The organism is Rothia kristinae (genome assembly GCF_016028855.1).
Classification (GTDB): Bacteria; Actinomycetota; Actinomycetes; order Actinomycetales; family Micrococcaceae; genus Rothia; species Rothia kristinae.
In genome coordinates, this window is the sequence record NZ_CP065738.1 from 1 (window position 1) to 57450 (window position 57450).

Annotated in this window: 49 protein-coding genes, 1 tRNA gene and 1 pseudogene (1 of these 51 only partly in view); 13 read left to right on the plus strand and 38 right to left on the minus strand. The window is 72.3% G+C overall.

Annotation, left to right across the window (positions count from 1 at the left end; genetic code table 11):
- Positions 1-29: 29 nt before the first annotated feature.
- The 4 genes and pseudogenes from I6G21_RS00005 to I6G21_RS10540 form a co-directional block, all read right to left on the minus strand.
- Positions 30-356, minus strand: a complete 327-nt coding sequence (locus tag I6G21_RS00005) for a DUF3039 domain-containing protein (RefSeq protein WP_081046080.1) — start codon at positions 354-356, stop codon at positions 30-32.
- Between the two features lie 46 nt (positions 357-402).
- The gene (locus I6G21_RS00010) at positions 403-1989 is read right to left on the minus strand and encodes a hypothetical protein (RefSeq protein WP_100463028.1); all 1587 of its coding nucleotides are present in this window, start codon (positions 1987-1989) and stop codon (positions 403-405) included.
- Positions 1971-2804, minus strand: a pseudogene (locus tag I6G21_RS10535) (ABC transporter ATP-binding protein). The gene I6G21_RS00010 and the pseudogene I6G21_RS10535 overlap by 19 nt, the downstream one beginning before the upstream one ends.
- Positions 2805-2819: 15 nt before the next feature.
- Complete coding sequence (locus I6G21_RS10540) at positions 2820-3791, minus strand: co-chaperone YbbN (protein WP_129357449.1); 972 nt, start codon at positions 3789-3791, stop codon at positions 2820-2822.
- A gap of 229 nt (positions 3792-4020) precedes the next feature.
- Between I6G21_RS10540 and I6G21_RS00020 the strand changes: the two genes are divergently transcribed.
- Positions 4021-5370, plus strand: a complete 1350-nt coding sequence (locus I6G21_RS00020; protein ID WP_232238452.1) for an AI-2E family transporter — start codon at positions 4021-4023, stop codon at positions 5368-5370.
- A 15-nt stretch (positions 5371-5385) separates the two neighbouring features.
- Here I6G21_RS00020 and I6G21_RS00025 read toward each other — a convergent pair whose 3' ends face one another.
- Complete coding sequence (locus I6G21_RS00025) at positions 5386-5718, minus strand: ATP/GTP-binding protein (RefSeq protein WP_129357448.1); 333 nt, start codon at positions 5716-5718, stop codon at positions 5386-5388.
- A gap of 54 nt (positions 5719-5772) precedes the next feature.
- On the opposite strand from I6G21_RS00025, the gene nucS reads away from it, so the two are divergent.
- On the plus strand, positions 5773-6468 hold the full coding sequence (nucS, locus tag I6G21_RS00030; protein ID WP_061225011.1) for an endonuclease NucS: 696 nt from the start codon (positions 5773-5775) through the stop codon (positions 6466-6468).
- A 177-nt stretch (positions 6469-6645) separates the two neighbouring features.
- On the opposite strand, the gene I6G21_RS00035 is transcribed toward nucS, so the two are convergent.
- The 13 genes from I6G21_RS00035 to I6G21_RS00095 form a co-directional block, all read right to left on the minus strand.
- Positions 6646-6930, minus strand: coding sequence for a F0F1 ATP synthase subunit epsilon (locus tag I6G21_RS00035; RefSeq protein ID WP_129357447.1), 285 nt, complete (start codon positions 6928-6930; stop codon positions 6646-6648).
- A gap of 2 nt (positions 6931-6932) precedes the next feature.
- Positions 6933-8396 carry a F0F1 ATP synthase subunit beta gene (atpD, locus tag I6G21_RS00040; RefSeq protein WP_058730913.1) on the minus strand — a complete coding sequence of 488 codons (1464 nt, stop codon included), beginning with the start codon at positions 8394-8396 and terminating at the stop codon, positions 6933-6935.
- A 45-nt stretch (positions 8397-8441) separates the two neighbouring features.
- Complete coding sequence (locus I6G21_RS00045) at positions 8442-9368, minus strand: F0F1 ATP synthase subunit gamma (RefSeq protein ID WP_058730912.1); 927 nt, start codon at positions 9366-9368, stop codon at positions 8442-8444.
- A gap of 61 nt (positions 9369-9429) precedes the next feature.
- Positions 9430-11064, minus strand: a complete 1635-nt coding sequence (gene atpA, locus I6G21_RS00050) for a F0F1 ATP synthase subunit alpha (protein WP_058730911.1) — start codon at positions 11062-11064, stop codon at positions 9430-9432.
- A gap of 137 nt (positions 11065-11201) precedes the next feature.
- The gene (locus tag I6G21_RS00055; protein WP_129357446.1) at positions 11202-12020 is read right to left on the minus strand and encodes a F0F1 ATP synthase subunit delta; all 819 of its coding nucleotides are present in this window, start codon (positions 12018-12020) and stop codon (positions 11202-11204) included.
- Positions 12020-12571 carry a F0F1 ATP synthase subunit B gene (locus I6G21_RS00060; protein ID WP_058730909.1) on the minus strand — a complete coding sequence of 184 codons (552 nt, stop codon included), beginning with the start codon at positions 12569-12571 and terminating at the stop codon, positions 12020-12022. The genes I6G21_RS00055 and I6G21_RS00060 overlap by 1 nt, the downstream gene beginning before the upstream one ends.
- Before the next feature lie 51 nt (positions 12572-12622).
- On the minus strand, positions 12623-12826 hold the full coding sequence (gene atpE / locus I6G21_RS00065; protein ID WP_058730908.1) for an ATP synthase F0 subunit C: 204 nt from the start codon (positions 12824-12826) through the stop codon (positions 12623-12625).
- Between the two features lie 133 nt (positions 12827-12959).
- Positions 12960-13694: a F0F1 ATP synthase subunit A gene (gene atpB / locus I6G21_RS00070; RefSeq protein WP_165590083.1), complete on the minus strand. Its 735-nt coding sequence runs from the start codon at positions 13692-13694 to the stop codon at positions 12960-12962.
- A gap of 139 nt (positions 13695-13833) precedes the next feature.
- Positions 13834-14133: an AtpZ/AtpI family protein gene (locus tag I6G21_RS00075; protein ID WP_129357445.1), complete on the minus strand. Its 300-nt coding sequence runs from the start codon at positions 14131-14133 to the stop codon at positions 13834-13836.
- On the minus strand, positions 14130-14606 hold the full coding sequence (locus I6G21_RS00080; protein WP_129357444.1) for a hypothetical protein: 477 nt from the start codon (positions 14604-14606) through the stop codon (positions 14130-14132). The genes I6G21_RS00075 and I6G21_RS00080 overlap by 4 nt, the downstream gene beginning before the upstream one ends.
- Positions 14603-15628 carry an MraY family glycosyltransferase gene (locus I6G21_RS00085; RefSeq protein WP_058730928.1) on the minus strand — a complete coding sequence of 342 codons (1026 nt, stop codon included), beginning with the start codon at positions 15626-15628 and terminating at the stop codon, positions 14603-14605. The genes I6G21_RS00080 and I6G21_RS00085 overlap by 4 nt, the downstream gene beginning before the upstream one ends.
- A gap of 5 nt (positions 15629-15633) precedes the next feature.
- The gene (locus I6G21_RS00090; RefSeq protein ID WP_129357443.1) at positions 15634-17553 is read right to left on the minus strand and encodes a nucleoside-diphosphate sugar epimerase/dehydratase; all 1920 of its coding nucleotides are present in this window, start codon (positions 17551-17553) and stop codon (positions 15634-15636) included.
- Complete coding sequence (locus I6G21_RS00095; protein WP_058730904.1) at positions 17550-19475, minus strand: glycosyltransferase; 1926 nt, start codon at positions 19473-19475, stop codon at positions 17550-17552. Before I6G21_RS00095 ends, I6G21_RS00090 begins: the two co-directional genes overlap by 4 nt.
- Positions 19476-19722: 247 nt before the next feature.
- On the opposite strand from I6G21_RS00095, the gene I6G21_RS00100 reads away from it, so the two are divergent.
- A complete protein-coding gene (locus I6G21_RS00100) occupies positions 19723-20787 on the plus strand; it encodes an NAD-dependent epimerase/dehydratase family protein (RefSeq protein WP_058730903.1) in 1065 nt (354 codons plus the stop codon).
- Positions 20788-20794: 7 nt separating this feature from the next.
- Here I6G21_RS00100 and I6G21_RS00105 read toward each other — a convergent pair whose 3' ends face one another.
- The 8 genes from I6G21_RS00105 to argS all read right to left on the minus strand — a co-directional run bounded on the left by I6G21_RS00105 (position 20795) and on the right by argS (position 32328).
- A complete protein-coding gene (locus I6G21_RS00105; RefSeq protein ID WP_232238453.1) occupies positions 20795-21853 on the minus strand; it encodes an L-threonylcarbamoyladenylate synthase in 1059 nt (352 codons plus the stop codon).
- A complete protein-coding gene (gene prmC, locus I6G21_RS00110; RefSeq protein ID WP_331250952.1) occupies positions 21850-22932 on the minus strand; it encodes a peptide chain release factor N(5)-glutamine methyltransferase in 1083 nt (360 codons plus the stop codon). The genes I6G21_RS00105 and prmC overlap by 4 nt, the downstream gene beginning before the upstream one ends.
- Before the next feature lie 4 nt (positions 22933-22936).
- Positions 22937-24016 carry a peptide chain release factor 1 gene (prfA, locus tag I6G21_RS00115; protein ID WP_058730902.1) on the minus strand — a complete coding sequence of 360 codons (1080 nt, stop codon included), beginning with the start codon at positions 24014-24016 and terminating at the stop codon, positions 22937-22939.
- A gap of 184 nt (positions 24017-24200) precedes the next feature.
- Positions 24201-26267 (minus strand): transcription termination factor Rho, encoded by a 2067-nt coding sequence (gene rho / locus I6G21_RS00120; protein WP_193553994.1) that lies wholly within the window; start codon positions 26265-26267, stop codon positions 24201-24203.
- A 399-nt stretch (positions 26268-26666) separates the two neighbouring features.
- Complete coding sequence (gene thrB / locus I6G21_RS00125; RefSeq protein ID WP_081046360.1) at positions 26667-27728, minus strand: homoserine kinase; 1062 nt, start codon at positions 27726-27728, stop codon at positions 26667-26669.
- Between the two features lie 8 nt (positions 27729-27736).
- Positions 27737-29035, minus strand: a complete 1299-nt coding sequence (locus I6G21_RS00130) for a homoserine dehydrogenase (RefSeq protein ID WP_058748449.1) — start codon at positions 29033-29035, stop codon at positions 27737-27739.
- Between the two features lie 66 nt (positions 29036-29101).
- Positions 29102-30670: a diaminopimelate decarboxylase family protein gene (locus I6G21_RS00135; protein WP_129357442.1), complete on the minus strand. Its 1569-nt coding sequence runs from the start codon at positions 30668-30670 to the stop codon at positions 29102-29104.
- Positions 30670-32328: an arginine--tRNA ligase gene (gene argS / locus I6G21_RS00140; RefSeq protein ID WP_129357441.1), complete on the minus strand. Its 1659-nt coding sequence runs from the start codon at positions 32326-32328 to the stop codon at positions 30670-30672. The genes I6G21_RS00135 and argS overlap by 1 nt, the downstream gene beginning before the upstream one ends.
- 77 nt (positions 32329-32405) lie before the next feature.
- Here argS and I6G21_RS00145 point away from each other — a divergent pair.
- A tRNA-Arg gene (locus I6G21_RS00145) sits at positions 32406-32478 on the plus strand.
- Between the two features lie 131 nt (positions 32479-32609).
- On the opposite strand, the gene I6G21_RS00150 is transcribed toward I6G21_RS00145, so the two are convergent.
- A complete protein-coding gene (locus tag I6G21_RS00150) occupies positions 32610-33083 on the minus strand; it encodes a hypothetical protein (protein WP_058730958.1) in 474 nt (157 codons plus the stop codon).
- A 115-nt stretch (positions 33084-33198) separates the two neighbouring features.
- Here I6G21_RS00150 and I6G21_RS00155 point away from each other — a divergent pair, with 115 nt between their 5' ends.
- Positions 33199-37407, plus strand: a complete 4209-nt coding sequence (locus I6G21_RS00155) for a DUF3418 domain-containing protein (RefSeq protein ID WP_375542922.1) — start codon at positions 33199-33201, stop codon at positions 37405-37407.
- 111 nt (positions 37408-37518) lie between these two features.
- Here I6G21_RS00155 and I6G21_RS00160 read toward each other — a convergent pair whose 3' ends face one another.
- Both I6G21_RS00160 and I6G21_RS00165 read right to left on the minus strand, forming a co-directional pair.
- On the minus strand, positions 37519-37923 hold the full coding sequence (locus I6G21_RS00160) for an HIT family protein (RefSeq protein ID WP_058731606.1): 405 nt from the start codon (positions 37921-37923) through the stop codon (positions 37519-37521).
- A gap of 38 nt (positions 37924-37961) precedes the next feature.
- A complete protein-coding gene (locus tag I6G21_RS00165) occupies positions 37962-38615 on the minus strand; it encodes an MBL fold metallo-hydrolase (RefSeq protein WP_129357440.1) in 654 nt (217 codons plus the stop codon).
- A 240-nt stretch (positions 38616-38855) separates the two neighbouring features.
- Here I6G21_RS00165 and I6G21_RS00170 point away from each other — a divergent pair, with 240 nt between their 5' ends.
- The gene (locus I6G21_RS00170) at positions 38856-39311 is read left to right on the plus strand and encodes a Fur family transcriptional regulator (RefSeq protein WP_165590118.1); all 456 of its coding nucleotides are present in this window, start codon (positions 38856-38858) and stop codon (positions 39309-39311) included.
- A gap of 32 nt (positions 39312-39343) precedes the next feature.
- Here the strand turns inward: I6G21_RS00170 and I6G21_RS00175 are convergent, their stop codons facing one another.
- From I6G21_RS00175 to I6G21_RS00200, 6 genes are all read right to left on the minus strand, one after another.
- A complete protein-coding gene (locus tag I6G21_RS00175) occupies positions 39344-40318 on the minus strand; it encodes a metal ABC transporter permease (RefSeq protein WP_081046324.1) in 975 nt (324 codons plus the stop codon).
- A complete protein-coding gene (locus I6G21_RS00180; protein ID WP_061225020.1) occupies positions 40318-41187 on the minus strand; it encodes a metal ABC transporter ATP-binding protein in 870 nt (289 codons plus the stop codon). Before I6G21_RS00180 ends, I6G21_RS00175 begins: the two co-directional genes overlap by 1 nt.
- A gap of 82 nt (positions 41188-41269) precedes the next feature.
- Complete coding sequence (locus I6G21_RS00185; protein WP_165869956.1) at positions 41270-42217, minus strand: metal ABC transporter solute-binding protein, Zn/Mn family; 948 nt, start codon at positions 42215-42217, stop codon at positions 41270-41272.
- A gap of 106 nt (positions 42218-42323) precedes the next feature.
- The gene (locus I6G21_RS00190) at positions 42324-43397 is read right to left on the minus strand and encodes a hemolysin family protein (RefSeq protein ID WP_100463038.1); all 1074 of its coding nucleotides are present in this window, start codon (positions 43395-43397) and stop codon (positions 42324-42326) included.
- Positions 43394-44797, minus strand: coding sequence for a hemolysin family protein (locus tag I6G21_RS00195; RefSeq protein WP_064725206.1), 1404 nt, complete (start codon positions 44795-44797; stop codon positions 43394-43396). The genes I6G21_RS00190 and I6G21_RS00195 overlap by 4 nt, the downstream gene beginning before the upstream one ends.
- A gap of 149 nt (positions 44798-44946) precedes the next feature.
- The gene (locus tag I6G21_RS00200) at positions 44947-46425 is read right to left on the minus strand and encodes a GuaB1 family IMP dehydrogenase-related protein (RefSeq protein ID WP_061225023.1); all 1479 of its coding nucleotides are present in this window, start codon (positions 46423-46425) and stop codon (positions 44947-44949) included.
- Positions 46426-46729: 304 nt separating this feature from the next.
- Here I6G21_RS00200 and I6G21_RS00205 point away from each other — a divergent pair, with 304 nt between their 5' ends.
- The 3 genes from I6G21_RS00205 (at position 46730) to I6G21_RS10865 (ending at position 51562) form a co-directional block, all read left to right on the plus strand.
- Complete coding sequence (locus I6G21_RS00205) at positions 46730-50542, plus strand: multifunctional oxoglutarate decarboxylase/oxoglutarate dehydrogenase thiamine pyrophosphate-binding subunit/dihydrolipoyllysine-residue succinyltransferase subunit (protein WP_129357438.1); 3813 nt, start codon at positions 46730-46732, stop codon at positions 50540-50542.
- 184 nt (positions 50543-50726) lie between these two features.
- On the plus strand, positions 50727-51326 hold the full coding sequence (locus tag I6G21_RS00210; protein ID WP_058731525.1) for a GDSL-type esterase/lipase family protein: 600 nt from the start codon (positions 50727-50729) through the stop codon (positions 51324-51326).
- Between the two features lie 161 nt (positions 51327-51487).
- Positions 51488-51562 (plus strand): 50S ribosomal protein bL37, encoded by a 75-nt coding sequence (locus tag I6G21_RS10865; RefSeq protein WP_099049695.1) that lies wholly within the window; start codon positions 51488-51490, stop codon positions 51560-51562.
- A 176-nt stretch (positions 51563-51738) separates the two neighbouring features.
- Here I6G21_RS10865 and rsrA read toward each other — a convergent pair whose 3' ends face one another.
- Entirely contained in the window at positions 51739-52014 is a 276-nt protein-coding gene (rsrA, locus tag I6G21_RS00215; protein ID WP_058731285.1) for a mycothiol system anti-sigma-R factor, read from the minus strand.
- A 22-nt stretch (positions 52015-52036) separates the two neighbouring features.
- The gene (locus tag I6G21_RS00220; protein ID WP_058731284.1) at positions 52037-52723 is read right to left on the minus strand and encodes a sigma-70 family RNA polymerase sigma factor; all 687 of its coding nucleotides are present in this window, start codon (positions 52721-52723) and stop codon (positions 52037-52039) included.
- 341 nt (positions 52724-53064) lie between these two features.
- On the opposite strand from I6G21_RS00220, the gene I6G21_RS00225 reads away from it, so the two are divergent.
- The 4 genes from I6G21_RS00225 (at position 53065) to hisN (ending at position 57105) form a co-directional block, all read left to right on the plus strand.
- A complete protein-coding gene (locus I6G21_RS00225; RefSeq protein ID WP_058731283.1) occupies positions 53065-53565 on the plus strand; it encodes a DoxX family membrane protein in 501 nt (166 codons plus the stop codon).
- Positions 53566-53694: 129 nt separating this feature from the next.
- Positions 53695-55101: a 3-phosphoshikimate 1-carboxyvinyltransferase gene (aroA, locus tag I6G21_RS00230; RefSeq protein WP_232238454.1), complete on the plus strand. Its 1407-nt coding sequence runs from the start codon at positions 53695-53697 to the stop codon at positions 55099-55101.
- The gene (rsgA, locus tag I6G21_RS00235; protein WP_061225025.1) at positions 55098-56285 is read left to right on the plus strand and encodes a ribosome small subunit-dependent GTPase A; all 1188 of its coding nucleotides are present in this window, start codon (positions 55098-55100) and stop codon (positions 56283-56285) included. Before aroA ends, rsgA begins: the two co-directional genes overlap by 4 nt.
- A gap of 10 nt (positions 56286-56295) precedes the next feature.
- Positions 56296-57105, plus strand: coding sequence for a histidinol-phosphatase (gene hisN, locus I6G21_RS00240; RefSeq protein ID WP_058731281.1), 810 nt, complete (start codon positions 56296-56298; stop codon positions 57103-57105).
- Between the two features lie 178 nt (positions 57106-57283).
- Here the strand turns inward: hisN and I6G21_RS00245 are convergent, their stop codons facing one another.
- Positions 57284-57450, minus strand: the 3' portion of a protein-coding gene (locus I6G21_RS00245; protein WP_100463041.1) for a DUF4190 domain-containing protein. 634 nt of this gene lie beyond the right edge of the window; only the last 167 of its 801 coding nucleotides appear in the window; the start codon falls outside the window, past its right edge; it ends in the stop codon at positions 57284-57286.

Sequence of the window (57450 nt, forward strand, 5' to 3'; positions counted from 1 at the left end):
TGCGCGGAAGGAAGGTCAAAGAGTGCGGGTCAGTCCTGGCCGCCGTCATCATCCTTGCCGCCGCGCATGGACTCGTAGATCTCCTTGCACAGCGGGCACACGGGGAAGCGCTGCGGGTCCCGGCCCGGCGTCCACACCTTACCGCACAGGGCGATCACGGGTTCGCCGGTCATCGCCGACTCCATGATCTTCTCCTTGCGCACGTAGTGGGCGAAGCGCTCGTGGTCCCCGGGCTCGATGAGCTGGCGCTGCTCCTCCCGCTCGATGGTCGCGGCCCCGCCGGTGCGGGTGCCCTCCAGGGGCTCGGCGGTGTCCAGGATCTCCGGGGCGGTGCGCAGGGTGCTGGTGCTGATCATGCCCAGCATTCTACGCGCCCCGCCTCGCTCGACGGCAGCCGCCCGGTCAGCGGAACACGGAGACCTGCGCCAGCAGCTCCGGGGCCCGGGCGTCGTAGCGGCGCGCCCCCAGGCGCACCCCCAGGCCGAGCACCGCCAGGCCCAGTCCGATCCCGACCGCCAGGGCCACCCAGCCCAGCCATCCCAGCCCCGGGACCAGGCTGACCAGGTACAGGATGATCGCGGGCAGGTTCAGCGCGAGGCAGACCAGGGCCGCCAGGAGCATCCCCATCTTGGCCCCGGAGCCGGCCCCGCCGCCGGCCCGCTTGAACGGGGAAGCCCCCGGCGGCGGCACCGGAGCGGCCCACAGCGCCGAGGCCACCGCCCCGACGCCGGTGCCGATCAGGCAGAACCCGAGGCTGACCCCGAGGTTGGCCGGCACCTGCTCGGGGAAGCCCGCCAGCACGGTGCACGCCGCGGAGACCACCAGCGTCGCCGGCAGGTACACCCCGAGAACCCCCAGGGCCCGGCCCCAGCGATCCTGGCGCCCGGTCAGCGGGGCGAGCAGGTGCAGACTGAACGCGGAGTTGTCGTAGGCGGTCAGATAGCAGGCGATCGTGCAGGCCGTGAGCCCAGCGAAGGGTCCGGCCATCAGGGCCTGGGCGCCGTCCTGCAGCGCGGACAGCCCGGTGAACAGCACCGCGATGCCCAGCACCCCCAGGAGGCTGAAGGACATGCGGGGATCGCGCAGCAGATCCAGGCCCGTGCGCACGGCCACCGCGCTCACCGGGCCGCGGGCAAGGGCCAGGCCCGTGCCCGGCGCGGCGTCGTCCGCCCGGCGGGTGCGCCCCCGCTGCGCACGACCCGACGAGCCCGCACTCACGGTGAGCAGCTCCCCGCGCAGCAGCGCGCTCAGCAGCCACAGGCCGATCCCGATGCCCAGCACCGGCAGGCCCAGGCGCACCGGGAGCAGCGTCGGGGTGCCCGCGGCGTCGGCGACGGCGAGGTACCCCGCGGACCAGGGGATCCAGCCGGCGATGCCGGCCGCGGCCTGCCGGGCACTCGGCCGCAGCAGGATCAGGCTCAGCAGACCGAACAGCAGACCGGAGAACATCAGCAGCACGTAGCCCAGGGCGGACAGCACCGTGGTCAGCCCCCGACGCCGGCGCAGTCGGCGCCCGCAGGCCGCCGCGATGCGCGCCCACACCACGAAGCAGACGAAGCCGAGGACCCCGGCCACCAGGGACAGCAGCGCCTGCCCGGGCCCGTGGGCGGACAGCACCGGGGTGAGCATGCCCAGCAGGCTCAGCGGACCCAGCACCCCCACGAGGCTCGAGGCCACCTGCGCCAGCACGATGTCGCGCAGCCGCAGCGGATAGGGGCTGAGCAACTCGGGGTCCAGGGTCTGGTCCTCGCTGGCCACCACCACCGGCACCAGGACCCAGACCAGGCCCAGCAGGGCACCCAGGCACGCGGCGATCTGCGCGGCGACCAGCGGACCCGCCTCCCGCAGGGCCAGGAACCCCGCGGCCGCGGCGAGCACCGCGCACCCGGCGATCACGAGGGAGACCACGGTTCCGGCCACGACCCAGCCGCTGCGGCGGAAGGAGGCGCGGAACAGGGCCCCCTTCAGGCTCAGGAGCCGCCCAACCATGAGATCCCCTCCGTCTGCGCGCGCCCGCCGACCAGCTCCACGAAGGTCTCCTCCTGGGAGCGCTCCCCGCGCACCTGATCCACGGTTCCGGCCGCCAGGATCCGCCCCTCGCCCATGATCGCGACGTGGTCGCATAGTCGCTGCACCAGGTCCATCACGTGGCTGGAGATCACCACGGTGCCGCCGCGCCGGACGAAGCCGGTGAGGATGTCCCGGATGTTGGCCGCCGAGACCGGGTCCACGGCCTCGAAGGGCTCATCCAGGACCAGCACCGAGGGGGCGTGCACCAGCGCCGAGGCCAGCGCGACCTACTTGCGCATCCCCGCGGAGTAGTCCGCGACGGTGCGATCGGCGGCGTCGTGCAGGTCCAGGGCCACCAGCAGCTCCTGGGCCCGCTCGGCCACCAGGTCCCGGTCCAGGCCGTGCAGCAGCCCCGCGTAGGAGATCAGCTGGCGACCGCTGAGCCGGTCGAACAGGTGCACCCCGTCGGGCAGCACCCCCAGGGTGGCCTTGGCCCGCAGGGGCTCGGCCCACACGTCGGTGCCGCGCACCAGGGCGGTGCCGCCGTCCGGGCGCAGCAGGCCGGTGGCCATGGACAGGGTCGTGGTCTTCCCGGCGCCGTTGCGTCCGACGAGGCCGTACATGGATCCGGCCGGGATCTGCAGATCCACGCCGTGCACCACCTCGACGCCGTCGTAGACCTTGCGCAGGCCCCGCAGGGACAGGGCCGGGGCCGACGCCGCAGCGGCGGGGTCGGGGATGCCGGCGGCGGGCCCTGGAACCTCGGGTCCGGGGATGGGGGGCTCGGGGTTCATCGGTCGGGACCTCCTCTAGAACAGCGCCCGCATCAGGGCGGCCCGGGCGGAGACCACGCGCGGGTCCTCCGCTCCGACGACGTCGAACAGCTCCAGCATCCGCTCGCGCACGCGGGACTTCTCCTCGGGGGACGCGGCGGTGAACAGCTTCAGCAGCCGGGCGAAGGCATCCTCGACGTGCCCGCCGGCCACGTCCAGGTCCGCCACGGCCAGCTGCGCGTCCACCTCCTGCGGAGCTTCGGCGGCCCGCTGACGCACGGCCTGGGCATCGGCGACGGCCACACGGGCCAGCAGCCCCACCCGGGCCAGGCCGAGCTTGGCCTCCCGATCCCCCGGCTGCTCGCTCAGCGCCTGCTCGTAGGCGGCCCGGGCGCCGTCGTAGTCCTGTTCGGCCAGGGCATCCTGGGCCTTCTGGTGCAGCGGCGGCAGCGGCTTCTCGGCCGGGGCGCCCTTGGTGCCCACCGGTTCGAAGGAGCCGGTCAGCTGCGCCTGCTGGGCCAGCTGCAGGACCTGGCCCAGCACGGACTGCATCTGCTCCGGGGAGACGGGCTGGTCGAACAGCGGCGCCGGGCGTCCGCCGAGCATCGCGATCGCGGTCAGGGAGGTGGCCGCCTGCAGCGCCTGGGCGATCTCCGGGGACTGCTCGATGTCCGCGGCGGCCAGCAGCAGCCGTCCCTGCGCGGAGTCGATGAGCTGCTCCAGCTGCTCCACGTTGCGCACCGCCGCGGCGTCCGAGCCGCGGTACAGGGCGAAGATCACGGGGCCCTGCCCGGACAGCTGGGCGTACTGCTGGAACTGCTCGCCCGTGGTGATCTCCGCGCGGTAGCTCGGCTGGCCCTGCCCCTGCTCGGGGGCGGCGGCGCCGTCCTGGGTCCGCTGGGCCAGGTCCGGGGCGCGGCGGGCCGAGGCCGGGACCTGCGGTTCCTCGGCAGCGGCCGGTGTCCCGGGGCCGGAGGCCGCGGGGTGCGGCTCGGGGATGGTGGTCATCGAGGTGTCCTCTCTGCAGCGGGGGTGTCCCGCGGGGCACCGCGCTCGAACGGCCACGGCGCGCCCCGATCGGGATCCGGTGATCGGCGTTGCCGCCTCCAGTATGCCCACACCGGCGTCGGGCCGCCCGTCTCCCGGCCCCGTCCGTTCTCGGATCGCGCAATCGGCCGGGTTCGGCGCGGGTAGTCTCGAAGGATCACCGCCGTGCCGTCCGAAGAGGAGACGATCCGTGCCCGGTACCCCGCGTCCCGAGTCCCCGCGCCTGCGCCGCATCCTGGACCGGCTCCGCCTGGCCCACCGCTTCCAGGACCCCGGGCACGCCGAGTTCCCCGCCATCCCCGGGGCCAAGCCCCGCCCGCGCTTCGACATCCCGGAGGATCCCCGACCGGAAGCCCAGGCCCGCACCGACTCCGCGGCCCACCTGGACGAGGGGGTCCTGGGTGCCGCCGCGGCCCGCGACCGGCCCGCGGCCGACCCCGGCGCCGCTCCTTGGGCCACCGCGGGATCGACCCCGGAGCCTTCCGAGCCCGGCTTGTTCGCCCGCCCCGTGTACGCCGGATTCATGGCCACCGTGGGCGTCGGGATCGCCCTGCTGTGCTGGTACGTCGCGGTCAACGTCGGGGCGTTAGGCGGCTGGATCACCGGGGCCATGTTCATCGCCCTGGGCCTGGATCCGGCCGTGCGGGCCCTGGAGAAGCGGGGCCTGCCCCGCGGCGTCGGGGTCGCCGGGGTCCTCGTCGTGCTGGCGGGGCTGGTGGCCCTGCTGGCCACCGTCATCATCCCCGCGATCGCCGGGCAGGCGGTCTCCTTCGTCCAGTCCTTCCCGCAGAGCTTCCAGCGCTTCCTGGACTCGGACTTCGTGACCACCGTGGACCGGCAGTGGGGGGTGCGCGGGCGCGTGGAGGCCGAGGCGGAGCACATCGTGGACTCCGTGCTCAACGACCGCAACATCATCGGCGGCTTCCTCAACAGCCTGGTCAACGCCGGCTCCACGATCGCCCAGGTGATCACCGGGACGCTGGTCGTGCTCTTCCTGGCCCTGTACTTCCTCGCCTCCCTGCCGGTGATCAAGGCGTGGTTCGTGCGCCTGGCCCCGGCTTCCAAACGCGAGCGGGTGGGCGAGCTGACCGAGCGGATCACCACCTCGGTGGGCAACTACGTGCTGGGGCAGGCCTGCGTGGCGATCCTCAACGCGAGCTTCGCCCTGGTGCTCATGCTGATCCTGGGCCTGCCCTTCCCGATGCTCAACGCCTTCGTGGTCCTGCTGCTGGCCTTCGTGCCCCTGGTCGGCGGGGTGAGCGCCGGGATCCTGATGAGCGTCATCGCGCTGATGCAGGGCTGGCAGACGGCCCTGGTCTACGCCATCTGCTACTTCGCCTACCTGCAGGTGGAGGCGTACTTCATCTCCCCGCGCATCATGAAGCGGGCCGTGGCCGTGCCCGCGGCGGTCGCGGTGATCGCCGTCGCCGGGGGCGGGGCCCTGTGGGGAGTGCTCGGGGCGATCATCGCGATCCCCGTGGCCGCCTCGGGCCTGCTGCTGGTCCGGGAGGTCTTCGTCCCGCGCCAGGACGCCCGGTAGCCGCCGACGACCGCCTCAGCGGGTCTCCCAGCAGCGCAGGTGCCAGTGCCGGCGCTCCTCGATGCCCCGCTCGTCGCCGAACAGGTGGTCCGTGCGCCACACCACGCAGTGCGCCGTGCCCGGCGCGATGGGTCGGGTGCAGCCCGGGCAGGTGTAGGTCTTGCGCGCATTGACCGCCGGGATGACGCGCACCGCCCAGGAGCCGAACCGATCCCGCTCCACCCGCGGGGCCGGCTCCAGGACCCGGGAGATGTCCCCGCCGCCCGGGGCGCTGCGCTGCCACTTGCTGGGTCCGGCCTTGCCGTGGCCCAGCTGGCGACGGGGGCGGGAGGAACGCGAGCGGGACATGGCCTCCATGGTGGCACATCCCCGAAGCCCCGCGCGCTTGTACAGTGGGAGACCGTGCGACTCGTCATTGCTGAATGCTCCGTGGACTACATCGGCCGACTCAGAGCCCACCTGCCGCTGGCCCGGCGCCTGATCATGGTCAAGGCCGACGGCTCGGTGCTCATCCACTCCGACGGCGGCTCCTACAAACCCCTGAACTGGATGTCCCCGCCGGCCGCGGTGCACGTGCAGCACGCCGACGAGCACGAGTTCGACGACGATGCCGCGGAGGTCTGGACGGTCCAGGCCGCCAAGTCCGATGATCGCCTCATCATCCGGATCTACGCCAAGGAGCACGAGTCCTCCCACGAGCTCGGGGTGGATCCCGGCCTGGTCAAAGACGGCGTGGAGGCGGACCTGCAGCGGCTGCTGGCCGAGCAGATCGACGTCTTGGGCCCCGGCTACGCGCTGATCCGCCGGGAATACCCCACGGCGATCGGGCCCGTGGACATCCTCGCCCGGGACGGCGCCGGGCACACCGTGGCCGTGGAGCTCAAGCGGCGCGGGGACATCGACGGCGTCGAGCAGCTGAGCCGCTACCTCGAGCTGCTCAACCGCGATCCCCTGCTGGCCCCGGTGCGCGGGATCTACGCCGCCCAGCTGATCAAACCGCAGGCACGCACCCTGGCCGAGGACCGCGGCATCGGCTGCGTGACCCTGGACTACGACGCCCTGCGCGGGGTGGACGACGCCGAATCCCGGCTGTTCTGACCCGGCCTGTCCGCGCACCACACCGGCCGCCCGACCTCGTCCGCGCTGTCCCGGCCGGCCCATCCTCGAAGCGCTTCACCCCTCCCCGCGGCACGCATGAGGGCCCGGCGCCACCCCCCTTCCGGGGGTGGCGCCGGGCCCTCTGAGCAGGGTCGGAACCGGGGCGGTGGCCCGGGCTCAGGCCGCGGAGCGCTCCTTCTCGGCGTCGGAGGAGGACTTCGCGGCGATGACCACGCGGTTCTGCGCGACCGTCAGGAAGCCCTCCTGCAGCCGGGAGGTGTGCCGCTGCCCGTCGACCGGGTCGATGACCAGCTCGCCGTCCTCGGCCAGCAGCGCCATCGTGGCCACGTGCCCGGGCAGGATGCCCAGCTGGCCATCGGCGGTGCGGGCCCGCACGTACTTCGCATCCCCGCGCCACACGACGGTCTCGCGGGTGACGACCTCGACGTTGAGCACTGCCATGGCTACTTGCTCCCGCCCTCGGCCTTGAGCTCGGCCCACTTCTTCTCGACGTCGTCCAGGCCGCCGACGTTGTAGAAGGCCTGCTCCGGCACGTGGTCCAGGTCGCCGTCGCAGATCGCGGTGAAACCCTCGATGGTGTCCTTGATGGACACGGTCGAGCCCTCCACGCCGGTGAACTGCTTGGCGGTGTAGGTGTTCTGGGACAGGAACTGCTCGATGCGCCGGGCCCGGGAGACCGTGACCTTCTGCTCCTCGGACAGCTCGTCCACGCCGAGGATCGCGATGATGTCCTGCAGGTCCTTGTTCTCCTGCAGGATCGACTTCACGCGCACCGCGGTGTCGTAGTGCTCCTGGCCGATGTACTGCGGGTCCAGGATGCGCGAGGTCGAGGACAGCGGATCCACGGCCGGGTACAGACCGCGCGAGGCGATGTCACGGGACAGCTCGGTGGTGGCGTCCAGGTGCGCGAAGGTCGTGGCCGGGGCCGGGTCGGTGTAGTCATCCGCCGGCACGTAGATCGCCTGCATCGAGGTGATGGAGTGCCCGCGGGTGGAGGTGATGCGCTCCTGCAGCAGACCCATCTCATCGGCCAGGTTCGGCTGGTAGCCCACCGCGGAGGGCATCCGGCCCAGCAGGGTGGAGACCTCGGAGCCGGCCTGGGTGAACCGGAAGATGTTGTCGATGAACAGCAGCACGTCCTGGTTCTGCACATCGCGGAAGTACTCCGCCATGGTCAGACCGGTCAGGGCCACGCGCAGACGGGTTCCCGGGGGCTCGTCCATCTGGCCGAACACCAGGGCGGTGTCCTTGAGCACCCCCGCCTCGGCCATCTCGACCCAGAGGTCGTTGCCCTCGCGGGTGCGCTCCCCGACGCCGGCGAACACCGAGGTGCCGCCGAAGTTGCGGGCCACGCGGGTGATCATCTCCTGGATGAGCACGGTCTTGCCCACGCCCGCGCCGCCGAACAGGCCGATCTTGCCGCCGGAGATGTACGGGGTCAGCAGGTCCAGGACCTTGATGCCGGTCTCCAGCATCTGGGTGGAGCCCTCGAGCTGGGCGAAGTTGGGGGCCTTGCGGTGGATCGGCCAGTGGTCCTCGGCCTTGATCTCGTCGTTGTCCACATCCAGGGCGTCGCCCAGGACGTTGAAGATGTGGCCCTTGACCGCATCGCCCACGGGCACGGAGATCGCGGCCCCGGTGTCCTGGACCGGGGTGCCGCGGACCAGGCCGTCGGTCTGCTGCAGGGAGATGGCCCGGACGAGGTTGTCGCCCAGGTGCAAGGCGACCTCGAAGGTCACCGTGCGGGTCTTCCCGCCGATGGTCAGCTCGGCGGTCAGGGCGTTGTAGATGTCCGGGATCTGGTTGGCGGGGAACTCGACGTCGACGACGGGCCCGATGACTCGGGCGACGCGACCGACGCCGCCCTGGGTCGATCCGCTGACCGACTCGGTGATGGTGGCAGTCATGTGATCACTTACCTCTTGGAACGTGCTGGGACGAAAAAACGGTGGTTAGGACGCGAGGGAATCCGCGCCGGCGACGATCTCGGACAGCTCCTGGGTGATCTCCGCCTGGCGGGCGTTGTTCATCAGGCGCGTGTACTTCTTGACCAGCTCGTCGGCGTTGTCCCCGGCGGACTTCATGGCCCGCTGGCGCGAGGCCAGCTCGGAGGCGGCGGCCTCCAGGAGGCAGGAGAAGATCCGGGTGGCGATGTAGCGGGGCAACAGGGCGTCCAGGACCTCCTGGGCGCTGGGCTCGAAGTCGAAGCTGGGGGTCTGGGAGAAGTCCGCGTCGGCGGCGTCGGCGCCGGGCAGGATCTCCTCGCCCAGCTCCTGGGCGTCGACGACCTTCAGCGGAAGCAGCCGCAGGATGCGGGCCTGCTGGGAGACCATGGACTCGAACTCGGTGTAGACGATGTGCAGGTCGTCCACCCCGCCCTCGGCCGAGTCGGCGTCGAAGCGCTCCAGGAGCGCGTCGCGGATCTGCACGGCGGTCTCCACGTCCGGGTTGTCGGTGTTGCCCGACCACACCTTCTCGTAGGGCCGCTCGCGGAAGTCGAAGTACTGCTTGGCCTTGCGACCCACGAGGTACAGCTCCACCTCGCGCCCATCCCGACGCAGCCGCTCGATCAGGCCCTCCGCCTTCTTCAGCACGTTGACGGAGTAGGACCCGGCCAGGCCGCGGTCGCTGGTCATGATGACCACGGCCGAGCGGCGCGAGGGCTTGTCGTCGTTGATCAGCGGGTGGCTGATCGAGGTCTGCGAGGCCACCGCGGCGACCGCGCGGGTCAGGGCGTCGGCGTAGGGGCCGGCCTTGTCCGAGCGGGTGCGGGCGCGGTTGATCCGCGAAGTCGCGATCATCTCCATCGCCTTGAAGATCTTCTTCATCGACGACGTCGAGGAGATCTTCTGGCGGTAGACCCTGATCTGGGCTCCCATAGAGCTTCCTTTCAGCCCCGAGGCGGGGCGGGCCGTCCAGCGGCCCGCTCCGCGTCAGGTCTCATCGCTTGACGATCTCTTCCTGGTCCACCTCGGAGCGCTCCACCGGGGCGTGCTCCTCGTGGCCGGGCTGGATCCCGCCCCCGTGGGGGCCCTCGGCTGCGAAGTCGCGCTTGACCTCGGCCACCGCGGACTTCAGCGCCTCCACCGTGGCGTCCTCGAGCTTGCCGCTGGAGGCGATGTCGGTGAGCACGGAGGTGTTCCGACGCAGGTGCTCCAGGAACCGCTGCTCGAACTCCAGGACGTCGGAGACCTCCAGGTCATCCAGGTGGCCGTTGGTGCCAGCCCAGATGGCGGCGACCTGGTCCTCGACGTTGTACGGGGTGTACTGCGGCTGGCGCAGCAGCTCCGTCAGGCGGGCGCCCCGGGTCAGCTGGCGGCGGGAGGCCTCATCCAGGTCCGAGGCGAACATCGCGAAGGCCTGCATGGACCGGTACTGGGCCAGGTCCAGCTTCAGCGTTCCGGAGACCTTCTTCATCGCCTTGATCTGCGCCGCACCGCCCACGCGGGACACGGACACGCCCACGTCCACGGCGGGACGCTGGTTGGCGTTGAACAGGTCCGACTGCAGGAAGATCTGCCCGTCGGTGATGGAGATGACGTTGGTCGGGATGAACGCGGAGACGTCGTTGGCCTTGGTCTCGATGATCGGCAGGCCGGTCATCGAGCCCGCGCCGAGCTCGTCGGAGAGCTTGGCGCAGCGCTCCAGCAGGCGGGAGTGCAGGTAGAACACATCGCCCGGGTACGCCTCGCGTCCCGGCGGACGGCGCAGCAGCAGGGACACGGCGCGGTAGGCCTCGGCCTGCTTGGACAGGTCGTCGAAGATGATCAGGACGTGCTTGCCGCCGTACATCCAGTGCTGCCCGATCGCGGACCCGGCGTAGGGGGCCAGGTACTTGAAGCCCGCGGCGTCGGAGGCCGGGGAGGCCACGATCGTGGTGTACTCCAGGGCGCCGTTGTCCTCCAGGGTCTGGCGCACCGAGGCGATCGTGGAGGCCTTCTGACCCACGGCCACGTAGATGCAGCGCACCTGCTTCTCCGGGTCCCCGGTCTCCCAGTTCTCCTTCTGGTTCAGGATCGTGTCGATCCCGATGGCGGTCTTGCCGGTCTGGCGGTCGCCGATGATCAGCTGGCGCTGGCCGCGCCCGATCGGGATCATCGCGTCGATGGCCTTCAGCCCGGTCTGCAGCGGCTCATGCACCGACTTGCGCTGGGTCACGCCCGGGGCCTGCAGCTCCAGGGCGCGGCGGCCCTCGGACTCGATGGGCCCGAGGTCGTCGATCGGGTGGCCCAGGGGGTCCACCACGCGGCCGAGGAAGGCGTCGCCGACCGGCACGGAGAGGACTTCCCCGGTGCGGTGCACCTCCTGGCCCTCCTCGACGCCGGTGAAGTCGCCCAGCACGATCGCGCCGATGTCGCGGGTGTCCAGGTTCTGCGCCAGGCCGAGGGTGCCGTCCTCGAAGCGCAGCAGCTCGTTGGCCATGACGGAGGGAAGCCCCTCCACTCGGGCGATGCCGTCGCCCGCGCTGGTCACGCGCCCGACCTCGACCCGGTCGGTCTCACCGGGCTCGTAGGACGCCGCGAATTCGTTCAGCGCGCTGCGGACATCATCGGCATTGATGGTCAGATCCGCCATCTCGTGTCCCTGCTCTCCTGTAGTCGTGGATCGATCCGCCGCGGCGGAGGATCCGTGTGGTCTGTCGGGTGGGGGCCGGTGCGGCCCGCCTCAGCGGCGGGTCCGCGGGCCTCCCGTGTCGGAAGGTGGTCGATGCGTCAGGACGCGGTCACGGTGCGATCCAGGTCCGCCAGCCGAGCCGTCATCGACCCGTCGATGACCTCGTCCCCGACCTGGACCTTGAGTCCGCCCAGGATCTGCGGGTCCACGACGACGTCGAGGGTCAGCTCCCGGCCGTAGACCCGAGACAGGGCCCGGGCCAGGCGCTGGCGCCGCGACTCATCCAGGGGGTGGCTAACGGTGACCTTGGCGATGGAGCGGCGCATCAGATGCACGAGGGCATCGGCGAAGCGCTGGGCCACCGCGTCCGGGGCCTGCCCGCGCGGGTGAGCCGCGGCCTGGTCGATCAGCAGCCGCGCCTCCTCCGAGCGCACCGGGCAGATCCGCTCGGCCAGGCGGCGTCGAGCCTCCTCGCCCGCGCGGGCATCCGTCAGCGCGGACTGGATCCGCGGATCCTCCTGCACGACGGCGACGAAGCGCAGCAGATCCTCGACGACCTCGGTGACGGCCTCCTGACCACCGCGGCGCGCGGCCACGGCGGCCGCGGCGACGGCCCCTAGGTGCTCGAGCGCATCGGCGAGATCGCGTTCGGCGCTCCAGCGCAGCCGGGCGGCGTAGGCCACCAGCTCGCGCACCACCGGGTAGACCCTGCCCTCCAGGACGGTCGCGGCGATGCCGCGGCGCTGCTCGGGCTGACGCGAGGGATCCGTCATACCCCGGCGCAGGGCTCCGTCGGCGTCCAGGACGCCGACCACGGAGAACAGCTCCTCCGCCGTCGTGGTGCTGGCATCCGCGGCCCAGCGCTGGTCGAAGGCCTCGACCAGATCCCGCAGGGACTGCCCCGATGCGCCGGCCATCAGCGGCTCACTCCCGCGTTGCGCTGCTGAGAGGCCTCCAGATCAGCCAGGAAGCGGTCGACCACCCGGTTGGAGCGGGCGTCGTCCTCGAGGGACTCCCCGACGATCTTGCCCGCAAGATCCGTGGCCAGGCTGCCGACCTCGGTGCGCAGGGAGACCATGGCGGCCGAGCGCTCGGCCTCGATGGTCCGCTGCGCGCTCTCGGTGATGCGCGCGGCCTCGGCGTTGGCGCGCTCCTTGAACTCGGCGAGGATCTTCTCGCCCTCCTCGCGGGCGTCCTCGCGGATCTTCTGGGCCTCCAGGCGCGCGGACTCCAGCTGCTGGCTGTACTCCTCGCGGGCGGCGGCCGCCTCGGCCTGGGCCTTCTCGGCCTTCTTCAGACCGCCCTCGATGGCCTCGGTGCGGTCCTGGTAGATCTTCTCGAAGGCCGGGACGATGTACTTCCAGACGATGTACAGCAGGATGAAGAACCCGAGCAGCGCGACGACGATCTCCCAGACGTCCGGGAGGAGGATGTTGTTGCCCTCCTCCGCGGCCATGAGATCAGACATGTGGGTGTCTCCTGTTCTTAGACGGTTCGGCTCTGAAGCGCAGCCGGAGGGCTACTTGATCAGGGCCAGAACGAAGCCCAGGATGGCCAGGGCCTCGACCACGGCGAAGCCGAGGAACAGCATGGGCTGCAGCACGCGCTGGGACTCCGGCTGGCGAGCCACGGAGGTCATGTACGCGGCGAAGATCAGGCCGACGCCGATGCCGCCGCCGATCGCTGCCAGACCGAAGCCGATGACGCTGAGCGAACCTACCATGGGATGTTTCCTTTCATCGTGCCCGGGAACGGGTGCCGGGCGCTGGTGCCGCAAGCGGCGGGTACGTAGGGGCGGGAAGACCGGATCCGCTCCGGCGGATTCCCGCAGACCGGCGCGCGAAGCGCCGGAAGTCTTAGTGGGCCTCGGCCACGGAGCCCTGGATGTACACGGCGAACAGCAGGGTGAAGACGTAGGCCTGGATCACCTGGATCATCAGCTCCAGGAAGTACAGGAACAGCCCGAACACCGCCGCGAAGGGGGCCGTCAGCCAGCCGCCGACCCCGCCCTCGGTGAGCAGGAAGCCCAGCATGTACGCGGCGATCATCAGCGCCAGGTGCCCGGCGAACATCGTTGCGAACAGACGCAGGGAGTGGGTCATCGGCCGGATGATCAGGTTGGAGAGGAACTCCAGCGGGATCAGGATGATGTAGAAGGGCCACGGCACGCCGGAGGGCATGGTCATGGACTTGAAGAACCCGCCCAGGCCCTTGTTCCTGATGCCCACGGCCACCCAGAAGATGTAGGCGAAGCCGGCCATCGCGTAGGCCGCGCCGATGTGGGAGAAGGCCGGCAGCTGGATGAAGGGGATCGAGCCCCAGAGGTTGTTCACCAGGATGAAGAAGAAGGAGGTGAACAGCACCGGCACGAAGGGCTTGAACTGGTGGGCCCCGATCAGGTCCCGGCCGAGGGAGTTGCGCACGAAGCCATAGCCGGCCTCCCCCACGAACTGCATCCGCCCCGGGACCATCGCGTGCTTGCGGGCCGCGGCCAGGAAGAACGCGGCGACGACGACGACCGAGAGGAGCACCAGCAGGGTCTGCTTGCCGAAGTCGAAGCTGCCGACGTGGAAGAACGGGGCGAGATGCATGTCCTCGACCGTGGGCGGTTCGAAGGCCGCGAGAACGAGCCCGGTATCCAGCACTGCGGATCCTTTCAGCAGGTACGGCGTGGTGTCAGGGCACGCGACGGCGAGGACCTCGACACTTGATTGATGTTCACCACTGCGGTCACGGCTGGCGCCCGGGGGCGTCGTCGTCCGTGGGCCGCATGTGCAGGTAGACCAGGTAGATGCCGGCGCAGGCTCCCACGCCGACGCCGAGCCACACGATCCAACGCGTGCCCAGCAGGTGGTCCGCTCCCCAGCCTACCAAACTCCAGAACCCGGTGCCGATCACCAGGTAGATCAGCGTCATGAAGGCCCCGGCGATCCCGCCCTGGCGCACCAGGTCCCCGGCGCTGCGCAGATCCTCCGAGCTGCGCGGCACCAGCGGCGGCTCCTGCGGCTCCGACTGCGATGCGTTCCTCATGCTCGACCCTCCCGTTCCGGATCACCACGATATCCCCGAGGGGTGCCCGCCGGTGCGAAGTACGGGATCCGCAGCCGCCGCACAGCAATCACCTCGGCCGCCAGCATCAGCACCACCCCGAGCACCGCACCGGCCAGGAACCAGCCGCGGGATCCCTCCTGCGGCCACGGGACGACCAGCAGCAGCGCCCCGGCCAGCAGGACCTTGACGGGGTAGGCGATCAGCAGGGCGGCCGCGGCCCGACTGCGCTGCTCGCCCACCAGCCGCACCAGCGCCCAGCTCGCGGCGACGGCCAGCAGCACGATTCCCCCGCCCGCGAGGGCGGAGACCGCGGCCTCGCTGCCGCCGAGCAGCAGCCCCGCCGCGGCCAGGACCAGGCTGCCCGCGGCGACGTCGCCCAGGGCCGCCAGGGCGGCGTCGGCCAGCGGGGTGCGGCTCTGGCGGGGTGTGCGGTGCCAGATCGGCGCCCTCACGCGGATTCCCCGCGGGCGCGCGCCGGGCGCAGCCTGGTCAGCAGCGTCGGCAGGCTCAGGTACAGCCCCAGGATGGCCACGGCCCCCGCTCCGGTTGCGGCGGCCGCGGGCCGGCTCAGATCCAGGGACCAGATGCTCAGCGCGGACACGGCCGCGGTCGCGGCGGTCACAACCGCCGCCGAGCCCAGGTGGGACAGCCCCAGATCCGTCAGCCGCTGGTAGACGTGCTGCCGGTGGGGGCGATACCACGGCTCCCCGCGGCGGATCCGCCGCAGCAGCGTGGTGCCGGTGTCGGCGAGATAGACCAGCAGCGGGCCCAGCAGGTACTCCACGTAGACCCCAGACAGGAAGGCCCCGACGGCGCAGCAGGCCAGGGAGCCGCCGAGGAAGTAGGAGCCGGTGTCCCCCAGGAAGACCCGCGAGCCCCAGAGGTTCCAGGGCAGGAAGGCCAGGTAGGCCCCGGCGATCGCGCTGGCCGCGACCACCAGCCAGGGGTGGTCCGTGACCCACCCGGCGTAGGCGTAGAAGACCCCCGCGGTCAGCCCGTGCAGACCGGAGATCCCGTTGATCCCATCCATGAAGTTCGCGACGTTGATGTAGCCGGCCACCGCGAGCACCCCCACCGGGATCCACCAGTAGCCGGTGCCCAGCACGAGGGTCAGGCCCAGCGTGACCGCCAGGCCGATCAGCAGCTGGGCGGCCGCCCGGACCCGCACCGAGACCCCGGCGGAGTCCTCCCGCCAGCCCAGCACTCCGCACGCGACCATCCCGGTCAGCACCACGAGCATCACCGAGCGGTCCACCGGCACCAGGCCCAGGACCAGGCCGGCCAGCGCCCCCAGCAGGGCGGCCGCGGCGGTGGCAAGACCCATCCCGCGCAGGGTCGGCACCGCGTGGGAGGAGCGCTCCCCCGGCATGTCCAGCACGCCCAGGCGGCGCAGCAGCGGCAGGACGGCCAGGGGCAGCACGGCCCCCAGCACCAGCCCGAGGCCGCCGGGCAGCAGGATCAGCGATGGCTGCATCGGGATCACCGCCGCGGCGCGTCCGCGGCCGGAGCCCCCGGGCCCGGAGGCTCCGTGTCCGGCCCGGAGGCGGCGTCGTCGACCTCGGTGCGCGGGGCGGGCGGATCCAGCACGGGCAGCTCCTGGGTCACGGGCATGTTGCCGCGCAGCTTCCACTCGTGGCGATCCAGGCGCCGCGGGTCCAGCTGCGGGGAGTCCGTGTGGGAGATCTGCGGGTGGCCGCGGTGCACGCCGCGCTCCCCGTCCCCGATCAGCTCCTCATGCAGCTTCTCCCCCGGACGCAGGCCGGTGATCTCGATGCTCACATCGTGGCGCCCGCTCATCTCGATCAGGTGCCGGGCGATGTCGTAGATGCGCACCGGCTGGCCCATGTCCAGGATCAGCACCTCCCCGGGCTGACCGATCGCCCCGGCCTGGATGACCAGCTGGCAGGCCTCCGGGATGGTCATGAAGTAGCGGGTGGCCTCCCGGTCCGTGACGGTCACCGGGCCCCCGCGGCGGATCTGCTCGGTGAACAGCGGGAGCATGGACCCGCGGGAGCCGAAGACGTTGCCGAAGCGCACCGAGGTGTAGCGTCCGTCGGCGTGCCGGGACATCCAGGCGGTCATCTTCTCGGCCATCCGCTTGGAGTGGCCCAGCACCGTGGTGGGGTTGGCCGCCTTGTCCGTGGAGACGTTCACGAAGACCTCCACGCCCACCTCCGCGGCGGCCTGCAGGACGTTGCGCGAGCCCAGGACGTTGGTCTTCCACGCCTCGTCCGGGTACTGCTCCAGCAGCGAGACGTGCTTCAGGGCCGCGGCGTGGAAGACCACCTGGGGGCGGCGCTGGCGGAAGATCCGGCGCAGCGCCTCCTCGTCGCGGATGTCGGCCAGCACCGTGTCCGGCCCGTCCAGCAGGCCCCGGCCGGTGATGGAGATCTGGGTGGCCTGCACGTTGGACTCGTCGCGGTCGAGCATGATCAGCTCCCGCGGGGCGAAGTGGGTGATCTGCCGACACAGCTCCGAGCCGATCGACCCGCCCGCGCCGGTGACCAGCACGCGCTTGTCCGTGAGGTAGCGGGCGATGCCCTCCACGTTGATGTCCACGGGTCGGTGCCCGACGATGTCCTCCAGGCGGATGTCGCGCAGATCCAGCGCCCGCCGCGCGGAGGCGCCGAACATGTCCTTCAGCGGCGGGGCGGTGAGGATGCGCACCTGGGCATCACCGAGCTCCTCGCGGATCCGGTGCATCAGCTCGGGGTCCGGGTCGGCCATCGCGATGATGAGCACCTGGGCCCGCTCCCGGCGCAGCACCGCCGGCAGATCGGTGAGGTTCCCGGCCACCGGCACGGAGCTGATGCGCAGGTGCTTCTTGGCCGGGTCGTCGTCGATGATCGCGACCGGCAGGTACGGGGAGTCCTTGTCCTGCAGCATCTGGGTGACCAGGGTGTTGCCGAGGAAGCCGGCCCCGTACACGACGGCGTGCGGAGCGTGCTCGCTGGGCTTGGACTTGGATTCGACGTACATGCGCTTGAGGTAGCGCACCGCCGCCATGAACAGCCAGGCGAAGGGGAAGGCGATCAGGCCGATGGAGCGGGGCATGTGCAGCCACACCCCGAGGATCAGCAGGAAGGCCTGCACCACGATCGTGACCACGAGGGTGACCAGGATGAGGGCCTTGGCCTCGTCGAAGCTGCCGAAGCTGTAGCGCCCCCGATACAGGCCGAACAGGGCGCCGGCGATCATCTGCGCGACCACCGCGAGCACCACCACGGCGATCAGACCGGGCACGTGCACGAGACCGTAATCCATCTCGTAGCGCAGGAACAGCCCCAGCAGCACCGCCACGATCCACGCGGCGGAGTCCAGGAGCATCTGCGTCCACAGCCACGCCCGGGGCCGCTCGTAGGCGACCGTCGCCTCCGATGACGTTCCCGTCCCGGTCATGCCGGCTGCTCCCTTCCCTCGGTGGCCGGCCCCTGACCGCCGCGCAGTCCGCGCCGCGTGCGACCGGAGCCGATGAGGGCGCGGAAGGCGCGGATGCGCCATGCCCTCGGAATGACACGGTACCCGCCGCGCACGACGACGTTGCGCAGCGCGGTCGCCGGGCCGATGTGCCCGGCCTCGCGCAGATGCCGCTGCAGCAGCAGCTCCCGGCGCAGCGCCCCCATTCCCCCGCGGCGATCCCAGGCCGCGGCCCCGGCGCGGTAGACCACGAGCGGCTCGGGCAGGTTGCCCAGCCGGTCTCCGCGGGCCAGCAGACGCATCCACAGGGCGTAGTCCTCGGCCCCCGGGACCTCCTCGTAGCCGCCGACCTCGCGCACCGCCTCGGCGTCGAAGACCACGGTCGGGTGCGCGAGGGGGTTGCGCAGCCGCGCCGCGCGCCGGATCCGCCGGGGATCGGTCTCCATGCGCCGCTCGGCCTCGATCCGGGTCAGGCTCGCATCGGCCTCGCGCAGGCCGGCCCCGAGCACCGTGTACCGCCCCTCGACCACCGGCGGCACCTGACGGGCGAAGCGCTCGGGCAGCGAGACGTCATCGGCATCGGCCCGGGCGACCACCCGATGGGTGCACGCTGACAGCCCCTCGTTGAGCGTGCTCGGCAGACCGCGGTGCTCGGTCCGCTGCAGGACGACGACGTCGATCCCCGCCTCCCGCGCCCGGGCCGTGACCTCGCGGATGACCGCATGCAGGTCCTCGGGCAGCGCGCCGTCCTCGGCCAGGACCAGCTGGGAGGGGCGCAGGCGCTGCTCGAAGAGGTTGGACTCCAGGGCCCGGCGCAGACCCTCCGCGGTGTCTCCGCGGTAGACCGGCATCAGCACCGAGAAAACCTCATCCTCCACCTGAGCTTGTGGGTCAACCTCGGGTTCACGTTCGCCGGGCACCGCGTGTCGGCGCAGGTCGTAGCAGCCGCGCAGGACCTCGTCGGTCGGGCGCGGGGCCCGCAGCGCGTCGCGCACGCCCCGCAGCAGGCGCCCCGCCACGACGCGCCGATCCGAGGCCCCGCGGAAGGTGCGCAGCCACAGCCGCAGCGTCGCCCCGAAGTACAGGACCTTCTCCCACGGCGCCAGCGAGGCGCTGCGGGTGAACACCCACAGCTTGTTGCGCACGTCGAAGTAGAACCGCGGGCCCGGATCCGCATCCGTGGTCCCGAAGGTCTTGGTCCGGTGCACGGCCACGGAGGCGGGGGCCTGCACCGCGTCGCGGAAGCGGGCCAGGCGCGTGGAGTACTCGAAGTCGTCGTTCCAGATGAAGTACTCGGCCAGGGGCAGCCCGGTGCGGCGCATCGGCGTCGCGTCCATGAGCAGGGAGACGAAGGAGCCCGAGCGGATCGTGCGCGCCCCCACCCGCGCGGCCCGGCGGCGCCGGGCCGCGCCGGGCAGGATCCGCTCCCGCATGGAGTTCATCGGGTGCTCGCGCCCATCCGTCCAGACCACGCGGCTGGCCACGAAGGCCGGGCGGCGGGTCGGGTCCTCGGCGTAGTCCCGCCAGGTGCGCACCAGCTCGGCCAGCGTGTCCGGCTGGGGCTCGGTGTCATCGTCCATGACCCACACCAGCTCGGCGTCGTGCCGGTGCAGGGCCCGATCGATGCCCGCGGCGAAGCCTCCCGCTCCGCCGAGGTTCCGCTCCAGGCGCACCACGTCCAGGGGGACGCTCCCCCGGTGCTCGGCCAGCACGCGGGCGGTCTGCGGACCGGAGGCGTTGTCCACCACCACGACGGCCGCCGGCCTCATCCGCGCCCCGTCGATGCCCGCCAGCGTCAGGCGCAGCAGATCGGGGCGGTCGTAGGTGACCACCACCGCCACCACCCGGGGCTCCTGGCCCTCGGGGCGGGGTCGCGCGGGATGCTCTTGCGCGGCAGCTGGCACGTCGGATTCCTCTCCCCTCGGCCCGCCCGTGCGCGGGCTCGGACTGCCCCTGCTGGGCCGGCGCGCGAACCCCGGACCAAGGGCGCCCGAAGAGGCGTGTACGTCAGTAAGGTGGTCACAGGGCGTTCCGGCCGCGCCGGCTGAGCCGCCGGCACAGCGCGGACCCCCGCTGCAGATCACCAGTTTAGCGTGACCTCACCCGGCAGCCCCCCGGGTCGAGGCCCGCATATGAGGAGAGCGAGACCACATGAACCAGAGCACCTGGCGCGTCCTGGGGGCCACGGGCTTCGTCGGATCGGCCACCATGACCCGACTGCAGCAGCTGGGCATCGGGGCCGCCCCGGTCGCAGCACCCCGCCTGGCGACCTCGGCCACCGGGGCCGGGCAGGTCATCGCCGAAGCCCGTCGCCTGGAGTCGGTGATCGACTACCTCGCGGATTCCTTCGCCGGCGCCGAGGTCGTGGTCAACGCCGCCGGCTTGGCGGCGCCGGGACAGCAGGAGCTGCCGCCCTTGGTCGGGGCGAACGCCTTGCTGCCTGCCGTCGTCGCCGTGGCCGCTCAGCGCACCGGGGTCACTCGGGTGCTGCACCTGAGCTCGGCCGCGGTGCAGGGCGCCCGGCCGCGCCTGGACGCCTCCCCCGACACCTCACCCTTCTCCGCCTACTCCTTCTCCAAGGCCCTGGGAGAGGACTGCCTGCTGCGGCTGCGCGAGTTCATCACGGCCACCGCCAAGGTGGGGGCCGCTCCGGGCTCGGCCGGCTCGGACTACCCGGCCGCCCCGAGCTCGCGTCCGGCCCAGGTGGCCGGGGACCACGCCGCGCAGCTGTGCATCATCCGCGCCACCTCCGTACAGGGATCCGGGCGGGACACCACGACGGCGCTGGCCCGCTTCGCCGGGTCCTTCCTGGCCTCGGTGGCGGGCTCCGGCACCCAGCACACCCCGGTCACCTCGGTGCAGGCGCTGGCCGAGTTCATCGTGGCCGCGGGACTGCGGGAGGAGCCGCTGCCGGAGATCCTGCTGCAGCCGTGGGAGGGTGCCACCACCGCCTCGGTGATCCGGGACGCCGGACGGCGCGAACCGCATCGCATCCCCGCTCCCCTGGCCCGGCTGCTGGTGCGCGCCGGTTACGCAGCCTCGGGGCTGTCCGGGGACCGCCTGCGCGCGGCGGTGCGCCGCGTCGAGCTGGCCTGGTTCGGCCAGGACCAGGACGACACCTGGGCCGAACGGCACGGTCTGCTGCCCGAGCGGCACGTGGGGTCCGTGCTGCGCCAGGCCCACCAGGCCGCGGGCGTCAGCCGACGCGGCCGGTGAGGCCGCGTCAGTCCCGGGCGGGCGGATCGAAGAACAGCGCGCGGGCCCGCTGCACCGAGACGGGGTCCACGCGCTGCCCGGCCGGGGCGGACCCGGCTCCCGGCCCCGCCGCGGCGGCCTCCCGGGTGCGCAGCTGATCCACCGCGGCACCCGAGCTCGGGCCTCCCGTGCCGAGCAGGCTCTGGGTGAGGCTGCCCGGCTCCGGGGCTTCCGCCCGCGGACCGTCGCCGGGCCCGCGGGTGCTCGTCGCGGCGTCGGCCCCGCCGCTCTCGGGGTCCTCCGGGCCCTGCTCGTCGCTCGCGGCCCCGGAAGGGGTACCCTCGGCCGGATCCGGTGAGCCGCTCGCACCCTGCGCCGGGTCCTCCGCCCGCAGGATCCTCTCGTGCTCCTCGCGGGTCAGCAGATCCGGGGCGGTCTCGCGCAGCAGGGCGAGGTCCAGGGCGCCGGTGCGCACCACCACGGGCTGATCGCCCGTGACGTCGATGATGGTGGAGGGAGCGACCTGCGCGCTGGGCATCTGCTCGTCGCGGCCCAGCGGGCGTCGGCCGCCGTCCAGGATGGCCTCGACCCGCTCGCCCAGCTGCGCCATGGCCTCGACGGCGTCGGTCGCGGCCTGCTGCCCGGTGCGGTTCGCGCTGGAGACGGCCAGGGGACCGGTCGCGCGCAGCAGCTCGCGGGTCAGCTCGTCCCCCGGCACCCGTAGGGCCACGGTGCCCCGGGTCTCCCCCAGGTCCCAGTTCAGGGAGGGCTGGGAGCGCACGATCAGGGTCAGCGCCCCCGGCCAGAAGCGCTCGGCCAGGGCCCGGCCGGTCTCCGGGACGGTCTCGGCCAGGGCGTCGAGCACCCCGGGATCCGCGATGAGCACCGGAGGGGGCATGGTGCGCGAGCGGCCCTTGGCGGCCAGCAGCTGGGAGACGGCCCCCGGGGAGAACGCGTCGGCGGCGATCCCGTAGACGGTGTCGGTGGGGATCACCACGGTGCGGCCCCCGGCCAGCAGGTCCCTGATCTTCTCCAGGGCGCGGGTGCGGTCCTCGGCGGTATCGGTGGTGTACACGGTGGCGCTCACGGTGCAGATGCTCTTTCGTCTCGGGGGTGCGCGGACTCCGCGCGCTCTCCAGGGTATCCCGGGGCCAGCCCTGCGGTGGCCCGGTCCCGGCCGGTCAGGTCCCGCACGTTGCGCACCCGATGGAATCCGCGGTCGCGGAACAGGGCGGCCACAGCTCCGGCCTGGACCTCCGCGTGCTCCATGACCAGCAGCCCGCCGGGGCGCAGCAGCCGCGCGGCCCGCTCCAGGAACGCCGTCGGGATCGCCAGGCCGTCCGGGGAGCCGCCGTAGAGGGCTTCGGGGGGATCGTAGCGGGCGACCTCGGGGTCCCGCGGCACGGCGTCCTCGGGGATGTAGGGCGGGTTGGTCACGATCGCCTCCACCGTGCCCTCCGCCCCCGGCAGGGCATCACGCGCGTCCTCCCGACGCAGGTCGATGCGCACCCCGTGCTCCCGTGCGACGCGCCGGGCGTTGCGCTCAGCCCAGGCCAGGGCGGTCTCGGAGCGCTCGACGCCGATCACGCGGGTCCCGGGGTTCTCCTGGGCCACGGCCAGGGCCAGCGCCCCGGAGCCGGTGGCCAGGTCGACGACCAGCGGGGCCGGGTCGGGCGCGCTCTCAGAACCCGGGGGCTCGGAGCCGGAGGCCTCAGAGCCCTGGGCCTCGGCGCGGCGGGCGGCCAGGTGCGCGCTGACCTCATCGACCAGCACCTCCGTCTCCGGGCGCGGCACGAACACCCCGGGCCCGACGAGCAGCTCGAGCCGGCGGAACGGGGCGCGCCCGGTCAGGTGCTGCAGGGGCTCCCGGGCGGCGCGGCGTCGGATGAGCTCGGCGTAGCCCGCGGGCACCGTGAACCGCCCGGTGATCGCCCCGGCGGCCACCTCCCCTCGCCCCGGCGCGCGGCCCTCGGCATCGGCGAGCAGGTGCGCGGCCAGCAGCTCGGCGTCGACCCGGGCGGAGGCGATCCCGGCCTCGGCCAGCAGCCGGTGCGCACACCGCAGCCCCGCGGACAGCGGCGCCCCGGGGGCCAGGGCCGGCTCCGGGTCCGCCGGCGCGACGTCGGTCCCGGGTGCGGCCTCGGGACGCGGGTGCTCGGGGCCCACGGGGTCAGTCCTCGTGGCCCAGGGCCGCCAGCCGGTGCTCCTCGTCCATCTGGATCGCGGACTGGATGACCGGCTCCAGCTCCCCGTTCATCACCGTGTCCAGGTTGTAGGCCTTGTACCCGGTGCGGTGGTCAGCGATCCGGTTCTCCGGGAAGTTGTAGGTGCGGATCCGCTCGGAGCGGTCCATGGTCTTGACCTGGGAGCGGCGGTGCTCGGAGGCCTCGGCGTCCAGCTGCTCCTGCTGCCAGGCCAGCAGCCGGGCGCGCAGCACGCGCATGGCCGCCTCCCGGTTCTGCAGCTGGGACTTCTCGTTCTGCATGGCCACGACGATCCCGGTGGGCAGGTGGGTGATGCGCACGGCGGAGTCCGTGGTGTTCACGGACTGCCCGCCGGGTCCGGAGGAGCGGTAGACGTCGATCTTCAGGTCGTTCTGGTGGATCTCGATCTCCTCGGGCTCATCCACCTCGGGGAACACCAGGACCCCGGCGGCCGAGGTGTGGATGCGGCCCTGGGACTCGGTGACGGGCACCCGCTGCACGCGGTGCACCCCGCCCTCGTACTTCAGGTGGGCCCACACGCCCTCGGCCGGGTCGCTGGAGCGGCCCTTGACGGCCATCTGCACGTCCTTGTACCCGCCCAGGTCGGACTCGTTGGCGGAGATGATCTCCGTCTTCCACCCCTTCGACTCGGCGTAGCGGGCGTACATGCGCAGCAGGTCGGCGGCGAACAGCGCGGCCTCGGCCCCGCCCTCCCCGCCCTTGACCTCGAGGATGACGTCGCGCCCGTCGTCGGGGTCCCGGGGGATCAGCAGGCGGCGCAGGCGCTCCTGGGCCTCGGGCAGCCGCGCCTCCAGCTCCTTGAGCTCCGCGGCCATCTCCGCGTCCTCCTGGGCCATCTCCCGGGCGGCCTCGATGTCCTCCTCCAGGCCCTGCACCCGGCGGTGGGCCTCGACGATCCCGTTCAGCTCGGCGTAGCGCCGTCCCAGCTTGCGCGCCTTGGCCTGATCCGCGTGCACGGCCGGATCGGCCAGCTGGCGCTGCAGCTGCTGGTGCTCATCGAGCAGGGTCTGGATGGATTCGAACATGGCTTCCTCGGACGGATCGGGGGGTGGGTCGTCGGGCGGGTCCAGTATCGCACCGGATGAACCCGGCAGGGGCTCGGTCGGCTCCGCGCCCGAAGGCTGCGCTCTGCGGACGCGAGGACGCCGACGCCGCGATCTCGTCCGCGCGGAAGGGGACGGGATGCGGCGCCGGCGTCATCGGGTGGTGCTAGTCGTCGGACTTGGAGCCCAGCGTGGTCTTCTGCACCTGCATGAGGAACTGCACGTTGGTGGGCGTGTCGCGCAGCTTGGAGGTGAGCACCTCCAGGGCCTGCTGCTGATCCAGCCCGGCCAGCACGCGGCGCAGGCGCCACATGATCTTGACCTCGTCCGGGGAGAGCAGGTTCTCCTCCCGGCGGGTACCGGACTCGTTGACGTCCACGGCCGGGAAGATCCGCTTGTCCGCCAGGTGGCGGGACAGGCGCAGCTCCATGTTGCCGGTGCCCTTGAACTCCTCGAAGATCACCTCGTCCATGCGCGATCCGGTCTCCACCAGGGCGGTGGCCAGGATGGTCAGCGAGCCGCCGTTCTCGATGTTGCGGGCCGCGCCGAAGAACCGCTTGGGCGGGTACAGCGCCGCGGAGTCCACACCACCGGAGAGGATCCGGCCGGAAGCAGGGGCGGCGAGGTTGTAGGCCCGGCCCAGGCGGGTCATCGAGTCCAGCAGCACGACGACGTCGTGGCCCAGCTCCACCAGGCGCTTGGCGCGCTCGATGGCCAGCTCCGCGACGGTCGTGTGGTCATCGGCGGGGCGGTCGAAGGTCGAGGCGATGACCTCGCCGTTGACCGTGCGCTGCATGTCCGTGACCTCTTCGGGACGCTCGTCCACGAGGACCATCATCAGGTGCACCTCGGGGTTGTTCTCCTTGATCGCGTTGGCGATCGACTGGAGCATCAGCGTCTTGCCGGCCTTCGGCGGGGAGACGATCAGGCCGCGCTGGCCCTTCCCGATCGGGGAGACCAGGTCCACCACGCGGGGGCCGATCTTCTTCGGGTCGGTCTCCAGGCGCAGCCGCTCGTTCGGGTACAGCGGCGTGAGCTTGGTGAACTCGACGCGCTCGGTGAGCTCCTCGGGCTTCTTGCCGTTGACGCTGGTCAGCTGCACCAGCGCGTTGAACTTCTGCCGGGAGCTGTTCTGCTGCTCGCCGTCGCGGGGGGCGCGGATCGCGCCGACGACGGCGTCGCCCTTGCGCAGGTGGTGCTTCTTGACCTGGGCGAGGGAGACGTAGACGTCGTTGGGTCCGGGCAGGTACCCGGAGGTGCGCACGAAGGCGTAGTTGTCCAGGACGTCGAGGATGCCGGCCACGGGCAGCAGCACGTCGTCCTCGGTCAGCTCGGTGTCATCCACCTCGGGCCCGCTGTTGCGGCCCCGACGCCGGTCCCGACGGTCGTTGCGGTTGCGGTTGCGGCGGTTGCGCCCGCCCCGGCGGTTGTCATCATCCTCGGGGCCGTTGTTGCCGTTGTTGCCGCGGCGGTTGCCGCGCGAGCCCTTGGACTCGCCGTTCCGGCCGCCGCCGTGCTGGCCCTCGCCCTTGTCCCCGTGGTTCTTCTCGGAGCCGGACTTCTCGGAGTGCTTCTCCCCGCCCTTGTCCCCGGAGCCGCGCTCGGCGCTGCGCTCCTGGCGGGAGCGGCGGTTCTGCCCGCGCTCGCCCTTGGACTCGCGCTGGTCCTGCCCGCCGTCGTGGTCCTCGCCGCGGGAGCCGCGGCCGTTCTGGCCCTTGGCCTTCTCCTGCTTGTCCTGGGAGCCGTCCTGCTCCCCGGAGCGCTCATCTCCCCCGCGTCCGCGGCGGGAGGAGCCCTTCTGCTCGGCGTTCTTCTGCTCGGGGCTCTTCTGCTCGCCGCCCTGCTCGGCGCCGGATCCGGACTGCTCGGTCTCCGGGGCGGAGTCGGCCCGGCGGGAGCGGGTGCGCCGCGCCGGCTTCTGCTCGGCCGGGGCGTCCTGGCCGGTGACCTCGGCGGCCGCGGCGGCGGCCTGCTCGGCCTTCTTCTCCCGGTCGGCGACCGCGGAGCCGCGCTGGTGCGCGGAGATGGCGTCCACCAGCGCGGACTTGCGCATGCGGCGCGCGCCGGTGATCCCCAGCTGGGAGGCCAGGGACTGCAGCTGAGCCAGCTTCAGGGCGGACAGTCCGCCCTGGCCCTTCTGGCTCTGCTCGGCTCCCGCGGCGGCGCGGGAGTCCTGGGCCGGGGTCTCGCCCGGCTGGTCCGTACCCGTGGACAGGTCGGTCGTTTCGGTCACGAAGGATCCTTCCCCCTCGACATGGCCTGGGGCTGTTTCGATGATGGCGCCCCAAGCCGAAGTTCATGGTGGCGTGCCCGCGGCGCAGGCGGCGTCGGGGCATCGGTCCCGCACGGCTCCCGCGGGCTGCGGGACGGTCGGTGCGGGTGGGTGGGCCTGGCGTCGGGCCGGGATGGACCTCAGCAGCGGCGACGATGGGAGCGCGTGCTCGTGGGGAGGACGCGGTGTCCGCGGAGATGACGCGAGGGGTCTCGCGACACGGTCGACGACCGGATGGGTGAGGGTCCGACAGCTCGACGTGCGACTCTCCCAGACGGGGAGAGGAGCCAGCCTCGGCAGGCCACGGGGTCAGGGGCTGACCGGGCCGTGCCGTCGAGGAGCGGGGCTGATCTCGGGCCTCTACCGGCGCCGGATCGGGCGCTCCTCGTCCACCAGTGTAACACCGGAGGCGTCGATGGCCAGCCCCTCGATCCGCCAGTGCGGCGCGGCCGGGTCCTGCCCGGCGGCCTCGGCACCCAGGTGCCGCATCTCGCGGGCGGCCTGCTCGGCCCGATCGGCGGACTCGGCCAGCACCAGCACGCTCGGCCCGGCCCCGGAGACCACGGCCGCGAAGCCCCGATCGCGCAGGGCCCGAACCATCCGCGCCGTCGGGACCATGGCCTCGCAGCGGTGCTCCTGGTGCAGGTAGTCCCGGGTCGCGGCCGGCAGCAGCTCGGGGGCCCCGCTCAGGGCCCGCACCAGCAGCGCGGCCCGGCCGGCGTCGGCCGCGGCCAGCGCGTGGGGCACCTGCGCGGGGATCAGCTCCCGGGCCAGCCGGGTGGAGACCTCGTAGTCCGGCACCGCGACCACGGGATGCACGCGCGGATCCACGGGCACCCGGGCGCTGCGCCAGCGCGGCCCCTCGGGGTGCTCCTCGCCCCAGGAGATCGCCAGTCCCCCGAACAGGGACGGGGCCACGTTGTCCGGGTGGCCCTCCAGGTCGGAGCAGACCTGCAGCAGAGCCTGCTCGCTCAGCCGCAGATCCTCCGGCAGCAGGGCGCTGCCGGCCACGACCCCGGCGACGATCGCGGAGGCGGAGGAGCCCAGTCCCCGCGAGTGCGGGATGCGCCCGCGAGCGCGGATGCCGAGCCCCGGCAGCTCACCCGTCAGCCCCGCCGCGGCCCAGGCGGCCCGGATCGCGCGCACGATGAGGTGCTCGGGGGTGCGGGGCACGGTCTGAGCGCCCTCGCCCTCCAGCTCGAAGGCGAGGCCCTCGGCGGTGCGGGTCACCGTGAGCTCGTCGTACAGGCCCAGGGCCAGGCCCATCGTGTCGTAGCCGGGGCCCAGATTCGCCGAGGAGGCCGGGACCCGGAGACTGACCCGCGCGCCGACGGGCACCGCCTCACCGGGGCTGGTCCCGGTGACGGGCCGGCCCGCGAAGGCAGCCGGAGAGGGAGACGGGGTCTGGTCCGAGCGGTGCATGGCCGGCCTCAGTCCTCCACCCGGATCACCGAGGTGATCGCATCCACGGCGTCCAGCCCGCGCAGCTTCTCGATGGTGGCCCGCACCCGCCGGTCCGCGGCCCGGTGGGTGACCACCCGGATCGTGGTCTCCGGCTGCCCGGCCCCGCGGTGGGGGCCGTGCTTGGTCTGATGCATGGTCCGGATGGAGACCCCCTCCTCGGCGAAGACCTGGGCCATCCCGGCCAGCACCCCGAGGCGGTCCTTCACCTGCAGCCCCATCGTGTAGCTGGAGACCACATCCTCCGGCCCGACGGCCGGCAGCTGGGCGTAGGAGAAATCCGGGACGGCCGGGCCGCCCAGCACCACCCGTCGGGCCAGGGAGACCAGGTCCCCCATGACCGCCGAGGCCGTGGGTGCCCCGCCCGCGCCGGGCCCGTAGAACATCAGCTGGCCGGCGTCGCGGGAGTGGACGAACACGGCGTTGAAGGCCCCGCGCACGCTGGCCAGGGGGTGCTCGTTCGGCACCAGGGTGGGGTGCACGCGGATGCTCACGCCCTCCTCCAGCCGCTCGCACACCGCCAGCAGCTTGATCACGCAGCCTTCGGCCTGCGCGGCGGCGACGTCGGCGGCGGTGATCCCGGTGATGCCCTCGCAGTGCACGTCCTCGAGGGTGAACTCGGCGTGGAAGGCCAGGGAGGCGACGATCGCGGCCTTCGCGGCGGCGTCGTGACCCTCTACGTCGGCGGTCGGATCCGCCTCCGCGTAGCCCAGGCGCTGGGCCTCGGCCAGGGCGTCGTCGAAGTCCGCCCCGGTGGTGTGCATCGCGTCGAGGATGAAGTTGGTGGTGCCGTTCATGATCCCGAGCACCCGCTCGACCTGATCCCCGGCCAGGGAGTCGCGCAGGGGCCGCAGGATCGGGATGGCCCCGGCCACCGCGGCGTCGTAGGACAGCTGCGCCCCGGAGGCGTCCGCCGCGCGCTGCAGCGCGGCACCCTCGCGGGCGAGCAGGGCCTTGTTCCCGGAGACCACGTGCTTGCCGGCGCGCAGGGCCCGCAGGATGCGGGTGCGGGCCGGTTCGATGCCGCCGGTCAGCTCCACGACGACGTCCGCGGCGTCGATCAGCGCGTCCGCGTCGGTCGTGTACAGCCCGGCCGGGGCGGCGTAGTCCCGGGGCGCCTGCGGATCCCGCACCGCGATGCCGATCAGGCGCAGGGGCGCACCGACGCGCTGGGTCAGCTCCTCGGCGTCCTCCAGGAGGATCCGGGCGACCTGGGAGCCGACGGTGCCGGATCCCAGCAGGGCGACGGACAGGGGCGTGTCGTTCATGGGCTCTCCTCGGGAGGGGTGCGGGGCGGGGGCTCGGTCGGGATCGGGGACGTCGGGCGGGGCGGCTTACAGCTCGGCGTCGCGGTCCAGCAGGTCCTGGATGCTCTGTCCGTGCACGATGACCCGGGGTTCGCGCCCGGCAGCGACGGCCACCACCGGGGGGCGAGTCAGGAAGTTGTAGTTGGAGGACAGGGACCAGCAGTAGGCGCCGGTGGCGGGCACGGCCAGCAGGTCCCCGGGGGCGAGGTCCGCCGGGAGCAGGCAGTCGCGCACCAGGATGTCCCCGGATTCGCAGTGCTTGCCGACCACCCGGGAGAGCACCTGCTCCCCCGCCGGGGAGCGATCCGCGCGGGTCACGGTGTACTCGGAGCCGTAGAGGATCGGGCGGGCGTTGTCCGACATGCCGCCGTCCACCGCGACGTAGCGGCGCACCGCCGGCTGACCGGCGTCGGCGGCGACGTCGGAGTCGGCCGCGGCCTCCAGAGCGACGTCCTTGATCGTGCCCACGGTGTAGAGGGTGACCCCAGCGGGCCCGGTGATCGCCCGGCCGGGTTCGAAGGACAGGTGCGGCAGGGGCAGCTCCAGCCGCGCGCAGGCCTCGGCCACCGAGGTCGCGATGGCCCGAGCCAGCTCCTCGATGGGCCGCGGGGAGTCCCCGGCGACGTAGCCGATGCCGTATCCCCCGCCCAGGTCCACTTCGGGCAGGGCCCGGCCCAGGCGATCCCGCAGCCGCGCCATCGTCGCGAGCACGCGACGGGCGGCCAGATCGAAGCCCTCCGGGGCGAAGACCTGGGAGCCGATGTGGCAGTGCAGCCCCCGCAGGTCCAGGTGCGGCAGGTGCTCGGCCAGCTCCGCGGCCAGCTCGGCCACGGAATCCTGGGGAGCCTCCTGCCGGTCCGGCCAGGCCTCGGCGCGCACCGCGGCCGGGATCTGCGCCCAGGCCAGGCGGGCCGTGTCCGGGGCGAGGGAGAGGCCGAACTTCTGGTCCTCGTGGGCGGTGGCGATGAACTCGTGGGTCTCGGCGTGCACCCCGGGAGTCACCCGGATCATCACCGGCGCGGTGACTCCCAGCTGCCCGGCGATCCGCTCGATCAGCAGCAGCTCCGGCACGGAGTCGGCGACGATGCGGCCCACCCCGGCCTCCAGGGCCTGCCGGATCTCCCGGGCGGACTTGTTGTTCCCGTGCAGGGCGATGCGGGCGGGCTCCATCCCGGCGGCCAGCCCCAGGGCCAGCTCGCCCCCGGAGGCGGTGTCCAGGTTCAGCCCCTCCTCGCGGGCCCAGCGCACGATGGCGGCGCACAGGAAGGCCTTGCCGGCGTAGTAGACGCGCACCTGCGCCCCGTGCTCGGCGAAGGCTCGCTCGAAGGCCGTGCGGAAGGCCGCGGCGCGGGCGCGGAAGACCTCCTCGGACTCCACGTACAGCGGGGTGCCGAAGCGCTCGGCGAGCGCACGGGCGCCGTGCCCGTCCAGGGTCAGCTCACCGTCGGCGGCGCGCCGGAAGGAGTCCGGCCAGATCACGGGGTCCAGGGCCGCCGGGTCCGGGGTCACTGCATCCGGGGTCAGTGCATCCGGGCTCGGCGGGTCCGTCCGCGCGGCGGGCGCGGAGGGGACGCTCGGGTCGGGCTGCCCGGGCATCACATGCGCTCCGGGGCGGACACGCCGAGCAGACCCAGCCCGTTGGCCAGGACCTGGGCGGTGGCGTCGTTCAGGGCCAGGCGGGTGCGGTGCACCTCGGAGACCTCGTCATCGCCCTGGGGCACGACGCGGCAGGAGTCGTACCAGCGGTGGTAGGCCCCGGCCAGGGCCTCCAGGTAGCGGGCCACCCGGTGGGGTTCGCGGAAGCGCTGGGCCTCGGCCACCGCGCCGGGGAACTGCCCGAGGGCGGCCAGCAGCTCCTCGTCCGCCGGACCGGAGAGCAGGGCGGCGTCGAAGGTGCCGGCATCGCGCATCACCCCGGCGTCGGCGGCGTTGCGGGCCACGGCCCGGGTGCGGGCGTGGGCGTACTGGACGTAGAAGACCGGGTTCTCGTTGGAGCGCTTGGTCAGCACGTCCAGGTCCACGTCGATGTTGGAGTCCACGGAGTAGCGGGTCAGCTCGTAGCGGGCGGCGTCCACCCCCACGGCTTCCACGAGGTCCTCCAGGGTCACCACGGTCCCGGCCCGCTTGGACATGCGCACGGCCTGACCATCCTTCACGAGGTTGACCATCTGCCCGATCATGACCTCCACGGCGTCCGGGTCGTCCCCGATGGCCGCGGCGGCGGCCTTCAGCCGGGCGATGTACCCGTGGTGATCCGCGCCGAGCATGTACACGGCCAGGTCCGCCCCGCGGGCGCGCTTATCCGCGATGTAGGCGATGTCCCCGGCGATGTAGGCGGCGTTGCCGTCGGACTTGATGACCACCCGGTCCTTGTCGTCGCCGTAGTCGGTGGAGCGCAGCCACCAGGCGCCCTCGGCGAAGTAGAGCTTGTCGCTGGTCTTCAGCTGTTCCAGGGTGCGTTCCACGGCCCCGGAGTCGAACAGGGAGTTCTCGTGGAAGAAGACGTCGAAGTCCACGCCGAACTCATGCAGGGAGGCCTTGATCTGGGCGAACATCAGCTCGACGCCGTGGGAGCGGAAGACCTCCTGCGGGTCCGCGGCCTCCAGGGCGTCGGGGGCCTCGCGCAGCACGTCGGCGGCGATGTCGTGGATGTACTGCCCGCCGTATCCGTCCTCGGGGGTGGCCTCCCCGCGGGCGGCGGCCAGCAGGGACTTGGCGAAGCGGTCGATCTGGGTGCCGTGGTCGTTGAAGTAGTACTCGCGGGTCACGGTGGCCCCGGAGGCCTCGAGGATCCGGGCCAGGGAGTCCCCGACGGCGGCCCAGCGGGTCCCGCCCAGGTGGATGGGTCCGGTGGGGTTGGCGGAGACGAACTCCAGGTTGATGTGGGTGCCGGACAGGTCCCGGCTGCGCCCGTAGGCCTCCCCCTGCTCGAGGATCGTCGCGGCCAGCGCGCCGGCGGCGGCGGCGTCGAGCCGGATGTTGAGGAAGCCGGGACCGGCGATGTCCACGGCGGCCACGCCGTCGATCGCCTCGAGGCGGGTAGCGAGGATCTGGGCGACCTCCCGGGGGTTGCGGCCCACCCGCTTGCCCAGCTGCAGGGCGATGTTGGTGGCCCAGTCCCCGTGCTCGCGGCTCTTGGGCCGCTCGATGCGCACCTCGGGGCGGGCGGCGCCCTCGGAAAGCGTCAGCTCCTGGGCCTGCAGGGCCTCGTCGAGGGCGGCGGATACGGCGCGGGTCAGTTCTTCGGGAGTCACGGTGTGCCAGTCTACCGAAGGCCGCGCCCGCCCCGTGGTGCGCGGCGCCCGGTTTTCCTGGTACGCTGTTCTGCGTTGCCCTCGTAGCTCAGTGGATAGAGCGCCTGCCTCCGGAGCAGGAAGTCGTAGGTTCGAATCCTATCGAGGGCACTTTCCATGCCCGGATGCGGCCGCGGCGACGCCGTCTCGCGGACCGGATCGTGCTTCGCGCGCCGGATCATCCGGTCCACGTCGCACGATCCGGCTCGCGAGTCGCTCGATGCCGCATCGGCGTCCGCGCCTCACTCCACCGTCCAGAGGCCGACGCTGGCCAGCACCGCGAACAGCGTGCCCCACAGGATGATGGACACGCACTGCCAGGCGATGATCTTCGTCCGGTTCGCACCCATGCCGGCCATCATCGCGGAGGTGATCTGGCTGGGCAGCACCGTCTGCCCCAGCAGGGACACCCCGGCCACGCCGTACTTGTCGAAGAGCCGGTCGAAGCGCTGCCGCCGTCGGCTCGGCGTGCGAGGCTCGCGCCGGGCGGTCACCGCGCCGCGCACCCGCCCGGCGCCCAGCACCAGCACGATCATGCAGATCATGTTGCCCAGCGAGGCCGCGGCGACCGCCAGCACCGGGTTGACCCCGGCGAGCACACCGACCGCGGAGCCGAAATAGGACTCCACGAAGGGGATGGCCCCGAGGCCCGCGAGCGCGAGGATCCTGAGGATCGCAGGGATGGTCTCGACGACGTGCTGGAGGTTCTCGATCATGGTCTCGAGGCTAGGAAGAACCCCGCGCCGCCCACATCCGCCCGAGGGATGAACTCTCCCTCCGCCTCCGGGAGGAGGCCGCCCCGCGGGCGGGATCAGTAGGATGGCAGGAAGTATGTCGAACAGCTCCCCCTCCCCCGCCGCGGGCGCGCCCGCGCCCTCCGATTCCGCGCCCTCCCGCCCCGAGATCGCCTATCCGGAGGCCCTGCCGGTCTCCGCGCGCCGCGAGGAGATCATGAACGCGGTCCGGGAGCACCAGGTCGTGATCATCGCCGGGGAGACCGGCTCCGGGAAGACCACCCAGATCCCCAAGATGCTGCTGGAGCTGGGCCTGGGCGAACGCGGGAGCATCGGGCACACCCAGCCGCGGCGCCTGGCCGCCCGGTCCGTGGCCGAGCGGATCGCCGAGGAGCTGGGCGAGCCGATCGGGCAGACCGTGGGCTACCAGGTGCGCTTCACCGCGCAGACCTCCCAGGCCACCCGGATCAAGCTGATGACCGACGGCATCCTGCTCGCGGAGATCCCGCACGATCCGCTGCTCAAGCGCTACTCGGCGATCATCATCGACGAGGCGCACGAGCGCTCCCTGAACATCGACTTCATCCTGGGCTACCTCAAGCGCATCCTCCCTCAGCGCCCGGATCTGAAGGTCGTCATCACCTCGGCGACCATCGACCCGCAGCGCTTCGCCCGGCACTTCGCGCCCAGCTTCGACCCGGTGGCCGAGCACCCCGAGGACGAGCCGATGCCGGCCGACGCCGCCCCGATCATCGAGGTCTCCGGGCGCACCTACCCCGTGGAGATCCGGTACCGTCCGCTGACCGAGGACCCCGCGCTGCCGGATGAGGAGGACGACGTCGCCGGGGAGGACCGAGACCCGCTGGAGGCGGTGTGCGACGCCGTGCTGGAGCTGGCCGACGAGGCCCCCGGGGACCTCCTGATCTTCTTCGCCGGGGAGCGGGAGATCCGCGACGCCGAGGACGCCCTGACGGATCTGGTAGCCAAGGACCGCAGGCTCACCGGCACGGAGATCCTGCCGCTGTTCGCCCGGCTGTCCATGGCCGAGCAGCACCGGGTCTTCCGCCCCACCGGGGCTCGGCGGCGGATCGTGCTGGCCACCAACGTCGCCGAGACCTCGCTGACCGTTCCCGGGATCAAGTACGTGATCGACCCGGGGACCGCCCGGATCTCCCGGTACTCCACGCGCACCAAGGTCCAGCGCCTGCCCATCGAGCGGATCTCCCAGGCCAGCGCGGCCCAGCGCTCCGGGCGCTGCGGGCGCGTCTCGGACGGCATCGCGATCCGGCTGTACTCGCAGGAGGACTTCGACTCCCGGCCGGCCTTCACGGACCCGGAGATCCTGCGCACCAACCTGGCCGCGGTGATCCTGCACACCATGAGCATCGGGGTGGTGCGCTCCCCGCGGGATATGGAGCGCTTCCCCTTCGTCCAGCCCCCGGCCCGCCGGGCCATCGGCGACGGCGTCGCGGTGCTGCGCGAGCTCGGGGCGCTGAAGGAGAGGATCGAGGACACCCCCGGGGACGACGCCGCCCAGGCCCCCCGGCGCGGCGCCGGGAAGGGCAGGCGAGGCGGCCGGGGCCGGACCCGCGGCGGGCGCGGCGCGGGGGCCTCGCCCCTGACCGCGATCGGCCGGCGCCTGGCGGCCTTCCCCGTGGACCCGCGCCTGGGCCGGATGATCGTGGCCGCCCAGGAGCTGGGCGTGGCCAAGGAGGTCATGGTGCTGGCCGCGGCCCTCACCATCCAGGATCCCCGCGAGCGCCCCGCGGACAAGCGCCAGCAGGCCGATGAGCTGCATGCCCGGTTCCGGGATGACCGCTCGGACTTCTCCAGCTTCCTGCTGCTGTGGCAGCACCTGCAGGAGAAGCAGCGGGAGCTGTCCTCCAGCCAATTCCGGAAGCTGTGCCGCCGCGAGTTCATCAACTACGTGCGGGTCCGAGAGTGGCAGGACCTCTATGAGCAGCTGCGCCAGCTGGGCCAGCAGGCCGAGGTGCGCGTCGGGAAGGGCCGGGACATCGACCCCGGCGTCAACGAGGAGGCCGTGCACCGGGCCCTGCTGACCGGGCTGCTCAGCCACGTCGGGCTGCGCGATGAGCGCAAGCGCGACTACCAGGGGGCCCGCGGCACCCGCTTCGCGATCTTCCCCGGCTCGGGTCTGTTCAAGAGGAACCCGGACTGGGTGGTGGCCGCGGAGCTGGTGGAGACCTCCCGGCTGTGGGCCCGCACGGTCGCGGCCGTGCGCCCGGAGTGGATCGAGCAGGCGGCCGGGAACCTGCTCAAGCGCACCCACTCGGAGCCGCACTGGTCCGCCCAGCGCGGCTCGGTCATGGCCTACGAGAAGGCGACCCTGTACGGCGTGCCGGTCTACGCCGAACGTCCCGTGGACTACTGGCGGATCGACCCGGAGCTGTCCCGGGAGCTGTTCATCCGCAAGGCCCTGGTGGAGGGCGATTGGCGCACCCGGCACCGCTTCTTCCGGCGCAACCAGCAGCGCCTGGCCGAGGTCGAGGCGCTGGAGGCCCGGCTGCGGCGTCGGGACCTGCGGGTCGACGACGACGCCCTGTACGCGTTCTACGACGCCCGGATCCCGGCCGAGGTGGTCTCCGAGCGGCACTTCGACCGCTGGTGGAAGCGGGCCCGGCAGGAGGATGAGCACCTGCTGGATCTGGATCCGGAGCGGCTGGTGGACGCCGAGGCCGCCGAGTACGACGAGTCCGCCTTCCCCCGGGTGTGGGAGGTGGACACGGAAGACTCCACGCTGCGCCTGGACCTGCGCTACGAGTTCGCCCCCTCCGCCCCCGGCTCGGCGCAGACCAGCGCGGACGGGGTGTTCGTGCAGGTGCCCGTGGTGTTCCTGAACCAGCTGCGCCAGCGGCCCTTCGAGTGGATGATCCCGGGGCTGCGCACCGAGCTGGTCACGGCCCTGATCCGCTCCCTGCCCAAGGCCGTGCGCAAGTCCTTCGTGCCCGCCCCGGACGTCGCGGCCGCCGCCGTGCAGCGCCTGACGGAGGAGTTCGACCCCCAGACCGATGATCTGCTGAGCTCCCTGGAGCTGGCCCTGCGCCGGATCCGGGGCGTGGTGATCCCGCCGGGGTCCTGGGACTGGTCCAAGGTCCCCGAGCACCTGCGAGTCACCTTCCAGGTCCGGGATCCGCGCAACCGGGTGCTCGGCGAGGGCCGGGACCTGGAGGCCCTGCAGGAGCGGCTGGCCCCGCAGGTGCGCGAGGCCCTGGCGGCCTCGCTGGGCGCCTCGGCGGACGCGCTGCAGCGCATCGCCGCCGCGTCGGGCCCCGGTGGTCGAAACGGTGCCGGGCAGAAAGGCGCGGGTCGGTCCGCGGGCGCCGGTCACGACGGCGCGCCCGGCACGCGCGCTGACCGGAGGCCGCAGCCGGGTTCGGGGGCGGACCGGGCGTCGTCGGCCGGGGGGCCTGCGGTGCGGGAGGTCGGCGGTCTGCGCGACTGGCCCGAGCAGGAGGTGCCCACCCGCATCACCCGGGAGGTGGCCGGCCAGGTCATCGAGGGCTTCCCCGCCCTGGTGGATGAGGGGCAGACGGTGGCCGTGCGCGTGCTGGCCACCGAGGCTCAGCGGGCCCGGGCCCAGCGGGCCGGGGTGATCCGGCTGCTGGCCCTGAAGGTGCCGAGCCCGCAGAAGTACGTCTCGGATCATCTGCGCAACGACGAGAAGATCGTGTTCACCCAGAATCCGCACGGCTCGGTGGAGGCGCTGATCGCGGACTGCACGGTCGCGGCCCTGGACAAGCTGACCCCGGATCCGGCGCCGGTGCGCCGCGAGCAGTTCCAGCGGCTGTTCGAGCACGTCCGGGCGGAGCTGATCGACACGGTCTTCGAGCTGACCTCCCTGGTGGCCTCGATCCTGAAGGAGGCCACCGCGGTGCGCCGAATGCTCAAGTCCGGGGCCTCGCTGGCGGTGGTGACCGCGTACAACGACGTCAAGGCGCAGCTGGAGCACCTGATCTACCCCGGGTTCGTGGCGGCCACCGGGTATGCGCACCTGGTGCACCTGCCGCGGTATCTGCGGGCCATGCGGGTGCGCCTGGAGAAGATCGGCGAGCGGGTGAACCGCGACAACCAGCTGATGCTGCAGGTGCAGGAGCTGGAGGACGCCTACGACGCCGCGGCCCAGCGGCACGCCGTCGACGGCGCGGTGCCCCCGGAGCTGGCGGAGGTGGGCTGGATGCTGGAGGAGCTGCGGGTCAGCTTCTTCGCCCAGGAGCTGGGCACGGCACGGCCCGTCTCGGTCCAGCGGATCCAGAAGGCGCAGAAGGCGGCCCTGGCCGGGCTGTGAGCGCCTTCGGGCCCGGCAGCGGCCCGGCGGTGAGCGCTCCTCAGGCCGATGCCCGCCCGACCGTGCGGCGGGGCGGGCATCGTCAGAGGGGGTGGGTCGAGCCCGGGGCGCTCAGTCCTGCTCGGCCAGCGCCCGGCGGATGCGGGCCTGGGCGCGGTCCATGGACTCCTCGGCGGGGTCCTGGTCCACGTTGGCGAAGTCGAACTCCTCGATGGAGTCCGTGGGCCACACGTGCAGGTGGGTGTGCGGGACCTCGAAGCCCTGGATCATCAGGCCCACCCGGCGCGGGGAGTACGCGGTGCGGATCGCCCGGCCGATGCGCCGGGCCACGTCCATCAGGTGCTCGGCCAGCTCCTCGGGCAGGTCGATCCAGTGGTCCACCTCCTCGCGCGGGACCACCAGCACGTGCCCCTCGGACAGGGGCTGGATGGACAGGAAGGCCACGCAGCGCTCGTCCTCGTAGACGAAGCGCCCGGGCAGCTCGCCCTGGATGATCTTGGTGAACACGGTGCTCATGGACGGCTCCTCGAAGGGGTCGGAACAGCGGGTGGGGGTCAGGCCTCGACGCTTTCGCGCGGGTCCAGGTGCCGGTAGGCGGTGCCGTAGCGGCCGCCGAAGTTCTGCACGTGCCCCTCGATCATGCTCCGGCCGTTCTCGGCCAGCAGGGCGTCGTGGATCGGGTAGGCGTGCTCGGCGCCGACGGCGATGACGAAGTCGATGACCTCCTGGATCTTGTTCCAGGGCGCGTGGATCGGCACCAGCAGGGTGCGCACCTCGGCGTCGTCGGGCACCACGAAGCTGTCGCCGGGGTGGTAGAGGGTCCCGTCGATGAGGTAGCCGACGTTGGCCACCACGGGGACCAGCGGGTGGATCAGCGCGTGCTGTCCGCCCACCCCGCGGATCTGGAAGGGCCCGGCCTCGAAGCTCTCCCCCGCCACGGCCTCATGGATGCGCGCCGGATCCGCCACGGCCTCGCGCAGCTCCTCGACCACGGCGCCCGGGGCCCAGACCTGCACCTCGGAGTGCTCGGCCAGGAAGGCGTGCACGGGCTCGCGGTCGTAGTGATCCGGGTGCTCGTGGGTGATCAGCAGGAACGAGGCGCCGTTCAGGGCCTCGGGCAGCTCGGAGAAGGTGCCGGGATCCAGCACGAGCACGGTCCCGTCCTTCTCCAGCCGGATGCACGCGTGGGAGTACTTGGTCAGCTTCATGCCTCCCACCCTAGCCCCGATCAGCACAGCCCCGAACAGCTCAGCACCGACCGAACCGACCCCGACGCCGATCCCCGCCCAGGCTGCTCGCGGATCCGGGACCGCGGGCACGCCGAGGACGAACGCCGATGGCGTCGCGGTGCTCTCACGCGGCACAATGGCGGGAAGCGCCCGGAACCGGCCGAGAGCGGTCGGGCCGACGGACGCGCAGCTCAAGGCACGAAGGTACAGGGGGAGCACGTGAGCACGGCGCAGCGAGGCGGGACGGCGACGGACCGGGAGCACCGGGGCCAGGGGCAGCCGGTGCGGGCCACACCCCAGCGCCGGGCCGTCACGAGCAGTCTCGCCGAGCTGGACGGCTTCCACTCCGCCCAGGACCTGCACCGGCTGATCACCGAATCCGGGAAGAAGGTCTCCCTGGCCACGGTCTACCGGATCCTGCAGTCCCTCGAGGAGGCCGGCGAGGTGGACGTGCTGCCCGGGGAGGGTGGGCAGGCCCTGTACCGCCAGTGCGCGGCCGAGGAGCACCACCACCACCTGCGCTGCCGCTCCTGCGGCCGGGCCGAGGACATCGGCGCCGACGTCGTGGAGGCCTGGGCCGAGCAGATCGCCGGGCGCTACGGCTACACCGACATCCGCCACGTCGTGGAGGTCTCCGGGATCTGCGCCCAGTGCGCCGCCGCCCAGCGGCACTGAGACGAACCCGATCCGAGCGAGGCCGGTGGGGCTCAGGAGGCCCGGTGCCCGCGGTCGGCCACCGCCTTCTCCGCGGTCGTCTCCTCCGCCGGGGTGCGGCGTCCCGAGGCGCTGTGCCGACGCCGGATCGCCTGGATCCCCGTGCAGACCAGGAAGATCGCGAAGGAGATCGTCGTGACGTAGGGGCTGATCGGCAGGGAGCCTGCCAGGGCCAGCAGGATCCCGCCCACCATGGCCACCTCAGCGAACAGCACCGAGAGCAGCACCGAGCGCACCGGGGAGGCCGTGAGCCGGTTGGCCGCCGCCGCCGGGGTGATCAGCAGGGCCAGCACCAGCAGCGCCCCCACCACCTGCACGGACAGTGCCACCGCGACCCCCAGCAGCAGCATGTACACCAGGGACAGCGCCCGCAGCGGCACGCCCTTGGCCGCGGCCACCTGCGGGTCCACGCTGGCGAAGGTCAGCGGCCGCCACAGCAGCAGCAGTCCCCCCACCACGACGACGGCGCCCAGAGCCATCTCCCCGATCTGGGCGGCGTCCACGGAGACGATCTGGCCGGTCAGCAGCGAGAAGCGGTTGGCCGAGCGCCCCTGGTACAGGGACAGGAACAGGATGCCCAGGCCCAGCCCGAAGGGCATCAGCGTGCCGATCACCGACTGCTGGCGGCTGGTGCGCGAGCCCAGCAGCCCGATCAGCAGGGCCGCGGCCACCGAGCCGACCAGGGATCCGGTGACCACATCCGCGCCGATCAGCAGGGCCAGGGCCGCCCCGGCGAAGGAGAGCTCGGCGATCCCGTGCACCGCGAAGGCGGAGTCCCGCAGGGTCACGAACACCCCGGTGACCCCGCCGATCACCGCGAGGATGGCCCCGGCGATGATCGAGGGGTACAGCAGCTGCAGCAGCTCGCCGTAGTCCTCGAAGACGAAGACCCGCTGCCAGAAGCCGGTCTCCTGGCCCAGCAGGACGGACCCCGGGTGCGCCAGCGCGGCGAGGATGGCCGGTGACATCAGCGCATCCCCTCCGCATCGAGCTCCCGGGGTGCTGAGCCTGCGCAGTGCGGGGTGGCGGCGTCGTGCTCGGGCCCGCCGACCACGATGTAGCGCCCGCCGGAGCGCAGCACCTGCACGGGCGTGTCGTACAGGGCGGAGAGCACCTGCCCGCGCATCACCTCCGGCACGGTCCCCACGGTGAACCGGCCGTTGGCCAGGTACAGCACCCGGTCGACGTCGTCGATGATCGGGTTGATCTCGTGCGTCACGAAGACCACGGTGGCACCCTCGCTCCTGCGGTAGTCCTCGATCAGTCCGCTGACGGCCTCCTGGTGGCGCAGGTCCAGGGAGAGCAGGGCCTCATCGCACAGCAGCAGCCGCGGCCGGGCGGCCAGCGCCTGGGCGACGCGCAGCCGCTGCTGCTCCCCGCCGGAGAGCAGCCCCACGGGCACGTCCGCGTAGTCGGCGGCCCCCACCTGCTCCAGCAGCTCCTGCACCCGGGCGCGGCGGGCCCGCGAGGGCCACCCGGTGCCCCAGCGGTGCCCGTCCAGGCCGAGGCGGACCATGTCCCGGGCGCGCAGCGGGGTGTCCTGCGGCAGGATCCGCTGCTGCGGGATGTAGCCGATGCCGGGATCCCCGCGGTGCGGGGCGTGCCCGAGGACCCGGACCCGCCCCTCGGACAGGCGCAGCAGGCCCAGGATGGTCTGCAGCAGGGTGGACTTGCCGGAGCCGTTGGGCCCGAGCACTGCGAAGTACTCCCCCGGCGCGATCTCCAGGTTCAGGCCGCTCCACAGGGTGCGCTGGCCGAAGGAGAGCCGGGCGTCCCGGAAGGAGACGGCGGCCGGCTGGGTTCCGGGGGCTGGGGCGGGACGGGCGACGGCGTTCACGACGGGGGTCGGTGCTCCTCACGGGGGTCGGGGCTGGGGTGTCGGGCAGGGATGGACGCCTGGACTGCGGGGCGCGCTCCGCTCAGGCGAGGGCCTTGCGCAGGTTCTCGATGTTGCCGCGCATCCAGCTCAGGTAGTCCCTGCCCTCGGGAAGGGTCTCCGTGAAGTCTACGACCGGCACGCGCGCGGACTCGGCGGCGGAGCGCAGCTGCCGGGTCTGGGCCGTCTCGGTCTGCGGGTTGAAGGCCAGCAGGTCCAGCGATCCGCCGTCGATGATCCGGTGGACCTCGTTCAGCGTCGCCGCCGGCACATCCGACTCGGCCTCGACCGCCGAGGAGAAGGCCTCCGGGGTCTCGTTCTTCATCCCCGCGGCATCCAGCAGCCGGTCCGGGACGGGTTCGGTGGCCAGGTAGGTGCGTCCGGAGGCGCCGATGCCCTTGAGGTCGGAGCTCAGCTCATCGAGCTTCTGCTCGTAGGCCTGGGCGCGGTCGTGGTAGTCCTGCCGGTGCTGCTCGTCGATGCTCCCGAGGTCCTCGGAGATGGCGTGGGTGAGGTTCTTCATCGCGGAGACGTCGTACCAGACGTGCTCGTTGAAGTCCCCGTGATCGTGGTCGTCGTGGTCGTGGTCGTGATCGTGCTCCTGGGTCTCGGCGGCCTCCTCGGCCCCGGGCAGCCCGGAGACGGCCACGGCGTCGATGACCTTACCGTCGGCGCCCTCGGCGGCCTCGGACATGAAGGGGTCGTAGCCGCCGCCGTTGAGCACCACGAGGTCCGCCCGGCTGATCTTCAGCTTGTCCTGGGAGGTGGCCTCATAGGAGTGGGGGTCCTGGCTGGTGGAGTCCACGATCGCGGTGACCTGCGCGTCGTCGCCGGCCACCTGGCGGGCGATGTCGGCGTAGACGGAGGTGGTGGCCACGATGGTGGGCTTGCCCGTGTCCTGCCCCGCGTCCTCCTGCTGCGACGAGCAGCCGGACAGCGCGAGCACCGCGCAGCCCAGCCCCGCGACGATCCCCGCGGCGATCTTCCTCATGGCCTCCCCCTCGACGACGGACCGGACGGTCGGCGCCCGGCTTTGTTGTGAACGATTCGCAGCAAGCATCGCACTTGCTGCGAACCGTTCGCAAATCAGGAGGGGCTCACGAGCCCTCGGGGGCCCGCACGCTGCGGCGGCGGCCCATCGTCTGCGTCGAGTCCCGCACCTCTCCGATCAGCTCCTCCAGGACGTCCTCCAGGAACAGCACCCCGATGGTCTCCCCGCCCCGGGCCACCACGCGCGCCACGTGCCCGTGCGTGCGCTGCATCGTGGCCAGGGCGTCCTCCACGGTGGTCTCCGGGCGCAGGTTGATCAGCGAGCGCACCCGGGTCAGCGGGGTGGGGTCACGGTAGCGCTCATCCGGGATGGACAGCACGTCCTTGACGTGCAGGTAGCCCAGATAGGTTCCGTCCTCGGATTCCAGCACGAAGCGGGAGAAGCCGGTGCGGCCCACGGCCCGCTCCAGATCGTGCGGGGAGCTGTCCGAGGGCAGGCACAGCACCTGGTCCACCGGAACCATGACGTCGCTGACGGTCTTCTCGGAGAACTCCAGGGCGCCCGAGAGCATCCCGTCCGCGTCCGTGACCAGGCCCTCCGCGGTGGACTCCTCGAGGATCGTCTGCAGCTCGTCGGCGGTGAAGGTCGAGGAGACCTCGTCCTTCGGCTCGATGCGCATCAGGCGCAGCGCCGCGTTCGCGATCCAGTTCATGAACCAGATGATCGGGCGCACCAGCCGGGAGATGACCACCAGCACCGGGGCCAGCCACAGGGCGGCGCGGTCCGCGGTGGACACGGAGATGTTCTTGGGCACCATCTCCCCGAAGATCACGTGGGCGAAGGTGACCACCAGCAGCGCGATGAGGAAGCCCGTGAGGTCCGCGGCGGATTCGGCCAGCCCGAGGTGCATCAGCGGCTCGGCCACGAGGTGGTGCACGGCGGGTTCGGCGACGTTGAGGATCACCAGCGAGCACACGGTGATGCCCAGCTGGGAGCAGGCGAGCATGAGGGAGACGTGCTCCATGGCGCGCAGCGCGGTCTGGGCGCGCTTGTTCCCGGCTTCGGCCAGGGGCTCGATCTGCGAGCGCCGGGCGGACATGATCGCGAACTCGCTGGCCACGAAGAAGGCGTTGCCGATCAGCAGCACCACGAACCAGATCAGGGCGGTCCACTCGCTCATGCCGCACCTCCTTCGCGTCGGGGCTCGGGGGCGGCCGGCAGGCCCCCGGGGGTCGTGATGGCCCGCTCGGGCCCGAGGTCATCGCCCACGGTCTCCTCCGGCTCCTGCCGGGCCGGGGTGAACAGGATGCGGTCCACCCGGCGGTGGTCCATCCGCTCGACCTCCAGGATCCCGGTGTCGATGGCGACTTGGTCCCCGACCTGCGGGATCCGGCCCAGCCGGTCCATCATGAACCCGCCCATCGTCTCGTAAGCGGGGTCCTCGTCGATGTCCAGCGGGGTGACCCGCTCGGTCACCTCGTCCGGGCGCAGCAGGCCCGGGAAGTGCCAGCGCCCGTCGGCGGTCTCCAGCACCCCGGGCACGACGCGGTCGTGCTCGTCGGCGACCTCCCCGACGATCTCCTCCACGAGGTCCTCCAGGGTCGCGATGCCCGCGGTGCCGCCGTACTCGTCCAGCACGACGGCGACCTGCAGGTTCCCGGCGCGCAGCTCGCGCAGCAGGGCGTCCAGGTGCATGGTCTCGGGAACCCGCAGCACCTCGTCCATCAGGGCCCCGGCCTCGACCTCCTCGCGCTTGGCCGGGGGCACGCCGACGGCGCGCTTGATGTGCACGACCCCGCGCACGTCGTCCTGGTTCTCCTCGAACAGGGGAAAGCGGGAGTGCCCGGTGGCGCGGGCCTCGTCGATGATCTCCTGCACGCTGGCGGTGGTGGGCAGCATGTCCACCTGGCGCCGGGCGGTCATCACGTCCGAGGCCGTGCGCTCGGAGAACAGCAGGGTGCGGGCCACGAAGTTGGCGGTCCCGGCGTCCAGGGTCCCGAGGTCCGCGGAGCGGCGGACCATCGAGGACAGCTCCTCCGGGGAGCGGGCCCCGGACAGCTCCTCCTTCGGCTCGATGCCCAGCCCGTGCAGCACCGCGTTGGCGGTGCCGTTCATCAGCACCACCAGCGGCTTCATCACGGCGGTGAACATCAGCTGGGGGCGGGCGATGGCCCGGCCCACGGGGTAGCCCACGGAGATCGCGAGGTTCTTGGGGATCAGCTCGCCCATGGCCATGGAGAGCATGGTCGCCACGGTCATGGACAGCACGAAGGTCAGCGGGCGGGTCAGGGAGGGCTCCAGGCCGAGCGCCGCGATCGGCTCGGCCAGCAGCCCCTGGATGCCGGCGTCGAGGGTGTAGCCGGTGAGCAGGGTCGTGATGGTGATGCCCAGCTGGCAGCTGGACAGCTGGGTGGACAGGGACTTCAGGCACCGCAGCAGCGGCTCCGCCTTGGCGTCCCCCTCCTCGATCTTCCGGACCACCGTGGACTGGTCCAGGGCCACCAGGGAGAACTCGACGCAGACGAAGAAGCCGTTGCCGAGGATGAGGATCAGTCCGGCGAGGACGAGCAGCCATTCCACGGGCTCAGCGTCCTCCCTCGGCGGGGCACCGTCCCGAGGGACTCGGGTGCAGGAGGGGCGCGGGCGGGTGGGAGACGGGACTCAGCGGGTCATCCATAGTGCGCCCAGTCTAACCGCACGCGGCCGGCTTCGGGCTCGGTCTCGGGCGCTCAGACCGTCCAGGAGCGCTCCCGGGGCCGGCCCTCGTCGTAGCCGGCGGCGGACTGGATGCCGAACACGGCCCGCTCCCGGAACTGCGCGAGGTCCGCGGCCCCGGCGTAGGTCATCGACGAGCGCACCCCGGCGGTGATCGCATCCAGCACGTCCTCCGCGCCGGGCCGCTCGGGGTCCAGGTACATCACGGAGGAGGAGATGCCCTCCTCGAACATCGCCTTGCGCGCCCGCTGGAAGGCCTCCTCCGCGCGGGTGCGGTGGGAGACGGCGCGGGTCGAGGCCATCCCGAAGCTCTCCTTGTACCGACGTCCTTGCTCATCCGTGAGCAGGTCCCCGGGGGACTCGTAGGTCCCGGCCAGCCACGATCCGACCATGACCTGGCTGGCCCCGGCGGCCAGGGCCAGGGCCGCATCGCGCGGGTGCTTGATCCCGCCGTCGGCCCACACGCGGGCCCCCAGCCGCCGGGCCTCGGCGGCGCATTCCAGCACGGCCGACAGCTGCGGGCGGCCCACGCCGGTCATCATGCGGGTCGTGCACATCGCCCCGGGGCCCACCCCGACCTTGACGATGTCCGCCCCGGCCTCCACGAGGTCGCGGGTGCCGGCCGCGGAGACCACGTTCCCGGCGGCGATCGGCACCTGCGGATCCAGGGCCCGCACGGCGCGCAGGGCACGCAACATCTTCTCCTGGTGCCCGTGGGCGGTGTCCACAACGAGCACGTCGGCCCCGGCCGCCAGCAGCCCCTGCGCCCGCTCGGCGACGTCGCCGTTGATGCCCACCGCGGCCCCGACCAGCAGTCGGCCGCGGGCATCCAGGGCGGGTTCGTAGATGCTCGCGCGCACTGCCCCGGCCCCGGAGAGCACGCCCCGGTAGACGCCGTCGGCGACCACGACCAGCGGCTGGTCCCCGGTCTCCTGGCTCAGCGCGTGCAGGCGCTGCAGCAGCCCGGTGCGTCGGGCCGGATCCTGTTCGCGCAGCGCGTCCAGCTCGCGGTGCTCGATCGTGTGGGCGACCGGGCGCATCACGGTCTGGACGTAGCCGAACCGGTCCTGGGCGCGGCAGTCCGCGGGCGCCAGCAGCCCCATCGGGCGCCGCTGGGCATCCAGCACGACGGCGGCGGCCTGGTTGCGCTTGCCGAACAGGTGCTGGGCCTCGTTGATGGTCGTCTCGGGGCTCAGGGTCACGGCCGACTCCACGAAGGGGTCCCGCCCCTTGACCCAGCGCAGCACGTCCGCGGCGACGTCGGCGGGGACGTCTTGGGGCAGGATGCCGATCGCACCGCGTCGGGCCAGGGTCTCCAGCATCCGCCGGCCGGTCACGGCGGTCATGTTCGCCGCGATGACCGGCACCGTGGTGCCCACGGCATCATCCGGTCGCAGGTCCACGGCGAAGCGGGAGGGCACCTCCGAGCGGGAGGGCACCAGGAAGACGTCGTTGTAGGTCAGATCGGAGGTGGGCTGGTTCAGGAATCGCACCCCCGCAGTCTACGGGACCCCGCTATGCCTGCCGTCACACCGGGCCCGGGGCTCGCATCCTGAGGCCCCGGGGCCCGGGAGTGGCCGGGAGCCCGCCGGGCTCATAGACTGGAACGGTGATTCCGGCCGCACCGGGGCAGTGTCGCCCGATGCCGGCCGCTGCAGGAACCGCGTCCGATGTCGCCCCCGCGCGCGGCACACGCGGGCATCCCTGCTGCGGGATCCGCCCCGCGGTGCGCGACACCGGCTGCCCGAGAGCCGGCGCGCCGCAGAAGCATCCAGCCAACGGAAGAGGCGTGACCAAGTGCCAGATCAGCCACAGCACCAGATCCCCGAGGAGTTCGCCGGCAACGAATGGCTCGTGGACGAGCTGTTCGAGAAGTACCAGCAGGACCGGAACGCCGTGGACGAGAAGTGGTGGCCCATCTTCGAGCAGATGCAGGCCGCGGAGTCCGGCAAGCGCGGTGTCGACGCCGCAGCCCCCGCCGCGAAGACCTCCTCCGCGAAGGCCCCCGCTGAGAAGGCCTCCCCCGATCGCGCCCCGCAGCGCTCGTCGGGTGCGGCGGCGAAGGCGTCGGCCCCCGCCGAACAGCCGGAGGCCCGCACCGGGGCGGGCAAGAAGGAGACCGAGGCGCCCAAGCAGGCCGGGACCCGGGAGAAGCGCTCCGGGCAGAAGCCGATCCCGGCCCAGCTGCCGCACAGCGAGCGCGAGGAGCAGGAGGAGTCCCAGGACCGGGTCACCGCCCTGCGCGGACCGGCCAAGGCGATCGCGTCGAACATGGAGGAGTCCCTCCAGGTGCCCACCGCGACCACGGTGCGCGCCGTGCCGGCGAAGGTGCTCATCGACAACCGCACCATGATCAACGACTACCTGCGCCGCTCCCGGGGCGGGAAGATCTCCTTCACCCACCTCATCGGCTACGCCGTGATCAAGGCGCTGAAGGAGTTCCCCTCCCAGAACGTCACCTACGGCCAGGACGAGAAGGGCCGCCCCGCCGTCGTGCAGCACGCGCACGTGAACTTCGGGCTGGCCATCGACATGCCCCGCCCGGACGGCTCCCGCAACCTCGTGGTGCCGAACATCAAGGCCGCCGAGACCCTGAACTTCGCCGAGTTCTGGGCCGCCTACGACGAGATGGTCACCAAGGCCCGGGAGAACAAGCTCTCCGTGGAGGACTTCAAGGGCACCACCGCCTCCCTGACCAACCCGGGCGGCATCGGCACGGTGCACTCGGTGCCGAGGCTGTCGGCCGGGCAGGCCTGCATCATCGGCGTCGGGGCCCTGGACTACCCGGCCGAGCGCCGCGGCTCCTCCCCCAAGGTGCTGGCCCGGGAGGGCGTGTCCAAGATCCTGACGCTGACCTCCACCTACGACCACCGCGTGATCCAGGGGGCCGGCTCCGGGGAGTTCCTGAAGCTGGTGGACCAGTACCTGCAGGGCGAGCACGGGTTCTACGACGAGATCTTCGAGGTCCTGCGCATCCCCTACGAGCCGGTGCGCTGGGCCGTGGACAACCAGGTCAACCCGGAGACGGAGATCAACAAGGTCGCCCGGATCCAGCAGCTGATCCACGCCTACCGGGTGCGCGGACACCTCATCGCGGAGACCAACCCGCTCGAGTACGTGATGCGCAAGCACCCGGACCTGAACATCGCCACCTACGGGCTGACCCTGTGGGATCTGGACCGGGAGTGGCCCACCGGCGGGTTCGGGGACGCCTCCCGGCTGCCGCTGCGCACCATCCTGCAGCTGCTGCGCGACGCCTACTGCGGCACGCTGGCCGTGGAGTACATGCACATCGAGTCCCCGCAGGAGCGGGAGTGGTTCCAGCAGCAGCTGGAGCACGGCTACACCAAGCCCAGCCGCGAGGAGCAGCTGCGGGTGCTGGGCAAGCTCAACGCCGCGGAGGCCTTCGAGACCTTCCTGCAGACCAAGTTCATCGGGCAGAAGCGCTTCTCCCTGGAGGGCGGGGAGTCCCTGATCCCGCTGCTGGACTCCATCATCTCGGGGGCCGCGGACAGCGGCCTGGCCGGGGTCGGCATCGGGATGGCCCACCGCGGGCGCCTGAACGTGCTGAGCAACATCGCCGGGAAGTCCTACGCGCAGATCTTCCGCGAGTTCGAGGGCGAGCAGGACCCGCGCCTGGTCGGCGGCTCCGGGGACGTGAAGTACCACCTGGGCACCGAGGGCGTGTTCACCTCGGATTCCGGGAACGAGACCCAGGTGTACCTGGCCGCGAACCCCTCCCACCTGGAGGCCGTGGATCCGGTGCTGGAGGGGATCGTGCGGGCCAAGCAGGACCTGCTGGACCAGGGTGCGGAGGGCGAGGCCGCCTACGGCGTGCTGCCCATCCTGGTGCACGGGGACGCGGCGATGGCCGGGCAGGGCATCGTCGCCGAGACCATGCAGATGTCCCAGCTGCGCGGGTTCACGGTGGGCGGCACGGTGCACATCGTGGTCAACAACCAGGTCGGCTTCACCACGACCCCCGGTGAGGGCCGCTCCTCGACCTACGCCACCGACGTCGCCCGGATGGTCCAGGCCCCCGTCTTCCACGTCAACGCGGATGACCCGGAGGCCGTGGTGCGCGTGGGCCGGCTGGCCTTCGAGTACCGCCAGCGCTTCCACCGCGACGTCGTCATCGACCTGCTGTGCTACCGGCGCCGCGGACACAACGAGGCCGACGACCCCTCGATGACCCAGCCGCAGATGTACCAGCTGATCGAGGCCAAGCGCTCGACCCGCAAGCTGTACACCGAGTCCCTGGTGGGCCGCGGGGACATCACCCAGGAGGAGGCGGACCGGGCGCTGAAGGACTACCAGGAGCGCCTGGAGCGGGTCTTCAAGGAGACCCACGAGGCCCAGCAGTCCAAGGCGCCCCTGGTCACCGGGGACGCGGCCGCGGTGTCGAACATCGAGCGTCCGGCGGCCCAGCAGATCGAGGACTCCGTGTACACCCCGGAGACCACGGCGATCCCGGCCGAGGCCGTGGCCCGCGTCGGGCAGGCCCACGGGCAGGCCCCCGAGGGCTTCCAGGTGCACAAGAAGCTGGGTCAGCTGCTGAAGAAGCGCCAGCAGATGGCCGAGCAGGGCGGGATCGACTGGGGCATGGGCGAGCTGATCGCCTTCGGCTCGCTGCTGATGGACGGCTTCCAGATCCGCATGTCCGGGCAGGACGTGCAGCGCGGGACGTTCACCCAGCGCCACTCGGTCCTGCACGACACCCGCTCCAACGCCGAGTGGGTGCCGCTGACGCACCTGTCCGAGGACCAGGGCAAGTTCATGATCTATAACTCCCTGCTCTCCGAGTACGGGGTGCTGGGCTTCGAGTACGGCTACTCCGTGGAGCGCCCGGACTCGCTGGTGGTGTGGGAGGCGCAGTTCGGCGACTTCTTCAACGGCGCCCAGACGATCATCGACGAGTTCATCTCCTCGGCCGAGCAGAAGTGGGCCCAGCGCTCCTCGCTGGTGCTGATGCTGCCGCACGGCTACGAGGGGATGGGTCCGGATCACTCCTCGGCGCGCATGGAGCGGTTCCTGCAGCTGTGCGCGGAGTCGAACATGACCGTCGCGGTGCCCTCGACCCCGGCCAACCACGCGCACCTGCTGCGCCGGCAGGCCTACTCCCGCCCGCACCGTCCGCTGGTGATCATGACGCCGAAGCAGCTGCTGCGCCTGAAGGCCGCGACCTCCTCGGTCGAGGACTTCACCCAGGGTGAGTTCCAGGAGGTCATCCCGGATCAGGGCGGGCTGACCGACGCCGCGGTGACGAAGGTCGTGCTGGTCTCCGGGCGGCTGTACTACGACCTGGCCGCCCGCCGGGAGAAGCTGGGCCGCCAGGATGTGGCGATCGTGCGGGTCGAGCAGCTGTACCCGCTGCCGGCGGATCAGATCAAGGAGCAGCTGGCCCGCTACGCCGGGGCCGAGGTGATCTGGGCCCAGGATGAGCCCGCCAACCAGGGTCAGTGGCCCTTCATGGTGGTCAACCTGCTGCCGCTGCTGGATCGGCAGGTGCGGCTCATCTCCCGTCCGGCCTCGGCCTCCCCCGCCACCGGGGTGGGCAAGCGCCACCAGGCCGAGCTGGAGCACCTGGTCGCCCAGATCTTCGAGAGCTGACCCGAGGCACCTCCCGGCGCGCCCGTCCCCGCGGGGGCGGCGTGCCGGGAGGTGAGCCTGTGCCGCAAACCGTCTATCGTGGGGTCCTGAAGACCCGGCCCGCACCCTGTCCGTCGGGGCCGCCTCCTTCGGGGGCGGCCCCCGTCCGGGTCAGCGGGACGTCCAAGACGACAGAAAGAGACTCGTGGAGCAACGAAACATCCGCATCGTGGCAGTCGGCGATGACCTCCTGGCCGGGATCGGCGATCCCCGCGCGCTGGGCTGGTTCGGCCGGGTCATGGCCCGCACCCCGCGGAACGTCGCGCCCCTGGTGTCCTACACCCTGGCCGCTCCCGGCGAGGGCAGCGAGGCGCTGAACGAGCGCTGGTTCGAGGAGGCGAGCCGCCGCTTCGCCGCGGGGGCGGATAACCGCTTGGTCATCGCACCCTCGGCCTTCGACATCGACACCGGGATCACCTCGGCCCGCAGCCGCCTGAACCTGGCCAACATGGTGGATCTGGCCTCCCAGAACAGCATCAAGGTGCTCGTCGTCGGCCCCCCGCCCACGCTGGATGCTGAGCGCAACCGGCGCATCGCGGACCTGAACGCCGCCTACGCGGACGTGACCACCCGGCGCCGCCACGTGTACGTGGACACCTTCAACCCGCTGCAGCACCACGAGCAGTGGCGCCAGGACCTGGCGGCCAACGACGGTCGGCCCGGTCAGGCCGGCTACGGGCTGATGGCCTGGCTGGTGCTGCACCGCGGCTGGTACTCCTGGCTGCAGCTGCCCGAGCAGCACTAGCCCGACGACGCCGCCGCGGTGCCGACCGAGCACTCCCGGGTGCACCGGGTGCCGCGGGTGTGCCAGAATGGTGGGAGGTGCCCGCGGTGCGCGGGCGAACACAGACACCGCTTCCGCCCACCCCCGGGCCGGGCGGAGCATGCTATGAAGGAGGCCCGCTGATGAGCAAGCGCGGACGCAAGCGCAAGGATCGCCGCAAGAACGCCGCCAACCACGGCAAGCGGCCCAACGCCTGAGGACGCCGCGGCGGTCGATGACCGCAGCGGCACGCGAAGGGGCCGGGAGGATCAGTTGATCCTCCCGGCCCCTTCGCGTCTCTGCCCTTCCGTGTCTCTGCGGCTTCGGGCCCCCGCCCCGCCGCTCCCCCGCCTCCCGGGACACCGGGTCTCGACGGGGCGCGGCGCGGGATCAGTCAGTGGCCGTGGTCGGCGGTCTGGGGGCTGGCCCGCACGGCGTCGATCTTGGCCAGGATGGACTCCTTCAGCGCCTCCGGGGCGGGTTCGGCGCACGAGCGGCGCACGGCCGAGCGGATCAGCCGCTCGAGGTCGTACTCCCGGGAACAGGTCTCGCATTCCTCCAGGTGCGCACGGATCTCCGCGATGTCCTCGGCGGACAGGGCCCCGTCGAGGTACTCGTAGATGCGGTGCATCTGCTCCTCACGGCACTGCGCGTCCTTGCACTCGGACATGGTCCTCACTTCCTTCGGGTTCTCACTGCCGGGCCCCGTCCGGGGCGCCGTCGGCAGCCGGTGTGCTCTCGGTGCCGCGCGATCGGCCGGAACGGCCGCCACGGCGAGTCGAGGTCTTGGGTGTGGTGTCGAAGCCGCGCTCGGCGGCGTAGTCGGAGAGCTTCTCGCGCAGCAGCCGGCGCCCCCGGTGCAGCCGCGACATCACGGTGCCGATCGGGATGTCCAGGATCTCGGCGATCTCCTTGTACGCGAAGCCCTCGACGTCCGAGTAGTACACGGCCATGCGGAAGTCCTCCGGGATCGCCTGCAGGGCCTCCTTCACGTCCGTGTCCGGCAGGTGATCCAGGGCTTCGCTCTCCGCGGACTTCAGCCCCGTGGAGGTGTGGGCCGAGGCCTGCGCGAGCTGCCAGTCCTCCACGGTGTCCGTGTTGGCCTGGTGCGGCTCCCGCTGGCGCTTGCGGTAGAGGTTGATGTACGTGTTCGTCAGGATCCGGTACAGCCAGGCCTTCAGATTCGTGCCGGGCTTGTACTGGTGGAAGGCGGAGAAGGCCTTGGTGTAGGCCTCCTGGACGAGATCCTGCGCGTCGGCCGGGTTGCGGGTCATCCGCAGGGCGGCAGCGTAGAGCTGGTCCAGGTATTGCATCGCGTCCCGCTCGAACCGGAGCTTGCGCTCCTGGGCCGATTCCTGGGACAGGTCGATCGTGTCCACGGATTCCCTTCGCCTCGCCGTCGGTGTGCTCGTCGCTCCAGTCTACGAGACCGGGAGGGTTCGCTCCCCTGCTCGCCCGCATCGCCGGGCACCTCCTTTCCGTGGGCGCTGGCCGCGCGCCGACGCCATCGGCTTCGGCGCGTCTCGTGCAGTCCAACAACCGGGATCCCGGGGCGTATTCCGCCGGGAGCCCGAGGCGATCCCGACACCGAGACCCGGCGTCGGCCCCGCTGCGGCACCCGTGGATCCGATCACATAGACTGGGCAGGGAAACCACGCGGGTGCGCCGCGACCCGGCCCGAAGACGCCGGTGTCCGCGAGCGCCCCACCGAGGAGGAACCATGTCCCTGATCCGCAAGTTCGCCCGGCCCCTCCTGGCCTCGACCTTCGTCTACGACGGCCTGCAGCGGCTGCGCGCCCCCGAGGGGCAGGAGTACCTGAAGCCCCTGGTGGACACCGCCGCCACCGCCGTGCCCCAGCTGCGTCCGCTGAAGGGCCAGGAGCAGCTGATCGGCCAGGCCGCGGCCGGCGCGCAGATCGGGGCCGCCGCCCTGTTCGGGCTGGGTCGCTTCCCCCGCCTGTCCTCCGCCGTGCTGCTGGCCGCCGGCGCCCTGAACGCCTACACGGACTTCCGCCGCGACCAGGCCCGCCACGAGGACGCCCTCGTCGCCGGCACCCTGAAGAACGTCTCCCTGGTGGGTGCGGTGGCCCTGACCGCCGTGGACACCGAGGGCAGCCCCTCCCTGAAGTGGCGGGCCGAGAAGCTCGGTCACGACGTCGCCAAGAAGACCGACAAGATCACCAAGGACGTGAAGAAGAAGTCCGAGGACCTGCTGAGCTGAGCCCGGCAAGACGCCGCCCGCAGCAGGAAGAGCGCAGGGCCCCGCCGGGCACGGCGGGGCCCTGCCGCGCACCATCCCCACCGCAGCCGGGTCGAGCCCGGCGCCGACCCAGGAGGATCCCGCCCGATCGTGAGCCCCCGTCACCCCGCCTCCGACCCGCAGCCGCATCACCCCGACCCCGCCGGGGCGACCGAGCACACGACTTCCGCCTCCGCCGATCCGATCCCCGATCCCTGGCCGGCCCCGCACCGCGGGACCGAGGGCCCGGTGCGCGCCGTCGTGGCGGTTCCCGGCTCCAAGTCCCTGACCAACCGCCACCTGCTGCTGGCCGCCATAGCCGACGCCCCGATGCGCATCCGCGGCGCTCTGGACTCGCGGGACTCCCGGCTGATGATCGACGCTCTGCGGGCCCTGGGCGCGCGCATCGAGCAGGAGGGGCGGGACCTGCTGATCACCCCGGTGCCCGAGGAGCCCTCGGGTCAGCCCGCCGTGATCGACGCCGGGCTGGCCGGCACGGTCATGCGCTTCATCCCCCCGCTGGCCGCGGCGCTGGGCCGCGGCCTCGTGCTGGACGGGGACGCGGCGGCCCGCAAGCGCCCGATGGGCCCGGTCCTGGAGGCCGTGCGCCAGCTGGGTGCCCGGGTGCACGAGGACGGCGAGGCGGGGGCCCTGCCGGTGCGGATCGTGCCCGGGACCGGCCCGGCCGCGTCCGAGCTGCGCATCGATGCCAGCGGATCCAGCCAGTTCCTCTCCGGGGTGCTGCTGGCGGCCGCCCTGCTGCCGGGGGGTCTCACGGTCCGCCACGTGGGTGAGCAGCTGCCCTCGGTGCCGCACGTGCGGATGACGGTGCAGGTGCTCGCCGAGTACGGCATCGACGTCGCCCACCCGGACCCGACCACGTGGGTGGTGCCCGCCGGGCGTCCGCGGGCCCACGACGCGGTGATCGAACCCGACCTGTCCAACGCCGGCCCGTTCCTGGCCGCCGCGGTGGTCACCGGCGGCGACGTCGAGATCCCCGACTGGCCGCAGCGCACCACGCAGGGCGGAGACGCCTGGCGGGAGCTGCTGCCCCGCTTCGGGGCGAGCGTGCGGCGCACGCCCGACGGCGGCCTGCGGGTCACCGGGCCCGCGGGCGGGGCGCGCGCGCTCACCGCACCGGGTGAGATCGACCTGCGCGCCGCCGGGGAGATCGCTCCGACCGTCGCGGCGATCGCGGCCCTGTGCCCGGGGACCACGCGCCTGAGCGGCATCGCGCACCTGCGCGGACACGAGACCGATCGGCTCGCCGCCCTGGCCGCGGAGCTGACCCGCCTCGGGGCCGGCACCGAGGAGACGGCCGACGGGCTGGTCATCACCGGGCCCGCGCACCGGGCGACCCGGATGCGCACCTACGAGGACCACCGGATGGCCACCGCCGCGGCCGTGCTCGGCCTCATCGTGCCCGGGGTGCTCGTGGAGAACGTCGCCACCACCGGCAAGACCCTGCCGGACTTCCCGGGCCTGTGGCGCCGGATGCTCGGGGAGGAGCGGGCATGAGCCGGGGCATCCGCGGCTGGGACGAGTCCGATGTGCGCGTCCGCGCCAACAAGCGCGGCTCGCGCCCGCGCACCAAGGAGCGTCCGGCCCACGAGGACGCCGTCATCGGCCGGGTCGTGACCGTGGACCGCGGCCGCTACACCGCACGGATCGGCGAGGGCTCGACCGCTCGCGAGGTCACCGCCGTGCGGGCGAAGGACCTGCGGCGCACCCCCGTGGTCACCGGGGATCTGGTCGGGCTGGTCGGGGACGTCACGGGGGATCCGGGGAGTCTGGCGCGGCTGGTGCGCGTCCAGCCGCGGGAGACCGTGCTGCGGCGCAGCGCGGATGACACGGACCCGGTGGAGCGGGTGGTCGTCGCCAACGCGCAGATCCTGGTGATCGTCACCGCGGCCGCGGATCCGCAGCCGCGCACGGGCTTCGTCGATCGCTCCATCGTCGCGGCCGTGCACGCCGGGCTGCGCCCGGTGCTGTGCGTGACCAAGACCGATCTGGCCGACCCCGCGCCGCTGCTGTCCTACTACGCCGGCACCGACCTGCCCATCCTGCTCAGCCGCCGGGACGAGGCGCCCGAGGCGGCGCCGGAGACACCGGCGGCTCCGGCGAAAGCGACCGACGACGCGGCTGCCGACGACGCAGCTGCCATCGACGAGGCACAGAGCCGGAGCCTGCCCCTGGACGGGCGGCTGCTGGCGGATCTGCGGGCGCTGCTGGATGGCCGGGTCTCCGTGCTGCTGGGTCACTCCGGCGTCGGCAAGTCCACGCTGGTCAACGCCCTGACCGGGGCGCGCCGCTCGACCGGCGGGGTCAACGCCGTGACCGGCCGGGGACGCCACACCTCCTCCTCCGCCCTGGCGCTGCAGCCGGCCTGGGGCGAGCCTGGCACGTGGATCATCGACACCCCGGGCATCCGCTCCTTCGGCCTGGCCCACGTGCCCGCCGAGGGCATCGTCGCCGCCTTCGAGGACCTGGCCCCCGGAGCGGCGGCCTGTCCCAAGGGCTGCACCCATGCCGCGGACGCGATCGGCTGCGGCATCGCCGAGCGGGTGGCCTCGAGGGCGGCGGGCCCTGCCGGTGCGGCCCGGCTGGACTCCCTGCGCCGGCTGCTCGGGGTGGAGGCGCCCGACGGCGTGGCGGGGACCAAGCGCTTGGGGGCCGGGGCCGACGAGGATCCCGTGCGATAGCCTGGTGGCCATGACTGCGACCAGCCCCTACAACGACGATCTGCGCCTGGCGCACGTCATCGCCGATGCCGTGGACCGCTACACCCTCGCGCGGTTCCAGGCCCAGGACTTCACCGTGGAGACCAAACCGGATCTGACCCCGGTGACGGAGGCGGACCGCGAGGCCGAGCAGCTGATCCGCTCGCATCTGGCCCGGGCCCGCACCCGGGATGCGGTGCTGGGCGAGGAGTTCGGCGCCAGCGGCTCCTCCCCCCGCCAGTGGGTCATCGACCCGATCGACGGGACGAAGAACTACGTCCGCGGGGTCCCGGTGTGGGCGACGCTGATCGCGCTGCTGGATCAGGGCGAGCCCGTGGTCGGTCTGGTCTCCGCCCCGGCCCTGCAGCGGCGCTGGTGGGCCGCATCGGGTTCGGGCGCGTACACCGGCCGGTCTCTGGCGAAGGCCCAGCGCATCCGGGTCTCGGAGGTCACCGACCTCGCCGACGCCTCGCTGTCCTTCTCCTCGCTGAGCGGCTGGCGCCAGCTGGGGCTGCGGGAGCGGTTCCTGGAGCTGACGGATGCGGTGTGGCGGGTGCGCGGCTTCGGGGATTTCTGGTCGCACTGCCTGGTGGCCGAAGGCAGCGCGGACCTCTCCGCCGAGCCCGAGCTGAACCTGCACGATATGGCCGCCCTGGTGCCGATCGTCACCGAGGCCGGCGGGCGCTTCACCGCCCTGGACGGCACCCCCGGCCCGCACGGGGGCAGCGCGCTGGTCAGCAACGGCGCCCTGCACGAGGCGGCCCTGGATCTGCTGGGCACCCGGGCCGAGTCCCGGGACTGACCCCCTGAGATACCGGATGCGTGAGAAGCCGGGGATCGTGCTGAGATACCGCACGGCGGGACGCATCTGAAGCACCAACAGCGCATCTCAACAGAAACCCGCCCGCTCCCGAGTGTGCAGCGACCCCCGCGCCCCTCACGGGGCGCGGGGGTCGCTGCGGTTCCCGGGTCGAACCGGGTCAGATGCCGATGCCGTCCTGGACGCACTGCTCGTAGCCGTACGAATCCGGGGAGCCGCACTCCTCGGAGACCTCGGCGTACAGGGCCGCGACGAGGACGATCATGAGGATCCCGAGGATCAGCCCCAGGCCGCCGGTGCACAGACCGATGATGCCCATGACCTTCC

What these genes read in the sequence shown, in the direction of transcription:
- hisN (WP_058731281.1), top strand. Translation starts at nt 56,296, where the DNA reads ATGACTGCGACCAGCCCCTACAACGACGATCTGCGCCTGGCGCACGTC.
- I6G21_RS00150 (WP_058730958.1), bottom strand. Translation starts at nt 33,083, where the DNA reads ATGATCGAGAACCTCCAGCACGTCGTCGAGACCATCCCTGCGATCCTC.
- I6G21_RS00190 (WP_100463038.1), bottom strand. Translation starts at nt 43,397, where the DNA reads ATGAGCGAGTGGACCGCCCTGATCTGGTTCGTGGTGCTGCTGATCGGC.
- atpE (WP_058730908.1), bottom strand. Translation starts at nt 12,826, where the DNA reads ATGGTAGGTTCGCTCAGCGTCATCGGCTTCGGTCTGGCAGCGATCGGC.
- I6G21_RS00160 (WP_058731606.1), bottom strand. Translation starts at nt 37,923, where the DNA reads ATGAGCACCGTGTTCACCAAGATCATCCAGGGCGAGCTGCCCGGGCGC.
- atpD (WP_058730913.1), bottom strand. Translation starts at nt 8,396, where the DNA reads ATGACTGCCACCATCACCGAGTCGGTCAGCGGATCGACCCAGGGCGGC.
- I6G21_RS00100 (WP_058730903.1), top strand. Translation starts at nt 19,723, where the DNA reads ATGAACCAGAGCACCTGGCGCGTCCTGGGGGCCACGGGCTTCGTCGGA.
- I6G21_RS00130 (WP_058748449.1), bottom strand. Translation starts at nt 29,035, where the DNA reads ATGAACGACACGCCCCTGTCCGTCGCCCTGCTGGGATCCGGCACCGTC.
- prfA (WP_058730902.1), bottom strand. Translation starts at nt 24,016, where the DNA reads ATGTTCGAATCCATCCAGACCCTGCTCGATGAGCACCAGCAGCTGCAG.
- I6G21_RS00045 (WP_058730912.1), bottom strand. Translation starts at nt 9,368, where the DNA reads ATGGGAGCCCAGATCAGGGTCTACCGCCAGAAGATCTCCTCGACGTCG.
- I6G21_RS00155 (WP_375542922.1), top strand. Translation starts at nt 33,199, where the DNA reads ATGTCGAACAGCTCCCCCTCCCCCGCCGCGGGCGCGCCCGCGCCCTCC.
- I6G21_RS00035 (WP_129357447.1), bottom strand. Translation starts at nt 6,930, where the DNA reads ATGGCAGTGCTCAACGTCGAGGTCGTCACCCGCGAGACCGTCGTGTGG.
- I6G21_RS00175 (WP_081046324.1), bottom strand. Translation starts at nt 40,318, where the DNA reads ATGTCACCGGCCATCCTCGCCGCGCTGGCGCACCCGGGGTCCGTCCTG.
- I6G21_RS00005 (WP_081046080.1), bottom strand. Translation starts at nt 356, where the DNA reads ATGATCAGCACCAGCACCCTGCGCACCGCCCCGGAGATCCTGGACACC.
- I6G21_RS00055 (WP_129357446.1), bottom strand. Translation starts at nt 12,020, where the DNA reads ATGGCCGGCGCATCGGGGCAGTCCCTGCGGGATCTGGTCGAGGCCTTC.
- I6G21_RS00085 (WP_058730928.1), bottom strand. Translation starts at nt 15,628, where the DNA reads ATGCAGCCATCGCTGATCCTGCTGCCCGGCGGCCTCGGGCTGGTGCTG.
- rsgA (WP_061225025.1), top strand. Translation starts at nt 55,098, where the DNA reads ATGAGCCGGGGCATCCGCGGCTGGGACGAGTCCGATGTGCGCGTCCGC.
- I6G21_RS00010 (WP_100463028.1), bottom strand. Translation starts at nt 1,989, where the DNA reads ATGGTTGGGCGGCTCCTGAGCCTGAAGGGGGCCCTGTTCCGCGCCTCC.
- I6G21_RS10540 (WP_129357449.1), bottom strand. Translation starts at nt 3,791, where the DNA reads ATGACCACCATCCCCGAGCCGCACCCCGCGGCCTCCGGCCCCGGGACA.
- I6G21_RS00185 (WP_165869956.1), bottom strand. Translation starts at nt 42,217, where the DNA reads ATGAGGAAGATCGCCGCGGGGATCGTCGCGGGGCTGGGCTGCGCGGTG.
- I6G21_RS00060 (WP_058730909.1), bottom strand. Translation starts at nt 12,571, where the DNA reads ATGTCTGATCTCATGGCCGCGGAGGAGGGCAACAACATCCTCCTCCCG.
- atpB (WP_165590083.1), bottom strand. Translation starts at nt 13,694, where the DNA reads ATGCATCTCGCCCCGTTCTTCCACGTCGGCAGCTTCGACTTCGGCAAG.
- I6G21_RS00165 (WP_129357440.1), bottom strand. Translation starts at nt 38,615, where the DNA reads ATGAAGCTGACCAAGTACTCCCACGCGTGCATCCGGCTGGAGAAGGAC.
- atpA (WP_058730911.1), bottom strand. Translation starts at nt 11,064, where the DNA reads ATGGCGGATCTGACCATCAATGCCGATGATGTCCGCAGCGCGCTGAAC.
- I6G21_RS00225 (WP_058731283.1), top strand. Translation starts at nt 53,065, where the DNA reads ATGTCCCTGATCCGCAAGTTCGCCCGGCCCCTCCTGGCCTCGACCTTC.
- I6G21_RS00090 (WP_129357443.1), bottom strand. Translation starts at nt 17,553, where the DNA reads ATGACCGGGACGGGAACGTCATCGGAGGCGACGGTCGCCTACGAGCGG.
- I6G21_RS00025 (WP_129357448.1), bottom strand. Translation starts at nt 5,718, where the DNA reads ATGTCCCGCTCGCGTTCCTCCCGCCCCCGTCGCCAGCTGGGCCACGGC.
- thrB (WP_081046360.1), bottom strand. Translation starts at nt 27,728, where the DNA reads ATGCACCGCTCGGACCAGACCCCGTCTCCCTCTCCGGCTGCCTTCGCG.
- I6G21_RS00075 (WP_129357445.1), bottom strand. Translation starts at nt 14,133, where the DNA reads ATGAGGAACGCATCGCAGTCGGAGCCGCAGGAGCCGCCGCTGGTGCCG.
- I6G21_RS00135 (WP_129357442.1), bottom strand. Translation starts at nt 30,670, where the DNA reads ATGCCCGGGCAGCCCGACCCGAGCGTCCCCTCCGCGCCCGCCGCGCGG.
- rsrA (WP_058731285.1), bottom strand. Translation starts at nt 52,014, where the DNA reads ATGTCCGAGTGCAAGGACGCGCAGTGCCGTGAGGAGCAGATGCACCGC.